Origin of the sequence: Streptomyces sp. NRRL F-5650, from assembly GCF_000721365.1 — a bacterium.
GTDB classification, from domain to species: domain Bacteria; phylum Actinomycetota; class Actinomycetes; order Streptomycetales; family Streptomycetaceae; genus Streptomyces; species Streptomyces ardesiacus.
In genome coordinates, this window is sequence record NZ_JOGV01000011.1 from 1 (window position 1) to 57,671 (window position 57,671).

The window sequence follows — 57,671 nt, forward strand, 5'->3', positions numbered from 1 at the left end:
CGAGCAGGGGCAGCGGTTCGGAGGAGGTGACCAGGTCGCGCAGGGGGTGACGGGCCAGGACCGCGTCGACCTGCGGCGTCAGCGCCGCCGCCAGCCGGGACGCGGCCGGCCTGCTCTCGTCCCGCAGCGCGTCGGCGGCGGCCAGCAGCTCACGCCGGTCCGCGCTCCCGGGCACACCGGCGGCGGCCCGCTCGTGCAGCCGGGCGCCCTCCTCCAGCACCAGGTCCGTGTCGATCCCGGCCGGGATCTTGATCCGGGCCGCGTGCCGCCAGGTGGTGACCGGATCGCTCCACGCCTCCACGGCGTACGACCACAGTCCCGTCGCGTCCGCGGTGACGGTCGCGCCCCAGCGGTCGGTGCCGGGGGCCAGTTCCCGCATCGGCGTCCAGGGGCCCGGGCGGCCCCGCGGGTCTCTCAGGACGACGTTGGCGGCCACCGCCTCGTGCCCCTCGCGGAACACGGTCGCGGAGACCTCGAACGACTCGCCGGTGACGGCCTTGGCGGGCCTTCGCCCGTGCTGGACGACCGGACGGACGTCCAGCACGGGGATGCGTCCGACGACGGTGGCCTCCTGCGCGGCGGGTGCCGGGGGGACAGCGGCAGCCGGGGATGCGGGGGATGCTGACGAGTGGTGCGTGGCGGGCATGACCGCTCCTGTCCGCGTCAACTGGGTGGGCGGATGACTTCTGGGGAGGTGGGTCCTGCGAGGTGTGTGCGGGGCGTACCGCAGGAGCCTTCCCACACTCTTCCGGTGGGCAATCCGGCGCTTTGTTAACTACTGGCGCGTATGTCGACAACGCGACACGCACGGCGATCTGACCGTCGCTTTCCCGGATGCCGCTCCCGCAATCAGCGTTCGTCGCGACATGTGCAGCTTTCCTCGCCGGCCGAAGCGCCACAAGACGGCCGACGGGGAAAGATCCGGCCATATCGACACGCCGTGCGCGTCGGTTCCCGCCCGGCGGATCAGGGCGAAGGCCCCAACGAGGGACACATCGCGCGGTAACGTCGTGAGGGTGAAGGCGATCCGTCGACTGACCGTCCGTCCCGTACTCCCCGACCCCCTCCGGCCGCTCAGTGATCTGGCCCGCAATCTGCGCTGGTCCTGGCACCCGGAGACCCGCGACCTCTTCCAGTCCGTCGACCCCGAGTGCTGGACCGCGTCCGGCCGCGACCCGGTACGGCTGCTCGGCACCGTCCGCCCCGCGCGCCTCGCGGAGCTGGCCGAGGACCGGCGCTTCCTGCGCCGGCTGACCGCGGTGGCCGACGACCTCGACCACTACATGACCGGCGACCGCTGGTACCAGGCCCAGCCCGGCCGACTCCCGGCCGCCGTCGCCTACTTCTCGCCCGAGTTCGGCATCACCGCCGCGCTGCCCCAGTACTCCGGCGGCCTCGGCATCCTGGCCGGCGACCACCTCAAGGCCGCCAGCGACCTGGGCGTGCCGCTCGTCGGCGTGGGCCTGCTCTACCGCCACGGGTACTTCCGCCAGTCCCTGTCCCGGGACGGCTGGCAGCAGGAGCACTACCCCGTCCTCGACCCCCACGAGCTGCCGCTGGCCCCCCTGAAGGAGGCCGACGGCACCCCCGCCCACGTCGCCCTGGCGCTGCCCGGCGGCCGGGAGCTGCGGGCCCGCGTCTGGCTGGCCCAGGTCGGCCGGGTGCCCCTGCTGCTGCTCGACTCCGACGTCGAGGAGAACGACCCCGGCGAACGCGGCGTCACCGACCGGCTCTACGGCGGCGGCAGCGAGCACCGGCTCCTCCAGGAGATGCTGCTCGGCATAGGAGGTGTCCGGGCGGTGCGCACGTACTGCCGGCTCACCGGCCACGCCGCGCCGGAGGTGTTCCACACCAACGAGGGCCACGCCGGCTTCCTCGGCCTGGAACGCATCGCCGAACTGTGCGACGACGGGCTGGAGTTCGGCGCGGCGCTGGAGGCGGTGCGGGCGGGCACCGTCTTCACCACCCACACCCCCGTCCCGGCCGGCATCGACCGCTTCGACCGCGAGCTGGTCGCCCGCCACTTCGGCCCCGACGCCGAACTCCCGCGCATCGACGTCGAACGCGTCCTCAGGCTCGGCATGGAGACCTACCCCGGCGGCGAACCGAACCTCTTCAACATGGCCGTGATGGGCCTCCGGCTCGCCCAGCGCGCCAACGGGGTCTCCCTGCTGCACGGCGGGGTCAGCCGGGGGATGTTCGCCGGACTGTGGCCCGGCTTCGACGCCGACGAGGTGCCCATCACCTCCGTCACCAACGGCGTGCACGCCCCGACCTGGGTGGCACCCGAGGTGTTCCGGCTCGGTGCCCGGCAGATCGGCGTGCAGCGGGCCGAGGACGCGCTGGCGGTCGGCGGCTCGGACCGCTGGGACTCGGTCGCCGACATCCCCGACCAGGACATCTGGGAGCTGCGCCGCACCCTGCGCGCCCAGCTCGTCGACGAGGTGCGCGAGCGGCTGCGCGCCTCCTGGCGGCAGCGCGGCGCCGGGGCGGCCGAACTGGGCTGGATCGACGACGTCCTGGACCCCGACGTGCTCACCATCGGCTTCGCGCGGCGCGTCCCGTCGTACAAGCGGCTCACGCTGATGCTGCGCGACCGGGAGCGGCTGACGGAGCTGCTGCTGCACCCCGAGCGGCCCGTCCAGATCGTCGTCGCGGGCAAGGCGCACCCGGCGGACGACGGCGGCAAGCGGCTGGTGCAGGAGCTGGTGCGGTTCGCGGACGACCCGCGGGTGCGGCACCGCATCGTGTTCCTGCCGGACTACGGCATGGCGATGGCCCAGAAGCTCTACCCGGGCTGCGACATCTGGCTGAACAACCCGCTGCGGCCCCTGGAGGCGTGCGGCACCTCCGGCATGAAGGCGGCGCTCAACGGCTGCCTCAACCTGTCGGTGCTCGACGGCTGGTGGGACGAGTGGTACCAGCCGGACTTCGGCTGGGCGATCCCCACCGCCGACGGCATCGGCACCGACCCGGACCGGCGCGACGCCATGGAGGCCAACGCCCTCTACGACCTGCTGGAGCAGCGGATCACCCCGCGCTTCTACGAGCGGGGCGCGAGCGGGCTGCCCGACCGGTGGCTGGAGATGGTCCGCAGGACCCTGAGCCTGCTCGGCCCGAAGGTGCTGGCCGGCCGGATGGTCCGCGAGTACGTCGAACGGCTCTACACGCCCGCCGCCGAGGCGCACCGCGCGATGGACCGGGACTCCGCGCGGGGGCTGGCCGAGTGGAAGGCGCGGGTGCGGGCGGCCTGGCCCGGCGTCAGCGTCGACCACGTGGAGACGTCCGCGGCCACCGCCAGTGCCGAACTGGGCACCACGCTCGTCCTGCGGGTGCGGGTCGGGCTCGGTGACCTCGCGCCGGAGGACGTGGAGGTGCAGGCGGTCTCCGGACGCGTCGACTCCGAGGACCGGATCACCGACGCGGCGAAGGTGCCGCTGAAACCGGTGGGCGGCCCCGACCTGGAGGGCCGCTGGGCCTACGAGGGCCCGCTCGCCCTGGACCGCACCGGACCCTTCGGCTACACGGTCCGCGTCCTGCCCGCGCACCGGCTGCTCGCGTCCGGCGTGGAGACGGGCCTGGTCGCGGTGCCCTCGGGCGACCTGGTGGAGGCGGCGGGGCCGCTGATGCGGTGAGCGGGCGGTGGCGGCGGGGCGGGCCCGGGCCCCGGCTCAGTCCTCCTCGCCGCCGCTCAGCCGCCTGAGGACGGTGCCGCAACGGCGCGCGTAGGCGTGCTGGAAGGCGCGGGCGGCCGGGCCGCCGGCCTTGGCGTACCACTTGGCCGGGCGGCTGAAGGCGTGCACGGTCAGCCAGACCGTGCCGTCGCCCGTGCGGTCCACCACGAAGGCCTCCTCGCCGGACTCGGGGTGGCCGGGCAGCGTGCCGTAGGCCCAGCCGGCCCGGCGCGGCTCCTCCAGGGTCCACACCACCCGGCAGGGCGCCTTGATCATTCCGGCGAGGGTGACGGTGACGTCGACGCCGGGGGCGGCGCGCTCGGCGCTCGCCTCGATGCCGACGCCCATCTCCCGGTGCATCTCCCAGGTGAGCACGGCCTCGGCCGCCCGCCGGAAGACCGGCTCGCCCTCCCCCAGGCGGGTGCGTACGTGCATGGGGCGGAAGCCGGGCGGGCAGTGGTCCTGCTCGCGGGTGGCGCCGACGTCGTCGTACGTGAAGGACATGGGCACCAAGGGTAGGGCGGCACCCGGGAACCGCTGGTCCCGGGTGCCGCCGGCCGCGTCGGGCGGGTCGGTCAGCTCACGTTGATCGCGGTCCAGGCCGCGGCCACCGTCTTGTACTCGGTGCTGGAGGACCCGTAGAGGTCGGAGGCCGCGTTCAGGGTCGCCGTGCGGGCGGCCTTGTAGTTGGTCGTCGACGTCATGTACGTGGTCAGCGCCTTGTACCAGATCTGCAGGGCCTTGGCGCGGCCGATGCCGGTGACGGTGGAGCCGTCGGAGGTCGGGGAGTTGTAGCTCACCCCGTCGACCGTCCGTGCCCCGCTGCCCTCGGCCAGCAGGAAGAAGAAGTGGTTGGCCGGACCGGAGGAGTAGTGCACGTCGACGCCGCCGAGGCCGGAGGACCAGTAGTCCTTGGACGCGCCGTCCTTGCTGGGCTTGTCCATGTAGCGCAGCGGGGTGCCGTCACCGTTGATGTCGATCTTCTCGCCGATGAGGTAGTCGCCCTTGTCGGCGGAGCTGTTCGCGAAGTACTCCACGCCGGTGCCGAAGATGTCCGACGTCGCCTCGTTGAGGCCGCCGGACTCGCCGCTGTAGTTGAGGCCCGCGGTGTTGGAGGTGACGCCGTGGCTCATCTCGTGCCCGGCCACGTCCAGCGAGGTCAGCGGGTTGGTGTTGCCCGAGCCGTCGCCGTAGGTCATGCAGAAGCAACTGTCCTGCCAGAAGGCGTTGACGTAGTTGCTGCCGTAGTGGACGCGGGAGTAGGCGGCCTTGCCGTCGTTCTTGATGCCGTTGCGGCCGAAGGTCTGCTTGTAGAAGTCCCAGGTGACCTGGGCCCCGTAGGCGGCGTCGACGGCGGCGGTCTGGTCCTGGGGGTCGCTGGAGGCGGCGCCGGTGCCCCAGACGTCGTCGGCGTCGGTGAACAGCGTGCCGGTGCCGGAGGTCTTGCGGGCCAGGTTGTACGTCTTGTGGCCGCCGCGCCCGGTGTCGTAGAGCTGGTACGAGGAGCCGGACTTGGTGGTGCCGAGGGTGACCGTGCCCGAGTACAGGCTCTTGCCGGAACCGGTCTCGACGCCCTGGTACTCGTACAGCTTGGCGCCGGTGGCGGCGTCGGTGACGACGTGCAGTTCGTTGGGGGTGCCGTCGTCCTGGAGGCCGCCGACCACGGTCTCGTAGGCGAGGACGGGCTTGCCCTGGGCGGCCCAGATCACCTTGCGGGGCGCGGAGTCGGCCGCGGTCTGCGACGAACCGGCGTCCTCGGCGGCGGACAGCGCCTGCTGCTCGGCCCTGGCCGCCCCGACCTTCGGCGTCACCGTGGCCACCTTGATGGCGGCCCCGGTCGCCCTGGTGACGCCTCTGGCGGCGCCGGACTCCGACCGGTGCACGACGAGGTCGCCGCCGAGGACGGGCAGGCCGTCGTAGGTGCGCTCGTAGCGGGTGTGCACGGTGCCGTCGCGGTCCTTGACCACGTCCTTGACGACGAGCTTCTCCTTGGCACCGAGGCCCAGCTCCCGGGCGGCGTCGGCCGCGCCGGCCTGCTGTTCCTGTATGAGCGCGGTGCGGGCGGTGTCCGACAGCAGGACCGGGGCGGCCGGCAGCGCGGACGGGGCGGTGGAGTCCGCGGCGGCGCTGCCCGCGGTGAGGCCGGTGGTGAGCATCGCCCCGGCGGCGACCGCGGTGGCGAGGGCCAGGGTGGTGCGCTTGTGGCGCGCGAAGAGGGAAGACACACAAGCTCCTTCGGTGGGGGATCCGGTCGGCGTGGGGTGTCCGGCCGGTTGCTGCGAAGTTGTGCGGCGGGTGACGGAAGACTGACACCGAAGGCGCGTACATGTCAGGAGGGCGTGATGATGTTGGCCGAAAACCGATGCCGGGACCCGGGTGGCGGACCTGTGAAGGCCGCGTGACCTCGGTAAAGCGGCAACAAGGCGGGCGTAAGTGCTGGGCAAAAAACGGGGGATGACGCGGGCCCGGAGGACATGGGGAGGGCGCCGCCCCGGAGGAGTCGAACCTCCGGAGCGGCGCCCTGGTCGGTGTGACGCACCCGGGGCCGGAGGGCCTACGGGAAGGTCAGCCGCCAGGCGTCGATGTAACCGGTGTCCGACGGGCCCTGGTCCTGGACGCGCAGCTTCCAGGTGCCGTTGGCCGTCTCGGAGGAGGCGTTGACCGTGTAGGTCTCGTGCACGTCCGCCGCCGGGTCGTAGCCGCTGTTCTTCAGGCGGTACGCCGTGCCGTCGGGAGCCACCAGGTCGATCTGCAGGTCACCGCGCCAGGTGTGCACGATGTCCACGCCCACCTGGAGGTTGCTCGGCGCGTTGCCGGTGCGCCCCGAGACCGTGACGGACGAGGTGACCGCCGACCCGTAGTCGGGGATGGTCACGTTCGCGGTGTTCTCGAACGTGGTGCCGCCGCCGGGCTCGCCGCCGCCGGGCCGCGCGCCGACGTTGATGCCCGCCCACGCGTTCGCCACCGCGGTGTACTCGGCGCTGTCGGTGCCGTACAGCTCACCGGCCGCCGCGAGGGTGCCGGTGCGGGCGCCCGCGTAGTTGGTGGTCGAGGTGAACTTGGTGGTCAGCGCGCGGAACCAGATCTTCTCCGCCTTGGCGCGGCCGATGCCGGTCACCGGGAGGCCGTCCGAGGTGGGCGAGTCGTAGGTGACACCGTTGATGGTCTTGGTGCCGCTGCCCTCGCTGAGCAGGTAGAAGAAGTGGTTGGCCGGGCCGGACGAGTAGTGGACGTCCACCCCGCCGATCCCCGAGTACCAGTAGTCCTTGGACGCGCCGTCCTTGCTCGGCTTGTCCATGTAGCGCAGCGGCGTGCCGTCGCCGTTGATGTCGATCTCCTCGCCGATGAGGTAGTCACCGACGTCGGAGGAGTTGTTGGCGTAGAACTCGACCGCGGTCGCGAAGATGTCGGACGTGGCCTCGTTCAGACCGCCGGACTCGCCCGAGTAGTTGAGCCCCGCGGTGACGGAGGTGACGCCGTGGCTCATCTCGTGCGCCGCCACGTCGATGGAGGTCAGCGGGTTGGCGTTGCCGGAGCCGTCGCCGTAGGTCATGCAGAAGCAACTGTCCTGCCAGAAGGCGTTGACGTAGTTGTTGCCGTAGTGGACCCGGCTGTACGCGCCCACGCCGTCGCCGCGGATGCCGGAGCGGCCGTGCACGTTCTTGTAGTAGTCCCACGTCAGCGCGGCGCCGTAGTGGGCGTCGGCGGCGGCGGTCTCCGCGTTGGACGCGCTGCCGTTGCCCCACACGTCGTCGGGGCCCGTGAAGAGCGTCCCCGTGCCCGAGGTGCCGCGGTTCAGGTTGTACGTCTTGTGGTTGCCGCGTGCCGTGTCGGTCAGCGTGTACGAGGACCCCGACTGCGCGGTGCCCAGCGTGACGGTGCCGCTGTAGAGGGTGTTGCCGGTGCCGTTCTCGACGGCCTGGTACTCGTACAGCTTGGCGCCGGTGGCGGCGTCGGTGACGACGTGCAGCTCGTTCGGGGTGCCGTCCTCCTGGAGGCCGCCCACGACCGTCTCGTACGCCAGGACCGGTGTGCCGTTCGCGGCCCAGATCACCTTGCGCGGGGCGCGGTCGGCGTCCGGCTGCTCGGCGCCGGCGGCCTTCGCGGCCGACACCGCCTGCGACTCGGCCTTCGCGGCGGAGATCTTCGGCGTGACCGTCGCGGGCTTGATCGCCTTCGCGGTGGCCTTCACGACCTGCTCCGTCTTCCCCGCCTCACTGGCCACCACGAGGTCGCCGCCGAGGACGGGCAGGCCGTCGTAGGTGCGCTCGTAGCGGGTGTGCAGGGTGCCGTCGCGGTCCTTGGCCACGTCCCGGACGACCAGCTTCTCCTTGGAGCCCAGGCCCAGGTCGTCGGCGGTCTTCGCCTTGGCGGCGTCGGCGTCGCGGATCAGCTCGGCGCGCTGGGACGGGCTGAGCTTGACCAGCTCGTTGCCCTTCGCGGGCGACGGGTCGGGGGCGGCGGTGGCGGTGCCGGACTGGACCGCCGTGGCGATCAGCGCCGCGACACCGGCCAGCGCGACGGCCGCGGCACGCCGGTGCGTGGTGCGGCGGGAGGTGTGGGAGGTGGTGTGGGAGGTGCGTCTGTGGGGAGTACTGCTGCTCAACACTGACTCCTTCTGCGTGGCCGCGGGTCGCGCGGCCAGGGAGACCGGCCGGCGGGTGGCCGACCGGGCGGAACTGTGCGGTGCGCAGAGAACGTGTGCCAGAAGCCGGCCGCCGCACGGCGCTCGTGGGGAAGCTGTGGGGGCGCTGTGAAGGGGCCGACGGAAGACTGGCAGGAGAACGCGCCGCTTGTCAGGAGCGCGTCATCAAGTTGGCTGGAAATGGTTCGTTGACCGGGCGTTCACGTTCGATAAACGGAATCGTCGCCTTTCGGGGCCGGTTACTGTCCCGCCGGTCAGTAACCGGCGGACGGCTCCCCGTGCCAGGAACCCCACAGGGCCGCGTACGCCCCGCCCGCCGCCACCAGTTCGTCGTGCGTGCCCAGCTCGGTCAGCAGCCCGTCCTCCATCACCGCCACCCGGTCGGCGTCGTGCGCGGTGTGCAGGCGGTGCGCGATGGCGATGACCGTACGGCCCTTCAGTACGGCGGCCAGCGCCTGCTCGGTGTGCCGGGCCGTCGTCGGGTCCAGCAGGGCGGTGGCCTCGTCCAGGATCAGGGTGTGCGGGTCGGCCAGCACCACCCGGGCCAGCGCGAGCTGCTGGGCCTGCGAACCGTCCGTGGAGTGCGCGTCCGCTCCCGCCCCCAGCTCGGCACCGAGGCCGCCGGGCAGCTCCCGCACCCACTCCTCGGCGCCGACCGCGGCGAGCGCGGCCCACAACTCCTCGTCCGTGGCGGCCGGTTCGGCGATGAGGAGATTGTCGCGGACCGTGCCCAGGAACACGTGGTGCTCCTGGGTGACCAGCACCACCTGGCGGCGCAGCCGCTCCGGGCCCAGGGCGGTCACGGGCACCCCGCCCACCGTCACCGAACCCCCCGTCGGGGCGTCGACCCCGGCCAGCAGCCGGCTCAGCGTGGTCTTGCCGGCTCCCGAGGGACCGACCACCGCCAGCCGCTCGCCCGGCCGCACGGTCAGGTCCACCCCGCGCAGCACCTCGCCGCCCCGCTCGTAGGCGTACCGCGCGCCGGAGACGTCGATACGGTCGTCCGCCGGGACGGCCGACCCGTCCGCCGACGCCCGCGGCGCCCCCGCCAGCCCCTCCACCCGGGCGAACGAGGCGGAACCGGCCTGCAGTTGCTCGATCCGCATCAGCACCTCGTCCAGCGGTCCGGCCAACTGCTGGAGGTACACCGCGCAGGACACCACCGCGCCGAGGCCCAGCGACCCGTGCGCGTGCAGGGCCCCGCCGAGCAGCAGCACGCCCGCCACCGGAAGGACGTAGGAGACGTCCACCGCCGGGAAGAACACGCACCGCAGGAACAGCGTGCGGAACCGGGCGCGCCGCGAGACCTCCAGCGCCTCGCGGTTCGCCGCCACGCGCCGTCCGGCCAGCCCGAACGCCTCGACCGTGCGCGCCCCCGACACCGTGGCCGCCAGGCTCTCCGCGACGTCCGAGTTGGCCGCGCCCTCGGCGAGATAGGCGGTCCGCGCCCGGCGCAGGTACCAGCGCAGCGCGAGCCAGGCCGGCGTCAGCCCCAGCACCCCGACCAGGCCCAGCAACGGGTCCAGCACGAACACCGCGGCGGTGAGGAACAGCGCCTGCACCGTGCTGATCAGCAACTCGGGACCGGCGTCGCGCAGCGTCGTGCCGACGGCGGTCACGTCGGCGGTGCCGCGGGTCGTCAGGTCCCCGGTGCCCGCCCGCTCCACCACCGACGCGGGCAGCGCCAGTGCCCGGTCCACGTACCGCTCGCGCACCCGGGCGAGCGTCCGTTCCCCGAACCGGTGCCCCACGTACCGCGCCCAGCGGGCCAGCAGCAACTGCGTGCCCGAGCACACCAGGATGGCGAGGGCCAACCGGTCCACCGCGCCGGTCCCGCCGCCGTCGCGCACCTCGTCGACGATCCGGCCCAGCAGATACGGCCCCGCGAGACCGGCCAGCGCGGCCAGGGCGTTGAGCCCCAGCACGACGGCGAAGGACCGGCGGTCGGCGCGCACCAGGGCGGCCGCGGCACGGCGGACTTCGGTGCGTTCGGCGACGGGGAGCTGGGTCATCGGGCGGGCTCCCCTTCCGCGGGGCGTTCGGAGTGCTCGGGGTGCTCGGGGTGTTCTGCGCGTTCGGGGTGCTCGGTGGGTTCGTCGGGCCGGGCGCGTTCGGCGTCCCCGTCGTCCCGTGCGACCAGGGCGCGGTACCCCGGTTCGGTCTCCAGGAGTTCGCGGTGGGTGCCGGTGGCGGCGACCTTGCCGTCCACCAGGTGGTGCACGACGTCCGCGCGGTCGAGGAGGAGCGGTGAGGTGGCGGCCAGTACGGTGGTGCGGCCCTCGCGGGCCTCCTTGAGGCGGTCGGCCACGGTGGCCTCCGTGTGGGCGTCCAGGGCGGAGGTGGGCTCGGCGGCGAGGAGGACTTCGGGGTCGGCGAGGAGGGCACGGGCCAGGCGGATGCGCTGGCGTTGTCCTCCGGACAGGTCCCGGGCCTGGGAGGCGATGCGGGTCCCGAGGCCGTCGGGGAGGGCGCGGACGACGTCCTCGGCGGCGGCCGCGTGGATGGCCGCGGCGAGTCGCGCGTCCTCGTCCGCCACGGGCGGTCGCGTCGCGTCCGCGGGCTCGTCCGGGCTTGTCGCGCCCGGGCCGCGGAGCCGCACGTCGGCACGGCCCGCGCCCCGTGCGCCGGTGTCCGCGGCGCCCATCACTTCGCCCAGGGTGCCTGCGAAGAGGTCCGCCTCCGGGGCGGCGACCAGGACGCGGGCGCGGACCTGAGCCAGCGGGATCTCCGTCAGCGGGATGTCTCCCCAGGTCGCGTCGGACGGCGTGTAGCGGCCCAGGCGGTCCAGGACCTCGGTGGCGTCGGACGGGCGGGAGGCGGCCAGGGCGGTCAGGCGGCCGGGAAGTACCCGGACCCCCGAGGCGGGGTCGTACAGCACCGCGGGTTCCGCGGGGGCCTCCCGGGTGCCCTCGTCCGGTTCCGGCTCCAGGCTCAGGAAGGCGACGACCCGGCGGGCGGCCACCACACCGCGGCTGAGCTGGTGGCCCATCTCGATGAGGAACGCCACCGGCCAGCCCAGCTCGACGACATAGCCGTACACCGAGACCAGCTCGCCCACGCTGATGTGCCCCCGCACGGCCAGCCGGGCGCCCAGCCAGGTCACCAGGGCCAGGAACAGCATCGGCAGCCCCACCCCGAGGGCCTGGATCCAGCTCGATACCGCGCCGACCCGGTACCCCTGCTCGCGCAGCCTGCCCGAGTCCCGGCGGAAGGCGTCGGCGACCAGGCCCTTGCCGCCCAGCCCGTTCAGCACCCGCAGCCCGCCCGCCAGGTCGCCGATCCGGGCGGTCAGGACGGACTGCCGCTCCCGGTACTCGGTCTCCCTGCCCTGCAGCCGGCCCATCAGCGGGCCGAGGGCCACCGCGAGCAGCGGCACCCCGAGCAGCACCACCAGGGCGAGCCGGGCCGACACCGACAGCATCAGTGCGCCGACCACCGCGTAGGCGGCGACCGCCCCGACGCCCGGTCCCACGGCCGTCAGGGAGGCGCTGATGGTCTGCACGTCGCCCACCCCGACGGTGACGACCTCGCCGGTCCCCACCCGGGCGCGCAGCGCCGCGCCGAGCCGGGTCGCGTGGCCGACGACCGCCTTGACGGTGCGGAAGTTGGCGTCCATCCGCACCTTCGTCATCGTGCGGTGCCGCAGCACGCCCAGCCAGGCGTTGACCGCGCCGACGGCGACCATGGCGCCCGTCCAGCCGGCCAGCGCGCCGAGGTCGCCGGGCTCCAGACCGTGGTCGACGGCCCGGGCCATCAGGTACGGCGTCGCCGCCAGCAGCACCATCCAGACGCTGGCGAGCACCGCCCCCGCCAGACACCGCGGCCACTGCCGCCTCACCAGCCACGCAAGGTACCGCCAGCCGCCCCGGCGGTCCGGCGTCCCCGGGTCCTCGTACGCGTCGATCCTCACGCCAGGCTGTCCCGCCACGCCCGGTGCAGGTCGGCGAAGCGGCCCGTACCGGCGATCAGTTCGGCCGGGGTGCCGTCCTCGACGATGCGGCCGTGCTCCATCACCAGCACCCGGTCGGCGATCTCCACGGTGGACAGCCGGTGCGCGATCACCACCGCCGTACGGCCCTTCAGCACCGTCGCCATCGCCCGCTGCACCGCCCGCTCCCCGGGGATGTCCAGCGAGCTGGTCGCCTCGTCCAGGATCAGCACCGCCGGGTCCGCGAGCAGTGCCCGCGCGAACGCCACGAGCTGCCGCTGGCCCGCGGAGATCCGGCCGCCCCGCTTGCGCACGTCGGTGTCGTAGCCGTCGGGCAGCGCGGCGATGAAGTCGTGGGCGCCGATCGCCTTCGCGGCCCGCTCGATCTCCTCCCGCGTCGCCTCCGGACGGCCGATGGCGATGTTGTCGGCGACCGTGCCGGAGAACAGGAACGCCTCCTGCGTCACCATCACCACCCCGCGCCGCAGTTCCGGCACGGCCAGGTCGCGCAGGTCGATGCCGTCCAGCAGAACCCGCCCGGCGGAGGGGTCGTAGAACCGGGCCAGCAGCTTGGCCAGCGTCGACTTGCCCGCGCCGGTCGAGCCCACGACGGCGACCGTCTGCCCCGCCGGGAGCGTCAGCCCGAAGCGGGGCAGCACCTCGCCGCCGGTGCGGTAGCCGAAGCTCACCGAGTCGAAGACGACCTCGCGGCCGGGGTGCTCCGACTTCGGCGCCGGCAGCTCCCTGGGCGCGGCGGGCTCGGGCACCGACGGCGTCTGGGCCAGCAGCCCGGCGATCTTCTCCAGCGAGGCCGCCGCCGACTGGTAGGAGTTCAGGAACATGCCGAGCCGGTCGATCGGGTCGTACAGGCGGCGCAGGTACAGCACCGCCGCCGCCAGCACACCGAGCGCCAGGGTGCCGTCCGCGACCCGGTAGGCCCCCCACAGCACGATCCCCGCGACGGCGGTGTTGGCGACCAGCCGCGACCCGACGACGTAACGCGCCATCTCCAGCAGCGCGTCGCCGTTGGTCCGCTCGTGGTGCCCGTTCAGGGCGGCGAATTCGGCGTCGTTGGCGTCCTCCCGACGGAAGGCGCGCACCGGCCGGATGCCGTTCATCGTCTCCACGAACTTCACGATCACCGCCGCGATCGCCGTGGACCGCTGCCGGTACACCCGCCCCGCGCGCCGCTGGTAGAGCCGCACCAGCCCGTACAGCGGCACGAAGGACGCCACCGCGACGGCGCCGAGGCCGAGGTCCAGCCAGAGCAGCAGCGCGGCGATGTAGACGAAGGACAGGACGACCGTCACCAGCTCCTGCAGGCCCTCGTCGAGCAGCTCGCGCAGGGACTCCACGTCCGTGGTGGAACGGGAGATGAGGCGGCCGGAGGTGTAGCGCTCGTGGAAGTCGACGCTCAGCGCCTGCGCGTGCCGGAAGATCCGCCCGCGCAGGTCGAGCAGCGCGTCCTGGTTGACCCGGGCCGCGGCGGCGATGAAGGCGTACTGCAGCCCGCCCGCGGCCAGCGAGCACAGCAGGTAGCCGGCGCCCACCGCGAGCAGCGGACCGCGGTCGTCGTCCCGCAGGGCGGGTACGGCGTGGTCGATGGCGTACGCCACCAGCAGCGGGCCCGCCTGCACCGCCGCCTGCTGGAGCAGCAGGAGGAGGACGGTGAGGACGACGCGGGCCCTCATCGGCGCCAGCAGGGAGCGCAGCAGGGCGCCGGTCGCACCCGGCGGGCTGGGCAGGACGTCCTGGTCGAACGACTGGTCGTCGGCGGCGGTTCCGGTCCCTGCCGGGTCCCCCGAACCGGCGTCCTCCGGTCGGTCCCGGTCCGGCTCCGTGGCCGTGGGCGCGGTCATCGGCCGTCCCCTTCATGGAAGCCCTCGAAGGAATCGGCGTGCCCGTCGAGCCCGGACATCAGGTGGGCGTACTCGGGGCTGGTGCGCAGCAGTTCGTGATGGGTGCCCACGGCGGCGATGCGGCCCTCGGAGAGCAGGGCGACGCGGTCGGCGAGCAGGACGGTGGAGGGGCGGTGGGCCACGATCAGCGCGGTGGTGTCCGCGAGGACGTCGCGCAGGGCGGCCTCCACGGCGGCCTCCGTGTGCACGTCCAGCGCGGACAGCGGGTCGTCCAGGACCAGGAACCTCGGCCTGCCGACCACCGCCCGCGCGAGCGCGAGGCGCTGACGCTGGCCGCCGGACAGGCTCAGGCCCTGCTCGCCGACCTGGGTGCCGGTGCCCTCGGGGAGCGCGTGCGCGAAGTCGGCCTGCGCGACGGCGAGTGCGCGGTCCAGTTCCTCGTCGCCGGCGTCCGGGGCGGCGCCCATCAGCACGTTCTCGCCGACGGTGGCCGAGAAGAGGGTGGGCTCCTCGAAGGCCACGGCGACCATCGCGCGCAGCTCCTCGCGGGGCAGGGCGGTGATGTCCACGCCGTCCAGCGTGATCCGGCCCCCGGTCACCTCGTGCAGGCGGGGGACGAGCGCGGTCAGCGTCGTCTTGCCGCTGCCCGTGGCACCGACGAGGGCCATGGACTCGCCGGGGCGGATGTGCAGGTCGACGTCGGTCAGGAGGGGCGGGGAGCCGGGGGCGGCGTCGGGGTAACGGAACAGGACGTGCTCGAACCGGAGACCGCCGGCCCCCGCCGCCGCGGGCAGTCGTGCCTCCCCGAGTGCCTGAACGGCCCGGGAGGCGCCCCGCGACGCCGGGCCGCGCTCCCCGGCCTCCGGCACCGGCGCAGGGGCGCCAACACCCCCCGCAGACTCGACTTCCGCGTCCATCACCTCGAAGTACCGGTCCGTGGCCGTCGCCGCCTCCTGGCTCATCGCCAGCAGGAAGCCGATGGACTCCACCGGCCACCGCAGCGCCAGCGCCGTGGACAGGAACGCCACCAGCGTCCCGGCCGACAGCGCCCCGTCGGCCACCTGCACCGCTCCGACCACCAGCGCCGCCCCGATCGCCACCTCCGGCAGGGTCACGATGACCGCCCAGATGGCCGCCAGCAGCCGCGCCTTGCGCAGCTCGGTGCCCCGCAGGGTGTGCGACAGCTCGCGGAAGGCGCGGGCCTGGCTGCGGTGACGGCCGAAGCCCTTGATGATCCGGATGCCGAGGACGCTCTCCTCGACCACGGTCGTCAGGTCCCCGACCTGGTCCTGCGCGCGCCGCGCCACCGCGGAGTACTTCTTCTCGAAGATCCCGCAGGTGATCATCACCGGGACGGCGGGTCCGAGGACGACCAGCCCCAGCGTCCAGTCCTGGACCAGCATGATGCCCACGCCGATCAGGATCGTGACGCCGTTGACCAGCAGGAACGTCAGGGGGAAGGCGAGGAACATGCGGAGCAGCATCAGGTCGGTCGTCCCGCGCGACAGCAACTGCCCCGAGGCCCAGCGGTCGTGGAAGGCCACCGGCAGCCGCTGCAGGTGCCGGTACAGGTCCGCGCGCATGCCCGCCTCGACGCCCGCCAGCGGCCGGGCCACCAGCCACCGTCGCAGCCCGAACAGCAGCGCCTCCGCCACGCCGAGGAGCAGCAGGTACAGCGCCCCGAGCCACACGCCCGCCGGGTCGCCGTCGGCGACCGGTCCGTCCACCATCCACTTCAGGACGAGCGGGATCACCAGCCCGACGCAGGAGGCCAGGATCGCGACGCCCGCGGCCGTGCCCAACCGGGCCCGTACCGGGCGCACATAGGGCCACAGCCGCAGCAGGGCACGTACGGTGGAACGCTTCTCGTCGGCGTCCGGGGCGGGGGCGGGTGTCGTGGGCATCAGCAGCGAGCCTACGGTTCGCCACTGACACTGCCCACCGGGTTTTCGCGCCCCCGGGGTCGTACGGAAGCCCCGCCGGGGTCGTGGGGGAGCCCGGCCGGGGTCGTACGGCGCATCAACCGATCGGCTGATGCGCCTTCGAGCGCGTCGGCCGATGTGCCGGAACCCCGGCGGCCGGGACGCTGGTGCCATGCCCGTCATCGAAGTCACCGATCTGCGCAAGTCCTACGGCGGCCGGCCCGTCGTCGACGGTGTGTCCTTCGCCGTCGAGGAGGGCGAGATCTTCGGCGTCCTCGGCCCCAACGGAGCCGGCAAGACCACCACCGTCGAGTGCGTCGAGGGGCTGCGCGTCCCCGACGCCGGCCGGGTCCGGGTCACCGGGCTCGACCCCGTCGCCGACCACCGGCGGGTCGCCGAGGTCCTGGGCGCCCAGCTCCAGCAGAGCGAACTCCAGCCCAAGCTCACCGTCCGCGAGGCCCTGGAGCTGTACGCCGCCTTCTACCCGAAGCCCGCCGACTGGCGGCCGCTCGCCGAGCGGCTCGACCTCGCCCCGATGCTGAACACCCGCTTCGGCAGGCTCTCCGGCGGCCAGAAGCAGCGCCTGTTCATCGCGCTGGCGCTGGTCGGCGACCCCCGCGTCGTCGTCCTGGACGAGCTGACCACCGGCCTCGACCCGCGCGCCCGCCGGGAGACCTGGCAGCTCATCGAGGACATCCGCGCGGGCGGCGTCACCGTCCTGCTGGTCACCCACTTCATGGAGGAGGCCCAGCGGCTGTGCGACCGGATCGCGGTGATCGACCGGGGCCGCGTCGCCGCCCTGGACACCCCGGCCGGACTGATCCGGCGTTCGGCGGGCGCCACCGTCATCAGCTTCACCCCCTCCGAGCCGCTGCGGGAGGCGGACCTGCGGGCGCTGCCCGGACTCGCCTCCGCCGAGTCCAAGGACGGCCGCGTCACCCTGTCCGGCACCGACGAGACGGTCAACGCCGTCATCACCCTGCTCGCCCGCACCCGCGTCACCGCCCACCAGCTCCGGGTCACCGACACCACCCTGGACGACGCCTTCCTGGACCTCACGGAGGCCACCGCATGACCACCGACGTCTTCGACACCGCCGTACTGCGGACCGAGGTGCGGCTGTTCCGCCGCGAACCCGGCGCCCTCTTCTGGATCCTGGCGTTCCCGACCCTGCTCCTGGTGATCCTCGGCTCCATCCCGTCCTTCCGCGAGGCGGACGCCTCCTTCGGCGGGCTGCGCCCGGTCGACGCGTACGTGCCGGTGGCCGTGCTCCTGGGCCTGACCGTGGGCGGCCTCCAGGGCATGCCCCAGGTCCTCACCGGCTACCGGGAGCGCGGCATCCTGCGCCGGATGTCCGCCACGCCGGTGCGTCCGGCGGCGCTGCTGTCCGCGCAGATGGTGGTGTGCGGCGGGGCCGCACTGGTCTCGGCGCTGCTCGCGCTCGCCGTCGGCCGCCTCGCCTTCGACGTGGCGCTTCCCGGACAGCCCGCCGGTTACCTCCTCGCGCTGCTGCTGGCCGTGCTCGCCGCGCTCTCCCTGGGGGCCGTGCTCTCCGCCCTGTCCCGCACCACGAAGATCGCCGGTGCGATCGGCTCGGCCGCGCTGTTCCCGGCGATGTTCTGCGCGGGCGTGTGGCTGCCGGTGCAGGCCATGCCGGACCTGCTGGCCCGGATCGTGGGCTGGACCCCGTTCGGCGCCGCCGCGCAGGCCCTCAACGAGGCCGCCGCCGGTGACTGGCCGGGCTGGTCCCGCCTCGCGGTGCTGGTGGCCTGGACGGTACTGCTCACGGGGGCGGCCTCGCGCTGGTTCCGCTGGGAGTGACGGTGGGGAGAGACGGCGCCGTGCCCGACAATGACGCCATGGAAGCCGGGGACACGACGAGGGAGACGACGGCGGTCGACGAGCGCTGGGCGGCGTTCCACCGCTGGGGTCCCTACGCCCTGCTGGCCGTCGGGACCCTGGTCGCCTGGTCGGCCGCCGACGCGATCGGCATGACCGGCGGCGAACGCCGGGCGAGCGGCGTCCTGATCGGCGCGGCCGTCGTGCTCCAGCTCTGGTGGAACCGGGCGGCGCGCACCCGACCCGAACCGACCCCGGCCGGCACCTGCTACTACGCCGTCCGCTGGGCCATCGGGTTCGCCCTGACCTGGCTGAACCCGCTCTTCGCCTTCTACGCGGTCATCGGCTACTTCGGCGCCCAGCACCTGCTGCCGCGCCGGCTGTGCCGGGCCGGACTGTTCGCCACCGCTGTCACCCTCGCCGGTTCCCAGTCCGGCGGGCTGCCCCCCGACGGGGTCATGGGCTGGGTGCTCTTCGGCGCGATCCTCACGGTCAACACCATGCTGGTGGCCCTCTTCGCCCACTTCGCCACGCTGGAGGAGGCCCGCAGCCGGGCCCGCGTGGAGACCATCACCGAACTGGAGCGCACCAACACCGCCCTGCAGCAGGCCCTCGACGAGAACGCCGCGCTGCACGCCCAGCTCCTCGTCCAGGCCCGGGAGGCCGGGGTCGCCGACGAACGCCGGCGGCTGGCCGCCGAGATCCACGACACCCTCGCCCAGGGTCTGACCGGCATCATCGCCCAGCTCCAGGTCGTCGCGGCCACCCCGGACCAGGAGCTGGGCCGCGCGCACCTGGACCGGGCCCTCGCCCTGGCCCGGCACAGCCTCGGCGAGGCCCGCCGCTCCGTGCACAACCTCTCCCCGGCCGCGCTGGCCGACGACGGGCTGCCCGACGCGCTGAAGAAGACGGTCACGGAGTGGAGCGAACGCACCGGCGTCCGGGCCGCGTTCACCGTCACCGGCACCGCCGAGCACCTGCACGACGAGGTCGCCGCCACCCTCCTGCGCATCGCCCAGGAGGCCCTGTCCAACACGGCCCGGCACGCCGCCGCCGGCCGGGCCGGAGTCACCCTCTCCTACATGGGCGACGAGGTCACCCTCGACATCCGCGACGACGGCCGGGGCTTCGACCCCCTGGCGGCCCGGGCCCACACCCCCGCCGGCGGCTTCGGCCTGGACGGCATGCGGGCCCGCGCCGAGCGCATCGCCGGTTCCCTCACCGTGGAGGCGGAACCGGGACACGGCACGGCCGTCTCCGCCCGCGTACCGTTGGTGCGCCATGACCGATGACACCACGCCCACCGACGCCCCGGCCGACGGAGCCCCCGGCCCCGACGCAGTGATCTCCCTCCTCGTCGTCGACGACCACCCCGTGGTCCGCGACGGACTGCGCGGCATGTTCGAGTCCGCGCCCGGCTTCCGGGTCCTCGGGGAGGCGGCCGGCGGCGCCGAGGCGCTGGAGCGGGCCGCCGCGCTCGACCCCGACGTGATCCTCATGGACCTGCGGATGCCGGGCGGTTCGGGCGTCGACGCCATCCGCGAGCTGACCCGGCGCGGCGCCCGCGCGCGGGTGCTCGTGCTCACCACGTACGACACCGACTCCGACACCCTGCCCGCGATCGAGGCCGGCGCCACCGGTTACCTGCTCAAGGACGCGCCCCGCGACGACCTGTTCACCGCGGTCCGGGCGGCGGCCGAGGGACGCACCGTCCTGTCCCCGGCCGTCGCCTCCCGGCTGGTCTCCGCCGTCCGCGCCCCCAGGACGCCGGGCGGCGAGCCCCTCTCCGCCCGCGAACGCGAGGTGCTCGCGCTGGTGGCGCGGGGCACCTCCAACAAGGAGATCGCCCGCGAGCTGTTCATCAGCGAGGCGACCGTCAAGACCCACCTCACCCACCTGTACGCCAAGCTCGGCGTGAAGGACCGCGCGGCGGCCGTCGCGACGGCCTACGACCGGGGCATCCTGGGCTGACGCCCCGGCCCCCGGCTCAGGCCGCCGGATAGGGCAGCAGTTCGCGGTCGGTGCGCTCCCAGGCCGCCTTCAGCTCGGCCAGCAGCTCCGGCCGGTCGGCCGCCAGGTCCGCCTGCTCGCGGGCGTCGGCGGCGAGGTCGTACAGGTGGTCGCGGCCCTGCGCGTCCCGGTAGTACTTCCAGTCCCCGCGCCGCAGCGCGCGGTTGCCCCGCACCCGCCAGAACAGGTCGCGTTCGGGCAGGTCCCGGCCGTGCAGCAGGTAGCCGGCGAGGCTGTGCCCGTCGAGGGGGTAGGCCGGGTCGGGGCGCGCGCCGCCCAGCTCCAGCAGGGTCGCCGTCCAGTCCGGGGAGTAGACCGGCTCGTGGCTGACCTGCCGTCCGTCGACCCGGGCCGGCCAGCGCAGCACGGTCGGCACCCGGATGCCGCCCTCCAGCAGCTCCGACTTGCCGCCGCTGAGCGGCCACTGGTACGAGAAGCGCTCACCGCCGTTGTCGCTGGCGAAGACGACGACGGTGTTCTCCTCCTGACCGGACCGGCGCAGCGCGGCGAGGACCCTGCCGACCGAGGCGTCCAGGTTCTCCACCATCTCCCGGTACTTCTCCACCGAGCCGCCGTCGTTGTGCAGCAGGGCGCCCAGCACGTTCCCGGACCGCACCTCGTCGGCGATCGCGGCGCCGGTCTCCGCGTCGTCCTCGGTCAGCCAGGGCCAGTGCGGGGTGGTGAAGTTGAGGTTCAGCAGCCAGGGCCGGCCGTGGTCGCGGCCGACGTACTCGACGGCCCGCTCGGTGAGGACGGTGGTGTAGTAGCGCAGGTCCTTGTAGGTGGCGTCGCCCTCGTACAGGTCGTACTCGCCGAGCTGGCCCAGCTTGGAGAAGTACTCCAGGGCGCCGCCGAAGTTGCCGAAGAACTCGTCCCAGCCGGACTTGGTCGGGCTGTAGTCGGGGAGCCAGCCGCAGTGCCACTTGCCGATCAGCGCCGTGGCGTAGCCGGCCCGCTTCAGCAGGGACGCGAGGGTCGGGTGGTGGGGGTCCAGACCCTGGGCGCGGTTGCCGATCGGCTCCGCCAGCCCGCCCTTCGTACGGCCCGGGTAGCGCCCGGTGTAGAGGCTGAACCGGGTGGGGGAGCAGGTCGCCGACCCGGAGTACGCCTGGGTGAACCGCACCCCCTGCGCGGCGAGCCGGTCCAGGTGCGGGGTCCTGATGTGCGGGGCGCCGTACGAGGACAGGTCGGCCCAGCCGAGGTCGTCGCCGAGGATGAACAGGAAGTTGGGGCGCTTGCCGGGCCGGGACCCGGTGCGCGCCGCGAAGGGACGCTCGGCGGATGCGGATGCGGATGCGGATGCGGATGCGGAGGCGGGGGCTGCGGCGGGCGTGGCGGCCTCGGCGGCGGACGTACCGGCGACGGCGCTCACCGCACCGCCGCCCACCAGGCCGCCGAAGAGGCGGCGGGATATCTCGGGCATGCGTGATCCCCTGGAGGACGAGGGCGGAAGTGCGCGCCCGAAGGGGCGCCGGCCAGGGACGTTTCCAGGCACGCCGAGGCACGGTCAAGAAGATCGCCGACGAGTTCACGGAGCCGAAACGCTGCCTTGAGAAACCGCCCGGAACGGCCTCAGCCGAGCGCCCGCAGCAACAGCACCGTCCGCGCCGGGACCGTGATCCCGGCCCCCGCCGGACACACCGTGCCGGGCGCCCCGCCCTGCTCCTCCCGGCCGGTGTCGACGACCACCTCGTACCGCCGCGCCCACGGCGGACCCGGCAGGACGAAGCGGGCCGCCTCCCCGCCCGCGTGCAGCACCGCCAGGAAACTGTCGTCGGTGACCGGGTCGCCCCGCTCGTCGCGGCCCGGGATGTCCCGCCCGGACAGGAACATGCCGAGGGTGGCCGAGGGGGCGTACCAGTCCCGCTCCGTCATCTCGGCGCCCTCCGCGGTGAACCAGGCCAGGTCGCGCAGGCCGTCCGCGGAGTGCGCGCGGCCCGAGAAGAAGGCCCGGCGGCGCAGCACCGGGTGCCGGCGGCGCAGCGCGACCAGCCGCGAGGCCAGCTCGAACAGCGGCCGCCACTCCGGGTCGTCGAGCAGGCTCCAGTCCACCCAATTCGTCTCGTTGTCCTGGCAGTACGCGTTGTTGCTGCCGCGCTGCGTGCGGCCCATCTCGTCGCCCGCGACCAGCATCGGCACCCCCGTCGACAGCAGCAGCGTGGTCAGCAGGTTGCGGAGCTGGCGCCGCCGCAGCGCACGCACCCGCGCGTCGTCCGTCTCGCCCTCCGCCCCGCAGTTCCAGGACCGGTTGTCGTCCGTGCCGTCCCGGTTGCCCTCGCCGTTGGCCTCGTTGTGCTTGCGCTCGTACGACACCAGGTCGCGCAGCGTGAAACCGTCGTGCGCGGTGACGAAGTTGACCGACGCGTACGGCCGCCGACCGCCCCACGCGTACAGGTCGCTGGAGCCCGACAGGCGGTAGCCCATCTCCCGCACGTCCGGCAGCGCGCACCGCCAGAAGTCCCGCACCGTGTCGCGGTAGCGGTCGTTCCACTCCGTCCACAGCGGCGGGAAGGCGCCCACCCGGTAGCCGCCCGAACCCACGTCCCACGGCTCGGCGATCAGCTTCACCCTCCGCAGCACCGGGTCCTGCGCGATCACCGCGAGGAACGGGGAGAGCATGTCGACGTCGTGCGCCGAGCGGGCCAGCGCCGCCGCCAGGTCGAACCGGAAGCCGTCCACGCCCATCTCGGTGACCCAGTACCGCAGCGAGTCGGTGATCAGGCGCAGCACGTGCGGCTGGACGACGTGCAGGGTGTTGCCGCAGCCGGTGTAGTCCGCGTACCGGCGGGCGTCGGGCTGGAGCCGGTAGTAGCCGCGGTTGTCGATGCCCTTCAGGGAGAGCGTCGGGCCCAGCTCGCCCGCCTCCGCCGTGTGGTTGTAGACCACGTCGAGGATCACCTCGATGCCGGCCGCGTGCAGCGCGCGCACCATCCGCTTGAACTCGCCGACCTGCTGCCCCGTGGTGCCGGAGGCCGCGTAGGCGGCGTGCGGGGCGAAGTAGCCGACCGAGTTGTAGCCCCAGTAGTTCCTCAGGCCGCGCTCCAGCAGATGGCTCTCGTGCGCGAACTGGTGCACCGGCAGCAGCTCCACCGCCGTCACGCCCAGCCGGGTCAGGTGCGCGACCGCCGCCGGGTGCGCCAGGCCCGCGTACGTGCCGCGCAGCTCGGGCGGGACGTCCGGGTGGAGCATGGTGAAGCCGCGCACGTGCAGCTCGTAGACGACCGAGTCCGCCCACGGCGTCTTGGGCCGGCGGTCGTCCGACCAGTCGTCGTCGTCATGGACCACCACCCCCTTGGGGACGTACGGCGCCGAGTCCCGGTCGTCGCGCACGGTGTCCGCCACGTGCTGCTCCGGCCAGTCGCGGACGTGCCCGTACACCTCGGGCGGCAGGACGAAGTCGCCGTCCACCGCACGGGCGTACGGGTCGAGCAGCAGCTTCGCCGGGTTCCAGCGGGCGCCGGTCCACGGGTCCCAGCGGCCGTGCACCCGGTAGCCGTACCGCCGGCCGGGCAGGACGCCCGGCACGAAGCCGTGCCATATCCCGTGCGTCAGCTCGGTCAGCCGCACCCGCCGCTCCCCGGCGCCGGGGCCCGGTCCGTCGAACAGGCACAGCTCCACCGCCTCCGCCCCGCCCGCCCACAGCGCGAAGTTGGTCCCCGCCACCCCGTCCGGGCCGGTCCGGAACCGGGCGCCCAGTGGCACCGGCGTGCCCGGCCGGGCCGCCGCGGCGGGCGGCGGGGCGGCCCGCCGCCCGCCGTTCACCACGACGGACGGACGCCCGTCCGCGCCGGCCCGCTCTCCGGCCACCGCCTCCTGCTCGGCTGCGCTGGACACCTGTCGGCCTCCCACGGCTCGTGGAACGACGTCCGGCAGGAGGGCGTACGGCGTCCCGGCCGCTGCTCCCCGTCGCGTCGTCCTCCCCACAGTTCTGCCCACCGGGTGGCTCGCACTCACGTTTCCCCGGGGCCGGCCGGTCGTTACGGGTGGGTGTGAGGCACGTACACGGGCGCGCACGGCGCGCGGGCGCCGCTCTGGCCGCCCTACTGACATGGGCAGGACTGCTGGCCGGGGCCGCCGGATGCACCTCGGGCAGCGGCGGCGTCGGGTCCGGCATCGGCTCGGGCATCGGCGAGATGTTCGGCAAACCACCCGCCGCCGGGGACGTCATCCGCGTCACCCCGGACGACGGGAGCAGAGCCGTCCCGCCGGAGAAGAAGCTGTCGGTGCGGGTGCCCGACGGACACCTGGAGTCGGTGAAGGTGGTCAGGTCCCAGGACGCGCAGGAGACCCCGGTGCCCGGCCGGATCTCCGGGGACGGCCTGAGCTGGCGGCCCGACGAGGACCGGCTCGCGCTCGCCGCCAAGTACACCGTCGACGCCGTCGCCGTGGACGGCGGCGGACACCGCTCGGCCCGCCACACCACCTTCACCACCAAGGTCCCCGAGGAGCGCTTCATCGCCTACGTCGCCCCCGAGAACCGCTCGGTCGTCGGCACCGGGATGATCGTCTCGCTGGAGTTCAACCGCGAGATCACCCACCGCGCCGCCGTCGAACGCGCCGTCACCGTGACCGCGGAACCCGCCGTCGAGATCCGCCCCCACTGGTTCGGCAAGGACCGCCTCGACTTCCGCCCCGAGGAGTACTGGAAACCCGGCACCGAGGTCACCGTCGACCTGAGGCTGCGGGACGTCGAGGGGGCGAAGGGGGTCTACGGACTCCAGCACAAGAAGGTCGTCTTCACCGTCGGCCGCAGCCAGGTCTCCCGCGTCGACGCCCTCGAACGGACCATGGAGGTGCGCCGGGACGGCACCCTGCTGGCCACCGTGCCGATCACCGCGGGGGCGCCGACGACGCCCACCTACAACGGCCGGATGGTGATCACCGAGATGCTCGAGGTCACCCGCATGAACAGCCGCACGGTCGGCTTCGGCGGCGAGTACGACATCCCCGACGTCCCGCACGCCATCCGCCTGACCAGCTCGGGCACCTTCCTGCACGGCAACTACTGGGCGCCCGCCGACACCTTCGGCCGGGCCAACGTCAGCCACGGCTGCGTCGGTCTGCGCGACGACAAGGGCGGCGGGCCGGACACCCCGGCGGGCTGGTTCTTCGACCGCAGCCTCGTCGGCGACGTCGTCGAGGTCGTCCACAGCAAGGACAAGACCGTCGCCCCCGACAACGGGCTCGGCGGCTGGAACATGAAGTGGAAGCGGTGGAAGGCGGGCAGCGCGGTGAAGTGACCCCGCCACCCCCTCTCGGCCCGCACCGCCAACTCGGTACGGAACGGTGACAATTCCCGTGCTCCGCAACCCTTTGGCCTGCGGTTACGATGCGCCAGTGCGCGCGCGGGCGCACTGGGGCGCGGGCCCGACCAGGCCCGGCGAGGGGAGAACAGGTGAACGTGCGTCCGATAGCGGGGGCGGTACTCGGGCTGCTGATGCTGACCGTCACCGCGTGCGGCGGAGGCGGCTCGGGGGCCGGGGACGGCAAGGGGGAGAAGGCCAAGGACTCGACCGCGGCGCAGAGCGAGCAGTCCGAGGCCGTCGTCACCATCGCCCCGAAGAACGGGGCCGAGGCGGTCGACACCAGCGGCACCCTCAAGGTCGGCGCCGCCCGGGGCAAGCTCACCGAGGTCGTCGTCAAGGACGCCAAGGGCGCCGAGGTCGACGGCGAGATATCCGGGGACGGCGCCACCTGGACGCCGTCCACCCACCTGGCCGCCTCCACCACGTACACCGTGCACGCGGTCGCCAAGGACTCCGAGGGCCGCACGGCCGCCGAGGACTCCCGCTTCACCACCCTGACGCCGAAGAACACCTTCACCGGCACCTTCACCCCGGAGGACGGCTCGAAGGTCGGCGTCGGCATGCCGTTCTCGATCCGCTTCACCCGGGGCATCACCAACCCCGAGGACGTCGAGAAGGCCGTCACGATCAAGACCGAACCGGCCGTCGAGGTCGAGGGCCACTGGTTCGGCAACGACCGCCTCGACTTCCGCCCCGAGAAGTACTGGAAGGCCGGCACCAAGGTCACCGTCGACCTCAACCTCGACGGCGTCGAGGGCCGGGACGGCGTCTACGGCAAGCAGGCCAAGACCGTCTCCTTCACCGTGGGCCGCAGCCAGGTCTCCGTCGTGGACGCCAAGAAGCTCACGATGAAGGTCGTACGCGACGGCAGGACCGTCAAGACCATCCCCGTCACCACCGGCGCCCCCGGCTACGAGACCTGGAACGGCCAGATGGTCATCACCGAGCGGCTCCCGGTGACCCGCATGAACGGCGAGACCGTCGGCTACGGCGGCGAGTACGACATCAAGGACGTCCCGCACGCCATGCGCCTGTCCACCTCCGGCACCTTCATCCACGGCAACTACTGGGGCGGCGACGCCTTCGGCAACCGCAACTCCAGCCACGGCTGCATCGGCCTGCGCGACGTGCGCGGCGGCTGGGACAAGGGAGCGCCGGCCCGCTGGTTCTTCGAGAACTCCCTCATCGGCGACGTGGTCGTGGTCAAGAACTCCAACGACGCCACCATCGCCCCGGACAACGGCCTCAACGGCTGGAACATGTCCTGGGAGAAGTGGAAGGCGTAACGGGTCCGGCGGTGGAACCGCGCCCCCGAAGGGGCGCGGGGCCCTAGCGGTCTGCGGCTCCGCCGCGCGGGCGCGGGCACCCACCACGAGCCGTGAGCCGGCACGCACCCGAAGCCCCACCGCACGTGAACGCCCGCTAACCTGCGGAGCATGACCGTACACCTCGAAGTCGCGGACGGCGTCGGCACGCTGCGCCTGGACCGCCCGCCCATGAACGCGCTGGACGTCGCCACCCAGGACCGGCTGAAGGAGCTGGCCGAGGAGGTCACCCGGCGCGAGGACGTCCGCGCCGTCGTGCTCCACGGCGGCGAGAAGGTGTTCGCCGCGGGCGCGGACATCAAGGAGATGCGGGAGATGGACCACGCGGCGATGATCGCGCGGTCCCGCGCCCTCCAGGACTCCTTCACCGCGGTGGCCCGCATCCCCAAGCCGGTGGTCGCGGCCGTCACCGGCTACGCGCTGGGCGGCGGCTGCGAACTCGCCCTCTGCGCCGACTTCCGCATCGCCGGGGAGAACGCCAGGCTGGGCCAGCCCGAGATCCTCCTCGGGCTGATCCCGGGCGCGGGCGGGACCCAGCGGCTGTCCCGGCTGATCGGCCCCTCCCGGGCCAAGGACCTGATCTTCACCGGCCGCCAGGTCAAGGCCGACGAGGCGCTGGCGCTCGGCCTGGTGGACCGGGTGGTCCCGGCCGCCGAGGTCTACGAGCAGGCGCACGCCTGGGCCGCACGGCTCGCCAAGGGGCCCGCCATCGCCCTGCGCGCCGCGAAGGAGGCGATCGACACGGGTCTGGAGACGGACATCGAGACCGGACTCGCCGTCGAGCGGAACTGGTTCGCGGGCCTGTTCGCCACCGAGGACCGCGAGCGCGGGATGCGCAGCTTCGTGGAAGAGGGCCCCGGCAAGGCGAAGTTCCTCTGAAACCGCCCCGCAGGAAGTACAAGTTTCACCCGAAGTCCCTTTGTACTCCTTGCAATTGACACGATGTCTCATCCGGGTCCCTCGTTGGGGCGGTTTGTGGCAGCCTTGACGCACCCATAAGCGCGCCTTGTCGAGGGAGTCCGTCGCTTGTCTCCGGCCGAGCCGTTACCGCAGGTCATCGCGCCCTTTTCCGGTCCCGAACCGCCCGCGGCACCTGCGGGACGGCCGTCGTTCCGCCCGCTCCCCGCCGGGGGCCGTTCCCCGGGAACGGCCCCCAGGCCCCCGGAAGGCGGCCATGATGGGGGCATGGCGGGGCTGGAGGGTACGGGACAGCCGCGGGGAGCCGGACGTGCGACCGCGGCGCGCTGGTCGCCGGCGGTCGAGGACGAGCGCGGGATCCAGGCGCTGGAACTGTGCGGCGACCCCACGGAGCGCGAGGTCCGGCTGCCCTCCCGCCCCGAGTCCGCCGCCACCGCCCGCCGGCTGGCCCAGGTCGTCTGCCTGCGCCAGTGGAAGGTCGGCCCCAAGGTCACCGAGGACGCCGTCCTGCTCGTCTCCGAGCTCGTCGGCAACGCCGTACGCCACACCGGCGCCCGCGTCTTCGGCCTGCGCATGCGCCGCCGCCCCGGCTGGATCCGGGTCGAGGTCCGTGACCCCTCCCGGGGGCTGCCCTGTCTGATGCCGGTGCAGGAGACGGACGTCAGCGGGCGCGGCCTCTTCCTCGTCGACAAGCTCTCCGACCGCTGGGGCGTCGATCTGCTGCCGCGCGGCAAGACCACCTGGTTCGAGATGCGCGTCATGGATCGGTGAGAGCCCATCTGCCGCTGGAATCAACCCCGTTCGCCTGACACGCCACCTACGGGTGAGAATCCCGGGCGCGCGGCCGGGCGGCCGGGATCGTATCCGCATGATCACCACTCGTCTGCGCCGCCGGACCGCCGCCGCCGTCCTGTCGCTCTCCGCCGTCCTCGCCACCTCCGCCGCCACCGTCCCCGGCGCCGCCCCCGCGGCGGCCCCGGCCAAGGCAGCCCCGTCCTGCCCCCAGTTCGACGACAAGACCAAGGCCGCCGCCGACCGCGGCGTCGACATCGACCGCATCACCCCCGAGCCGGTCTGGCGCACCACCTGCGGCACCCTCTACCGCAGCGACAGCCGCGGCCCCCAGGTCGTCTTCGAAGAGGGCTTCCACGCCAAGGACGTCCAGAACGGCCAGTACGACGTCGAGAAGTACGTCCTGGTCAACCAGCCCTCGCCGTACGTCTCGACGACCTACGACCACGACCTCTACAAGACCTGGTACAAGTCCGGCTACAACTACTACATCGACGCCCCCGGCGGCATCGACGTCAACAAGACCATCGGCGACACCCACAAGTGGGCCGACCAGGTCGAGGTCGCCTTCCCCGGCGGCATCCAGCGCAAGTACATCATCGGCGTCTGCCCGGTCGACCGGCAGACCAAGACCGAGATCATGAGCGAGTGCGAGAGCAACCCGCACTACCAGCCCTGGCACTGACCCCGGCCGCTCCGGCTCACGGGTGCTGGAACAGCGCCTCCGAGCCCACCGGCCGGTAACCCGCCGCCTGGAACGCCCGCAGACTGCGGGCGTTCCCCGCCGAGACCTGCGCCCAGACCGCCTCGCCCGCGGCCCACTGCCGCGCCGCCGTCACCAGCCGCCGCCCCAGCCCCCGGTGCCGGGCGCCGTCCGCCACCTCCACGGCGACCTCCAGCCGCCCGCCGACCCCGCGGCCCAGCACCAGCAGCCCGCCGTCCGCCGCCCACACCCGCACCCCGTCGCGTCGCCGCCGGGCCGCGACCACCCGCGGATGCCCGGGATCGGCCGGCTCCGTCAGCGCGAGATCCGGACGCCCCGGAAGCGGGGCACCGGTCAGCAGCACGTCGACCGTGTCCGTCGTACGCCCGGTGCGGTCCGCGAAGGCCGTCAGGAACCGGGGGTTCATGGCCGCGGCGAGCGGATCGCAGTCCAGCGCGGCCAGCGTCCCGCGCACCCACCCCTCGTCCTCGTCGGTGAAGACCACCGCGTGCGCCGTGAACGCGATCACCCCCGCGTCCCGGCCCGCGTGCTGCGGCACGACGCTCGTCCCGCCGTCCGCCGGCGGGAACTCCCCCCGACCCGCCGCGTCCAGAATGTCCCGCAGGCTCTCCGCCACACCGCGCTCCTCGCGTCTCCAGCCACTGGAAGGCACGGCACAGACTCCCAGACACGACCGGGGGCGAACGGGCCAGGAGCCCTCTCGCGCCCACGAGGCGGAGTTCGGGTGGGTGGTCGCCGCTCCGGGCGCGCGGGCGGGCGGATAATCTGACCTGCGTCAGAAGGACCCATGCACGACACGAGGGGCGGACCGGTGGCGGACATCGAGGAAGCACGCAAGCAGTTCGATCGGATCGACACGGACGGCGACGGTCTCATCACCGCGGCCGAGTTCAAGACCGCGCTCGCCCAGGGCGGCGACTGGAACGTCACCGAGTCGGTGGCCGAGGCGGTCATCGCCGGCCGCGACCTCGACGGCGACAAGAAGCTGTCCTTCGACGAGTTCTGGGCCCACCTGAGCAAGTAGCCGCACCACGACGAGCGGGGCGCCCACCGGTCACCCGGACGGGCGCCCCGCCCGGAATAGCACACCCCGGCCGGAGGTTGGTGCGGGTCACGGGCGCGGGCCACGGGGCTCCGCGCGACACGACCTCCGGAAGGCCAGGCGAGTCGCATCATGAAGATCGGCATCATCGGCGCGGGCAACATCGGCGGCAACCTCACCCGGCGGCTCACCGCCCTCGGACACGACGTCTCCGTCGCCAACTCGCGCGGACCGCACACGCTCACCGCGCTGGCCGAGGAGACCGGCGCCACCCCCGTACCGGTGGAGGAGGCGGCGCGCGGCGCCGAGATCGTGGTCGTCACGATCCCGCTGAAGCGCATCCCCGACCTGCCGTCCGGCGTCCTGGACGGGGCGGCCGAGGGCGTCGCGGTCATCGACACCGGCAACTACTACCCGCAGCAGCGCGACGGCAGGATCGCGGGCATCGAGGACGAGGGCCTCACCGAGAGCCGCTGGACCGAGGGGCACCTCGGCCACCCGGTGGTCAAGGCGTTCAACGGCACCTACGCCCAGGACATCCTCGACCGGCACCGCCCGGCCGGCGCACCCGACCGCATGGCGCTCCCGGTGGCCGGCGACGACGAGGCGGCCAAGGCCAAGGTGCGAGCCCTGATCGACGAGCTGGGCTTCGACACCGTCGACGCCGGCGGTATCGACGACTCCTGGCGCCAGCAGCCCGACACCCCGGTCTACGGCCTGCGCGAGGGCGTCGACGGCGTCACCAAGGCACTGGCGGAGGCGTCCCCGGAGCGGCCCGCGGGGTTCCGGGGCTGACCCGGCGCTCAGGCGCGGTGGGCCCACTCCTTGAGCGCGGCCTTGCTCGCGAAGTCCGCCACGTTGGTGTCGACCGGTTCGTCGGTGTACTGGTGGAAGCGCCACTTGGCCTTGATCCTGGGTTTGCCGGCGGACACGTAGTCGGCGATCCACAGGCCGTCACCGGCGTACGAGGTGGTGTCGACGTTCAACCAGAAGTGCCGGTTGCAGTAGAGGACGACGCGGTTGTCCGGCCGGAGCGCCTTCAGCTTCTTGATGAAGCTGTCCTTCTCCGCGTTGCTCGGGTGCGTGCCCTCGCCGTTGGTCTCCCAGTCGACGGCGAGGATGTCGCCCTTGCGGTCCGGGGCCTTGGAGACGAAGTACTCGGCCTGGGCGGTGAGGTTGCCCGGCCACAGGAAGTGGTAGAAGCCGACGACGAGTCCGGCGTCACGGGCCCGTTTCGTCTGGGCCGCGAGCTTGGGGTTGACGTACGAACGGCCCTCCGTGGCCTTCACGAAGACGAAGGAGAGTCCGTCGGTGTCGTAGCCGGAGGACTGGTAGGCGCTGACGTCGATGCCACGCAGCATGGGGCCTCCCTGAGGAGCTGTGGGGGGAGTGGTCGGGTCCCGTTCGTGCCGGTCGGACCTGCTCGTACCGGTCTTTCCCCTTTTCCTTCCCCGTGACGGAGCCGGAGATTCCCCCGGCGCCCTCCGTCCTCGCCGATAGCATTGCGGGGACGAGGAGTTGGGGGAGGGAGACCGGCGTGGAGCCGTTGCTGGGCATGGTGGTTTCGGCGGTCGGCACGGTCGCCTCCGGCGCGCTGTCCGGAGCGGGCGGCGAGCTGGGCCGGCGCAGCTCCGAGCAGCTTTTCGACCTGCTGAGGCGCAGCCCCCGCGGAGGCGGCGCGGACGGGGACGGCCCGGGCGGGGAGGGTCCGGACGATCCGGGCGGGCCCACCCTGCCCGTCACCGAGTCCCAGAGGTCGGCGGCCGTGTTACGGCTGATGGAACTCGTCCACAGTTCCCCGCAGGCCGCCCGCGACGTGTCGGAGTGGGTCCGCGAGGCCGCCTGGCTGGCTCCGCGCTCCGTGCCCGCGGTGGCGCACGGTGCCTCCAGGCCGCGGATGCTGCCGCCCGCCACCGCGGTGTTCACCGACCGCGAGGACGTACTCGCCTGGCTCACGGGCCTGCTCGACGAGGACGCGGGGCAGCGGCAGGGCGGCCGGCCGCGGGGCGCGCCCGTGCTCGCCGTGCTGACCGGCCCCGGGGGCATCGGCAAGACGGCCGCCGCGGTGCACTGCGCCCTGGAACTGGAGGACCGGTTCCCCGACGGCGTCCTCTTCGCCGACCTGAACGGCGCGTCGGCCGGCACCGCGCTGCCGCCCTCCGACGTGCTCGCCCGGTTCCTGGAGCGGCTCGGGGTGCCGCCCGCCTCGGTGCCCGGCGACGAGGCGCGGCAGCGGGACCTGTACCTCGACTGCACGGCCGGCCGCCGCATGATCGTCGTACTGGACAACGCGCACGACGACGCCCAGGTGCTCCCGCTGCTGCCGGCCTCCCCGGAGTGCCTGGTCCTGGTGACCGGCCGGCGCCGGCCCGCCCGGCTCGTGGCGCAGTACGGGGCCCGGCCGTTCGCGGTCGGGCCGCTGTCCAGCGAGGACTCGGTGCGCCTGCTCCGACGGGTGGTCGGGGACGGCCGTCCCGCCGCGCCCGAGCAGGCCGTGCGGGCCGTCGCGGACGGCACCGGCGGCAATCCGCTGGCGCTGTGCACCACGGGCGCGGGCCTCGCCGTGCGCGAACACCTCAGTTGGCAGCGGGTCGCACGCCGGCTGTCCGACCGGATCCACGGCCACGACCGGGAAGGCGACGCCATGCGGGACGCGCACCCCGACGACCCCGGAACCCCGGCCGACCCGGTCCGGGCCGCCCAGGACGTCGCGTACGGCGAACTCACCCCCGCCTGTGCCGCCCTCTACCGCGCGATCGCGGTCGCCGCCTGGCCCACCGTGACCGTCGCCTGCGCCGCCTGGGCCGCCGACGTCGAGGATCACGAGGCCCGTGCGCTCCTGGAGGAGCTGGCCCGGTCGAACCTGCTGGAGGAGGTCGGGGAGGAGCGGTACCGCTTCCACGACCTGACCCGTGCCCACGCCCGGGAGCTGGCGCTGGCCGAGGACGGCCACGCCCGGGTCTCCGCCGCCGTCCGCCGGGTGGCCGTGGGGCAGTTGAGGTTCGCGGCCGCCGCCGACTTCCGGGTCATGCCGCAGCGGTGGCGGCTCGGCCCCGCGTACCGGGGCCTCGTCCTCCCGGCGGACCGGGACCCCGACGACGGCAGGCGCGCGCTGGCGGAGCTGCGGCGGGAACGGGAGAACCTCGCGGCCGTCATCAGGGCCGCCGCGCACCACGGCTTCGACGACCTCGTGTGGCAGTTGTGCGAGGCGATGTGGACCCTGCACCTGCGCCTGGGCTTCCACGCCCAGTGGACCGACACCCACGTGCTCGGTGTCGAGGCGGCCGGCCGCAGCGCCGCGGAGTTCGGCGACCGGCGTGCCGTGGGCCGGATGTGGACCCAGCTCGCCTTCGGCCACATGGGGGCGGGGCGCGCGGCCGACGCCGAGGCGGCTCTGGGGCGGGCCGTGGCGGCGGAGCGGGACTGCGGCCACCACCGGGGGGAGGCGAGTGCCGTGGAGGCGCGGGGGCTGCTCCGGCTGCGGCAGTGGGAGTTCACGGAGGCCGAGCGCTGTTTCGGGGAGGCCCGGGAGATCCTGGACCGCATCGGCCCGGACGACGACGGCTGGCGGGACGTCCCCCGGGCCACCGCCCTGCTCACGCACCACATCGGCCGCGCCCTGGCCAAGCAGCGGCGCGTCACCGAGGCCGCGGCCGCCCTGCACGACGCGCTCGCGCGGTTCCGGCGCCTGGACGGCGGCGGCGACCGCTACAACGAGGGCCGGGTGTACATGAGCCTCGGCGACCTGCACCTGGACGCGGGGGAAGCGGACCGGGCGCGGGTGTGTCTGGACGAGGCGGTCAAGGTCATGACCGAGGCCGGCGCGGGCCTCCAGCTCGCCGACGCCCTCGTCGCGCGGGCCCGCTGCCACCGCGCCGCCGGACGCGCCGCGCAGGAGGCGGAGGACCTGAGCGGTGCCGCGGAGTGCCTCGCGGCGGCGCCGGAGGGCCATGACGGCGTGGCCCTCGCCCGGGTACGCGCCCGCCTGGCCGAGATCGAGGTGTGACGCCCCCCGGGCGGGCCCTGCGTGGCGCCGTCGGGGGAGGGGCGCCGGTCAGGACGTTCGCCGGGGCCGAGGGCCGGGTGCCGCTCCGGACGTTCGCCCGGTGCCGGGTGGCCCTCCGGACGCTCGTCGGCGGCCCGTTCACGGCAGTGGGGCGCGGAGCGGCTCGACCGTGACCCGGTGCACGGTGGTCCCGGTGCGCACGCGCAGGACGGGTCCGGCGTCGGCCGCTGACCTGCCGCTCGCCGTCCAGGCGTGCAGCGCACAGGCGTAGGCGGCCGGGTCGCACAGGTCCGGCCGCCCGTCCGGGTCCGGTGCCGCCGTCAGGCGCAGCGGCCCGCCGTCCCGGGTGCGTACGACGCAGCGGTCCGGGCCGTCGATGTAGGCGACCAGCCCGCAGTAGGGATGGCTCGCCAGTGCCTCCGCCGCCCAGGCCGCGGGCGGGCCGAGCCGTGGGTCGTCCGCGGCGGCCCGCCGTACGACGACGTCGGCGACGCGCAGCCGGCCGGGTTCCCGGGTCTCCTCGTCGACCATCGTGTGCGCGGACTCGGCGGCCGCGTCCGGTCCCTCGGCCGGATCCGGTTCGTCGCCGCCGACGGCGTACCGCACGAGATCGACCTCGGGAGGGTCCGTGCCGATCCACCGGACCAGGACCCGGACCGGCGCGGTGACCCGTGCGGGCCGGAACGGCGGCAGTTCCAGGGGTTCGAGCAGCGCGGTGTGCGTCCGGGGTTCGGGGAGGTCCATCAGGCCGTAGAACAGGCGGCGCAGGAGCACCGCGGACCGCCCGGGTGCGGAACTGGTCTGCTCCGCCAGTGCCTTGTACCGGCCCGGGTCGTGTTCCTCGACGGCACGGTCGATCTGCGCCCGCAGGCTGCCGTGCCGCAGGAGGCGGGGGGCCGTGCGGCCGAGGGCCGCCACGGGGGAGTCCGGGTCGAGGTCCTGCTCGGGGAAGGCGCCGAGCAGGACCGGGACGCCCAGGGCCGCGGCGTAGAAGGTGACGCTGGAGTGGTCCCCCACGACGCAGTCTGCCGCGATCAGCGCCTGGCGCCACCCTTCGAGGGGCGGTACGGCGTCGAGGCCGGACCGGCGGGCGTTCTCCAGCCAGGCCCGGACCTGTCCGGGGCCGTGGCCGTACCAGATGTTGGGGTGCAGGACGGCGGTCGTGCGGTACTCGTCGGCGGGCAGTTCCGCCGCGAGCCGGGACAGCAGCCAGGGCAGCAGGTCGTCACGGTCGTCGTCGACGTCCGCGCCGAAGAGGGAGCGCGGTGCCCAGGTCGAGGCGACCACGACCAGTCGGCGGCCGGGTCCGGCGCCCAGGGCGCGGCGGTACCGGTCGCGTTGGGGGAGCGCGGCGAGCATGCGGTCGTAGCACGGGTCCCCGGCGAGCACCGCGGTGGGCGCGGCCTCGGGGCAGGCGGCGCGGAGCCGCTCCGCCTGCTCGGGGTGCGAGAGCACCGTCGCGGTGGCGACGGGCCGCCCGTCCTCGAGAACCCACTCCGGCGACAGCCCGAACACAGGCGACAGGTGTCCGGTGTCCGGTGTCCGGTGTCCGGTGTCCGGTGTCCGGTGTCCGGTGTAGCCAGCCTCTTATTGTATCCAACACCGTGGGAAAGTACGGCCAACTTCCCTTGCAGAGCTGCCAGTTCGCCCCCGTAGCTGGCCGACACCGCGAGGTCGAACGCCGTGTCCTTGGCCTGCTCCCACGGCAGGACCGGCAGGCCCGCCCGGGACAGCAGTTCGGGCACTCCGGAGAGGAAGGGCGAGGAGCCCGTGCAGGTGGCGAACATCTGTACACGGAGGTCGCCGTCGAACAGCGGCAGTACGTCGAGGAGCCGAGTCGCGGACGTCACGTTGTGGACGACGAACAGCACGCGCCGGCAGCCCGCCCGGGTGACCCAGCGCCCCGCGTCCGCCCCGGCCGGCACCCGCAGCCGTATCGCGTCCGTCCCGTCCGTCATCGCCGGTCGGCCCCCCTGAATCGGTCGCGTCCGCCGTAGCCCTGGCCGCTCCGATGCTATCCGGCGAAGGGCCGCCCGCGAGGGCCCTGTTGACGCGCGTAGCGCCGTGCCCCACGCTGGGCTCCGATTCACGGACCATTCGACGCTCGGGAGGCCGGGATGTTCAGACGCGTGTCACGCTTGCTTCTCTCACTTGTCATGATCGTGACAGGAGCGGTCGTCGGGGTGGGAGCCACCGCCGGCGCCGCACAGGCCGACTCCTGCTACACCTGGAACCGCACCCTCTCCCAGGGTTCCTCCGGCAGCGACGTGACGCAGCTCCAGATCCGCGTCGCGGGCTGGGTCACCTCCGGCGAGCGGCTCTCCTACGACGGCCAGTACGGCGCCCGCACCGCCGCCGCCGTCAAGAAGTTCCAGGCCGCCTACGGGCTGTCCGCGGACGGCGTCGCGGGCCCGGCGACCTTCAGCAAGATCTACGCGCTCCAGGACGCGGACTGCACACCCGTCCACTTCACCTACGCGGAGTTGAACAAGTGCAACTCCGACTGGTCCGGCGGCGCGGTCTCCGCCGCCACCGCCAAGGCGAACGCGCTGAAGACCATGTGGAAGCTGGAGGCGATGCGGCACGCCCTCGGCGACGTGCCGATCACCGTCTCCAGCGGCTTCCGCTCCCGCGCCTGCAACAACGCCGTCGGCGGCTCGGCCACCAGCCGCCACCTCTACGGCGACGCCGCCGACCTCACCGGCTCGCCCAGCTTCTGCCGACTCGCCCAGCAGGCCAGGACCCACGGCTTCTCGGAGATCCTCGGCCCGGGCTACCCCGGCCACAACGACCACACCCACGTGGCCTTCGACCCGTCGCCGTACTGGTCGGCGCCCAACTGCGGCATCTGAGGCCGCCGGAGCGGACCACGGGGGCGCTGCGGCTCCCGGACGGCTCAGGGCGCGGGCGACGACGCGGCCGGGGCCGTCCGGGGGTCCTCGCCGGCGGGCGCGGGCTCCCGCTCGTCCAGGGAGACGTCCTTGGTCTCCTTGGAGAGCAGGAGGGCGGCCAGCGTCAGCACGGCCATGGCGGAGAGGTACACGCCGACCAGCCACGGCGAGCCGTCACCGGCCTCCCACAGCGCCACCGCGATGAACGGGGCGACGGCGGCGCCGAGGATCGAGCTGACGTTGTAGGAGATGCCGGACCCGGTGTAGCGCACGCTGGTCGGGAACAGCTCCGGCAGCAGCGCGCCCATCGGGCCGAAGGTCATGCCCATCAGCGTGAAGCCCAGCACCAGCCACAGCACCACGCCGAGGGTGCCCATGCCGATCAGCGGCACCCAGACCAGACCGAAGACCACGATGGCGGCGGTGATCCAGACCAGGGTGGTGCGGCGGCCGTACCGGTCGGCCAGCGGGCCGGAGACCAGGGTGAACACGGCGAAGAACAGCACGCCGAAGATCATCATCAGTACGAACGTCGTGTAGCCGTACCCCAGTCCCGGCACGTCGGCGTCCTTCGCGGCGCGCCCGTAGCTCAGCGAGAACGTGGTCATGAGGTAGAAGAGCACGTACGTCGCCAGCATGATGAACGTGCCGAGGACCAGTTGCCTCCAGTGGCCCTGGACCACGGTGGCCAGCGGCAGCTTGCGCACCTTCCCGGCCTCGCGGGTCCGGGTGAACACCGTCGACTCCACGAGCCGCGAGCGCACCCACAGGCCGATCGCGACCATCACGGCGGAGAACAGGAACGGGATGCGCCACCCCCAGCTCGCGAAGGCCGCGGACGGCTGCGTGGGGTCGGCGCCGCTCTCGGAGGGCAGCAGCGCCCCGATGACCAGGAACAGTCCGTTGCCGATGATGAAGCCGAGCGGAGCGCCGAGTTGGGGGAAGGTCCCCCACAGGGCCCGCTTGCCGCGCGGCGCGTTCTCGGTCGCGACCAGCGCGGCTCCGCTCCACTCGCCGCCGAGCGCGAAGCCCTGCGCGAGCCGCATCAGCACGAGCAGCGCGGTGGCGACCCAGCCGGCCTGCGCGTAGGTGGGCAGCACGCCGATGAGGAAGGTGGCGATGCCCATGGTGAGCAGCGAGACGACCAGCGTCTTCTTGCGGCCGAGCCGGTCACCGAGGTGACCGAAGAAGACGGCGCCGACCGGCCGGGCGACCATCGCGGCGCCGAAGACCGCGAACGACGACAGCAGCGCCGTGGTGGGGTCGCTGCTCGGGAAGAAGAGCTTCGGGAAGACGAGGACGGCGGCGGTCGCGTAGATGTAGAAGTCGTAGAACTCGATCGTCGTCCCCATGAGGCTGGCGACGAGGACCCGCGACCGGGGGTTGACGGGCGTCTGCGGTGCCGGGGATGAAGCTGGTGCGGGCATGGCTGGATCTTTCACGTGCGAAACATGTGCCCCGCAACGATCTCAGCCGTCTTGTTTTTCGGAAAGCGGGTGTCACGATGTGAGACACCCGCCTCCCGCCCGCGTGGCGCGCGCTCAGCACTCGATGATGTTGACCGCCAGCCCGCCCCGGGCCGTCTCCTTGTACTTGACGGACATGTCGGCGCCGGTCTCCTTCATGGTCTTGATCACCTTGTCCAGGGAGACCTTGTGGGAGCCGTCGCCGCGCATCGCCATGCGGGCCGCGGTGACCGCCTTGACCGCGGCCATGCCGTTGCGCTCGATGCACGGGATCTGGACGAGGCCGCCGACCGGGTCGCAGGTGAGGCCGAGGTTGTGCTCCATGCCGATCTCGGCCGCGTTCTCCACCTGCTCCGGGGAGCCGCCGAGCACCTCGGCGAGGGCGCCGGCCGCCATCGAGCAGGCGGAGCCGACCTCGCCCTGGCAGCCGACCTCGGCGCCGGAGATGGAGGCGTTCTCCTTGAAGAGCATGCCGATCGCGCCGGCCGCGAGGAGGAAGCGGACCACGCCGTCCTCGTCGGCGCCGGGGACGAAGTTCACGTAGTAGTGCAGGACCGCGGGGATGATGCCGGCCGCGCCGTTGGTGGGGGCGGTGACGACCCGGCCGCCGGCCGCGTTCTCCTCGTTCACGGCCATCGCGTAGAGGGTGATCCACTCCATGGCCAGGGCCTGCGGGTCGCCCTCGGAGCGCAGCTTGCGCGCGGTGTTCGCGGCGCGGCGGCGGACCTTCAGGCCGCCCGGCAGGATGCCCTCGCGGGTCATGCCGCGCTCCACGCACGCCCGCATCACCCGCCAGATCTCCAGCAGGCCCTCGCGGATCTCGTCCTCGTCGCGCCAGGCGCGCTCGTTCTCCAGCATCAGGGCGGAGATGGACAGGCCCGTCTCGCGGGCCAGGCGCAGCAGCTCGTCGCCGGTGCGGAAGGGGTACTTCAGGACGGTGTCGTCGAGGACTATGCGGTCGGCGCCCACCGCGTCCTCGTCGACGACGAAGCCGCCGCCGACCGAGTAGTAGGTCTTGGTCAGCACCTCGGCGCCCCCGGCGTCGTACGCCCACAGCGTCATGCCGTTGGCGTGGTAGGGGAGGGCCTTGCGGCGGTGCAGGACCATGTCGTCGTCGTACGAGAAGGCGATCTCGTGCTCGCCGAGGAGGCGGATGCGGCCCGAGGACCGGATCGTCTCGACGCGGGTGTCGGCCGTCTCGACGTCGACCGTGCGCGGGGAGTCGCCCTCCAGGCCGAGCAGCACCGCCTTGGGGGTGCCGTGGCCGTGGCCGGTGGCGCCGAGCGAGCCGTACAGCTCGGCGCGGACGGAGGCGACGGAGTCCAGCAGCTCCTCGTTGCGCAGGCGGCGGGCGAACATGCGGGCCGCGCGCATCGGGCCGACCGTGTGCGAGCTCGACGGGCCGATGCCGATCGAGAACAGGTCGAAGACCGAGATGGCCACGGGGACTCCTCAGAACGGGGGTGGTGCGGAGGGGGTGCCGAGGGGTGGGGCGCCCGGCCGCTTGTGGCGGATGCGGCGCCCCACCCCTCGGGTGCGGTGTCTACTTGTTCAGACCCGGGTACAGCGGGTGCTTGTCGGCCAGGGCCTTCACCCTGGCCTTGAGGGCCTCGGCGTCGTAGGACGGCTTCAGCGCCTCGGCGATCACGTCCGCGACCTCGGCGAAGTCCTCGGCCGTGAAGCCGCGGGTCGCCAGGGCCGGCGTACCGATGCGCAGACCGGAGGTCACCATCGGCGGACGCGGGTCGTTCGGTACGGCGTTGCGGTTGACCGTGATGCCGACCTCGTGGAGGCGGTCCTCGGCCTGCTGCCCGTCCAGCTCGGAGTCGCGCAGGTCCACCAGGACCAGGTGGACGTCCGTGCCGCCGGTCAGGACGGAGACGCCCGCCGCCTTGGCGTCGTCCCGCACGAGGCGCTCGGCCAGGATGCGGGCACCCTCCAGCGTACGAGACTGGCGCTCCTTGAAGTCCTCGCTCGCGGCGACCTTGAAGGCGACGGCCTTGGCGGCCACCACGTGCTCCAGCGGACCACCCTGCTGACCGGGGAAGACGGCGGAGTTGATCTTCTTGGCCAGCTCGGCCGTGGAGAGGATCACACCGCCGCGCGGGCCGCCCAGGGTCTTGTGGGTGGTGGTGGTGACGACCTGGGCGTGCGGCACCGGGTTGGGGTGCAGGCCGGCCGCGACCAGGCCGGCGAAGTGCGCCATGTCGACCATCAGGTACGCGCCGACCTCGTCCGCGACCTTGCGGAACGCGGCGAAGTCGAGCTGACGCGGGTAGGCCGACCAGCCGGCCACGATCAGCTTCGGCTTGCTCTCCTTGGCGAGGCGCTCCACCTCGGCCATGTCCACCTGGCCGTCGTCGCCCACGTGGTAGGGGACGACGTTGTAGAGCTTGCCGGAGAAGTTGATCTTCATGCCGTGGGTCAGGTGCCCGCCGTGGGCGAGGTTCAGACCCATGATCGTGTCGCCGGGCTTGAGCAGCGCGAACATCGCGGCCGCGTTGGCCTGGGCGCCCGAGTGCGGCTGGACGTTGGCGTGCTCGGCGCCGAAGAGCGCCTTGACCCGGTCGACGGCGATCTGCTCGACCACGTCGACGTGCTCGCAGCCGCCGTAGTATCGGCGGCCGGGGTAGCCCTCGGCGTACTTGTTGGTCAGGACCGAGCCCTGGGCCTCCATGACCGCGACGGGTGCGAAGTTCTCCGAGGCGATCATCTCGAGGGTGGACTGCTGGCGGTCCAGCTCGGCGTCGACGGCGGCGGCGACGTCCGGGTCCAGTTCGTGCAGGGGCGTGTTCAGAAGCGACATGCGGGCGGGACTCCTCAGCCGGCGGTGAAGGCGGTGTACTCGTCGGCGGAGAGCAGGTCGGCCGGCTCGTCCGTGACCTTCACCTTGAACAGCCAGCCGCCCTCGAAGGGGGCGCTGTTCACCAGCGACGGGTCGTTGACGACGTCCTCGTTGACCTCGGCGACCTCGCCGGAGACGGGGGAGTACAGGTCGGAGACGGACTTGGTCGACTCCAGTTCGCCGCAGGTCTCGCCCGCGGTCACCGAGTCGCCGACGCCGGGAAGCTGCACGAAGACGACGTCACCGAGCGCGTTGGCCGCGTGCTCCGTGATGCCGACCGTCGAGGCGCCGTTCACGGCGTCCGACAGCCACTCGTGCTCCTTGCTGTAGCGAAGCTGCTGGGGGTTGCTCATGGCCTGAATTCTCCTGTACGCGAGGAAGTGTCTGGGGAAGGGGGTGGAAAGGGTGAGGGGGAGCCGCCGGCGGTGCGGGGTGCGGTGCCGCCCCGGTCCCGCCCACGGGTCTACTTCCGGCGCTTGTAGAACGGCAGCGCCACGACCTCGTACGGCTCGTGGCTGCCCCGGATGTCCACGCCGACGCCCTCCGTGCCAGGGGCCGCGTGCGCGGGGTCGACGTACGCCATGGCGATGGGCCTGCCCAGCGTCGGGGACGGGGCGCCGGAGGTGACCTCGCCGATCACCTCGCCGCCCGCGACCACCCGGTACCCGGCGCGCGGGACGCGGCGGCCCTCGGCGACCAGGCCCACCAGGACGCGGGGCGGGTTCTGCTCCGCCCGGGAGGCGGCCTCGGTCAGCGCGGCGCGCCCGACGAAGTCGCCCTCCTTCTCGAACTTCACGACCCGGCCGAGCCCGGCGTCGAAGGGCGTCAGCGCGGTCGACAGCTCGTTGCCGTACAGCGGCATGCCCGCCTCCAGGCGGAGCGTGTCCCGGCAGGACAGGCCGCACGGGACGAGACCGACGCCCTCGCCCGCCCGGATCAGCGCCTCCCACAGATCCACGGCGTGCTCCGGCTCCACGAACAGCTCGAAGCCGTCCTCGCCGGTGTAGCCGGTGCGGGCGATCAGCGCCGGGACGCCCGCGACCGTGCCGGGCAGGCCGGCGTAGTACTTCAGGCCGTCCAGGTCGGCGTCGGTGAGCGAGGCGAGGACGCCCGGGGACTCGGGGCCCTGCACCGCCAGCAGCGCGTAGGCGTCGCGGTCGTCGCGCACCTCGGCGTCGAAGCCGGCCGCCCGCTCGGTCAGCGCGTCCAGCACGACCTGGGCGTTGGAGGCGTTGGCGACCACCATGTACGCGGTGTGGTCGAGCCGGTAGACGATCAGGTCGTCCAGGATGCCGCCGTCCTCGCGGCAGATCATGGTGTAGCGGGCCCGGCCCGGCTTCACGGTGCCGATGTTGCCGACCAGCGCGAAGTCCAGCAGTTCTGCCGCCTGCGGCCCGGTGACGGTGATCTCACCCATGTGCGAGAGGTCGAAGAGACCGGCGCGGGTGCGCACCGCGAGGTGCTCCTCGCGCTCGGAGCCGTAGCGCAGGGGCATGTCCCAGCCCGCGAAGTCGGTCATCGTCGCGCCCAGCGCGCGATGCGTGGCGTCGAGCGCGGTACGGCGCGGTTCGGTACTGCTCATCGGTCGGTCGTCTCCCAGGACAGGACGTGGCGAGGTCGGTCCTCCCCATCTGTCATCGGAACCTGAGAGGTTCGCCACGGCCACCGGAGTACGGCGATCAGGGCTTGCACCTTGGGTGGGACCGCCGTCGGGCGGTCCGCTTTTCAGATGTGCCTCGCCCGCGCGGTAACGGTGCCTGAGAGATTCAAGGGAGGGACTTGCTCCTTCGGCGCCCCGGCGCGGCCGGGGACTCTCCCGCGCGGATTCAAACGGCCGGTATGCAGTTGGCGCGGCCATCATTGCACGGCCCGGCGATCCGTGGGCAGAGCTGTTCTTGTAACCGGCTTGTGGCAGTAAGCGAACGAAAACGCGAGACCGGCGCATTACCTTCTCTTTACACTCGGCGGGGAGGGACTCGTGAACCGCCCCAGGGGAGGACGATCACGGTGAACAGGACCACGGCGTACGCCACGACCTCGGGACTCGCGCTGCCCAAGCAGCCCGTCGCCCCGGCCCCCGAGGCATGCGCCCCACTGACCGCACCCGTCGTCCGCGACCTGAGGGACCGCGACGGCCGCAGCCCGCACGCCCTGCTCTTCGGACCCCGGGACCTGGTGGTGATCACCGGCCTGCCCGGCAGCGGCAAGTCCACGCTGATGCGGCGCACCGTGCGCGGCCTGCGCATCGACTCCCAGGACACCCGCGACCGCTGGGACGGCCGCGTGCCGCGCCTGCTCCCGTACGGGCTCTACCGCCCCCTCGTCCGCCTCGCCCACTACACCGGACTGCGCCGCGCGCTGCGCTCCGGCGAGGGCGTGGTCGTGCACGACTGCGGCACCCAGGCATGGGTCCGGGGCTGGCTCGCCCGCGAGGCCCGCCGCCGGGGCGCCGCCCTGCACCTGCTGCTCCTCGACGTCCCCGCCGACGAGGCCCTGGCCGGCCAGCGCGAGCGCGGCCGGGGCGTGTCGCGGTACGCGTTCCTGCGGCACCGCGCGGCCAACTCCCGTCTGCTGCGGGCGGTGACGGCGGGCGTCCTGCCCGCGGGCTGCGCCTCGGCGGTGGTCCTCGACCGGGCGGCGGCCGGCACCCTGCGCCGGATCGCCTTCACGGGCTGAGGCAGGGCGGGACGGCGGGGCCGAACGGGTTAGCCTTTCAGCCACGATTCAGCCACGAACAGCGGTACCAGGCAGGCGGTAGGCAGGCAGATGGACTTCCCGGCACAGGCGCACCCCCACCCGCACGGCGGATGGCCCGGCAACGAGCTGGAGGAGGTGCTGTCCGCCTCCCTCGGCGTCCCGGCGGCCGGCGGCCGGATCGTGGAGGTCCTGGGCCGCAGCTTCCTGTGGATACCCCTGCCCAACGGGGGCGGCCCGCGCAGCGGCCCCCTCGACCTGCCCACGCTGGAGATCGACGGCCAGGCCTACGTACCGGTGTTCAGCTCCGAGGAGCAGCTCCGCCAGGTGGCCGGGGCGCAGATGGCGTACACCGTCGCCCCCGCCGTGGAGTTCGCCCGCGGCCTGCCCCCGCAGGTGGGCGTCATCGTCAACCCGGAGGGCGTGGTGGGCATCCCGCTGCCGCCGCCCGCCGTGGCCGAGCTGTGCCGGGCCGGGCGCACCCCGCTGGACGGGCCCGCCTCCGGCGGCCGGGTCCGCCTCTTCGAGCCCGACTGGCAGGACGACCCGGTGGACTTCCTGGCCGCCGCCTCCGCCGAGTTCGCCGCCACCGGCGTCGTGCGCACCGCGCGCCGCTGCCTGGCCGCCGTCGAGACCGCCGATCCGGTCCTGTACGTCGGCGTCGAACTCGCCCACTGGGAGGGCGACGCCCGAACCCTCCCCCTGGACGCCCTGGGCCGAGCCCTCACCAAGTCCCCCCTGAGGTACCAGGTCAACCTGGTCCTCCTGGAAGCGGCCCAGGACCCGGTCTGCGACTGGATGCGGGAAAGGGTCCGCCCCTTCTACAACGGTGACTTGTGAACACCGGGCGGGAAGACGCGCCCAGGGGCGCGGGGCTGTGACATGTGCGGCCCCGCCGCGTGGGCGCGACCAACCAGGACGAAGCCCGCACCCGCCGGACGGCAAGGAGCCCCTGGCTCATGGGCCCTCGCACCCTGCGGAGCCTTAAGCTGGTTCCGACACCGGGGGAACTTCTCGAAGGGGCGATACGCGTGAGCGCCAGCGGCACCACGACCGGACAGGTCGAGCACATGCTGCGCCAGGTGACGCCCGGGCGCTACGACGCCTACGAGGCCCTGTTGCGCGCCCTCGCCACCCCCACCTCCGGCCAGGTCTGGATGCTGCTGTGGCACGGCCAGGCCGGCTCCGCGGACGCCCAGTACGGGAACATGGAGGTCGAGGGGTACGGCTACGCGCCCTGCGTGACCTCCGCCCAGGAACTGTCCGCCAGTGGCTGGAACCGGTCGTACGAGGTGGTCGACGGCCTGGAGGTCGCCCGCGCCCTCTACCCGGACCACTACGGCCTGTGGCTCAACCCGCACGCTCCCGGCGGCGGGGTCGGCATCCCCTGGCTCGACCTGCGCCGCATCGCCTCCGGCCTGGACCGCCAGCCCGCGGGCCCGTTGCGCCTGTCCGAACCGGCCATCGAGATCCCCCAGTTCTACGCCCTGCTCGCCCAGAACGCCCACCGCACCCCGGCGGTCCGCGCCCTGCGCCGCGCCTGGGTGCAGCCGACGCTCGGGGCGCCGTATCTCGCCATCGGCCTCGACGTGTACGACACCTCCCCGCCGGCCGTCGACGCGGTGCGCGCGATGATGCAGCAGTCCGTCGGCGCGGTGCCGGACGGGCTGCCGGTGTCGACGGTGGCGATGACCGACACCCACGACCCGGTCGCCCTGTGGCTGCGCGCCAACGCCCGCCCGTTCTACGACCGCGAGGCCCACGCGGCCGCCCCCGCCCAGGCGCCCGCGGGCGGGTACGGCTACCCTCCGGCCGGCGGCCGTTACTGACGGCGGGGGCGTCGGCGGCCGGGGCACGGAACCGGGCGTCCAAGGTCATCTTCGCGCGTAGATGACGACGCTAAGCGCCGCCGTGTCCCCGATGTCCCAACTCGCCCGCGTCCGGCCCCCGTTACCCACTGTCCGGATAACGGAACACCTCAAACAGCATCACGGTTGCGCATCCATTCACCGTCAGCTCTGGCTACGGATCGCCCAGGCGTTGAAGACTCCCGCAACAAGGGGTGGAGTCTCGCCTCTTTGTACGACGGACTGATCACGCCGCTACAGCGGCAAGTGCGGGCCGGCTACCGCCGGTTGAGAGGGGTCCCTGCCAGATGACGGCACCATTGCACGAGCCGACCGCGGAAGCGGCCCCGAGTGCGGCAGAGGAAGCGGCGGTCGCCGGCGCCGAGGCCAAGTCGGTACAAGGCCGCTCCCTGGGCCGGATCGCCTGGGAGCGCCTGAAGAAGGACCGGCTGGCCCTCGCGGGCGGCTGCGTGGTGCTGGTCCTCATCCTGGTCGCCGTCTTCGCGCCCCTGATCACCTCGCTGTACGGGCAGGAGCCCAACGCCTACAACGAGGACATGATCGACCCGCTGTTCGGCACCCCCACGGGCTCGCTGGGCGGCGTCAGCGGCGACCACTGGCTCGGCGTGGAGCCGGTCAACGGCCGCGACATCTTCGCCCGCATCGTCCACGGCGCCCGGATCTCGCTGCTCGTCGGCTTCCTGTCCGCGCTCGTCGCCGTGGTCATCGGCACCGTCCTGGGTGTCCTCGCCGGCTTCTTCGGCGGCTGGGTCGACTCCCTCATCAGCCGGATCATGGACGGCCTGCTGGCCTTCCCGCAGCTCCTGTTCATCATCGCCCTGGTCTCGGTGATGCCGGACTCCATGCTGGGGCTGAGCGGCACCGGCGTGCGCCTGCTCATGATGATCGTGGTCATCGGCTTCTTCGGCTGGCCCTACATCGGCCGCGTGGTCCGCGGCCAGACCCTCTCGATGCGTGAACGGGAGTACGTCGAGGCGGCCCGGTCGCTGGGGGCCGGACGGTTCTACATCCTGTTCAAGGAACTGCTGCCCAACCTGGTGGCGCCGATCATCGTCTACACCACGATGATGATCCCCACCAACATCCTCACCGAGGCGGCGCTCAGCTTCCTCGGCGTGGGCGTCAAGCCGCCCACGTCGTCCTGGGGGCAGATGCTCTCGAGCGCGATCGACTACTACAAGTCGGACCCCATGTACATGGTGGTCCCCGGTGTGGCGATCTTCATCACCGTTCTTGCCTTCAACCTCTTCGGTGACGGCGTGCGCGACGCGTTGGACCCGAAGGGCTCCCGCTGACCCTGCCGTACCGCAAAGCGACCCGTGGCACCTGCACGGGGTCTCTCATCTAATCCGGAGGATCCGAGATCGTGACTACCCAACGCACCTCAGGGCGGCGCAAGCAGGCTTTGGCCGCTGCCGCAGTGGTCGCCGCGCTGCTGACCACGGCGGCGTGCGGCGGAGGCGGCGACGACGAAGGCGGCAGCGGTTCGAAGAACGGCGCGGCCGGCTTCAACGCGGCCAACAACAAGGTCGCCCAGGCCTCCGAGGCCAAGAAGGGCGGCACGCTGAAGTTCGCCAGCAGCCAGGACGCCGACTCGTGGGACACCACGCGTGGCTACTACGGCTTCATGTGGGACTTCTCCCGCTACTACAGCCGCCAGCTCGTCACGAACAAGACGGAGCCGGGCAAGACCGGCGCCGAGGTCACCCCCGACCTCGCCACCGACGTCGCCAAGGTCTCGGCCGACGGCAAGACCTACACGTACACCCTGCGTGACGGCATCACCTGGGAGGACGGCAAGCCGATCACCTCCAAGGACGTCAAGTACGGCATCGAGCGCGTCTGGGCGCAGGACGTGCTCTCCGGCGGTCCGACGTACCTCAAGGAGGTGCTGGACCCCAAGGACGAGTACCAGGGCCCGTACAAGGACAAGTCCAAGGACAAGCTGGGTCTGAAGGCGATCGAGACGCCGGACGACAAGACGATCGTCTTCCACCTGCCCGCGGCCAACTCCGACTTCGAGGAGATGCTCGCGCTGACCTCGGCGTCCCCGGTCCGCCAGGACAAGGACACCAAGTCCAAGTACGGCCTGCGCCCGTTCTCCTCGGGCCCCTACAAGTTCGAGTCCTACAACCCGGGCAAGGACCTGACCCTGGTCCGCAACACCGAGTGGAAGCAGAGCTCGGACCCGGTGCGCAAGGCGTACCCGGACAAGATCACGGTCAAGTTCTTCACCAACGCCAACGACCTGGACGCCCGCCTGATCGCCGGCGACTACGACATCGACCTGGCCCAGACCGGTCTGTCGCCCCAGGGCCGCACCACGGCGCTGAAGGAGCACAAGGAGAACCTGGACAACCCGGTCTCGGGTTACATCCGGTACGCCACGTTCCCGCAGAACGTGAAGCCGTTCGACAACATCCACTGCCGCAAGGCCGTGCTCTACGGGGCCGACCACGTCTCCCTGCAGACCGCGCGCGGCGGCCCGGTCGCCGGCGGCGACATCGGCACCAACATGCTGCCGCCCGCCGTCCCGGGTTCCGAGGGCCAGAAGTACGACCCGTACGAGATGGCCGGCGCCAACAAGAACGGCAACGTCGAGAAGGCCAAGGAAGAGCTGAAGGCCTGCGGCAAGCCGAACGGCTTCAAGACCACCATCGCGGTCCGCAACAACAAGCCGGTCGAGGTCGCCACCGCCGAGTCCCTCCAGGCCTCGCTGAAGAAGGTCGGCATCAACGTCGAGATCGACCAGTACGACGGCTCGCAGTACGCCAGCGTCATCGGCAGCCCCTCGAACGTGCAGAAGAAGGGCTACGGCATCATCATCATGGGCTGGGGCCCGGACTTCCCGTCCGTGCAGGGCTACGGTCTGCCGCTGTGGCACAGCGACTACATCCTCGACAGCGCGAACAACAACTTCGCGATGATCGACGACCCGAAGATCGACGGCCTCTTCGCCGACTACCTGACGCAGAAGGACGCCGCGGGCAAGGAGAAGACCGCCCGGGAGATCAACCACAAGGTGATGGAGGGCGCGTACTACCTGCCCTTCGTCTTCGAGAAGTTCATCAACTGGCGCTCCAGCAACATCGCGAACGTGTACACCACCGACGCCTACAGCGGTATGTACGACTTCGTGAACATCGGTCTGAAGAACCCCAAGAAGTAACCGGTACACCCGCCGTACGGCACGAAAGGCAGGTGAAGGCCGGCGCGGCGTGACCGCGGGCCGCCGGACAATCTCCGGCGGCCCGCGGGGCGCAGCGGGCCGCAACCCGTGCTCGCTTACCTCATCAGGCGGCTGTTCGCCGCCGCAGTGATGCTCGTGGTCATCATCCTGGTGGTCTTCGGCATCTTCTTCCTCGTCCCCAAGTGGGCCGGGGTCGACATCGCCCTGAACTTCGTCGGCAAGCAGGCGGACCCCGCCGCGGTCGAGGGAGTGCGCGAGAAGCTGGGTCTGGGCGACCCGGTCCTCGTGCAGGCCTGGGAGTTCTTCAAGGGCATCTTCGCGGGTCGCACCTACGCGGCCGGCGGCGACGTGACCCACTGCGCCGCGCCCTGCTTCGGTTACTCCTTCAAGACCGAGCAGTCGGTCTGGCCGGTCCTGACCGAGCGTTTCCCGGTGACCCTGGCCCTCGCGCTCGGCGCCGCCGTGCTGTGGCTGCTCTTCGGTGTGGCCGCCGGTGTGCTCTCCGCCCTCAAGCGCGGCTCGCTGTGGGACCGCGGTGCCATGGTCGTCGCCCTGGCGGGTGTCTCCCTGCCGATCTACTTCACCGGTCTGCTGAGCCTGGCGATCTTCTCCTACGGCCTCGGCTGGATCAACGGTGAGTTCGTACCGCTCGAAGAGAGCTTCACCGGGTGGTTCGGCGGCATGATCCTGCCGTGGATCACCCTGGCCTTCCTGTACGCCGCGATGTACGCCCGGATCACCCGCGCCACCATGCTGGAGATCCTCGGCGAGGACTACATCCGCACCGCGCGGGCCAAGGGCCTCAAGGAACAGGTCGTCATCAGCAAGCACGCGATGCGGTCCACCCTGACCCCCCTGCTCACCATGCTCGGCATGGACCTCGGCGCCCTGATGGGCGGCGCGATCCTGACCGAGACGACGTTCAGCCTCCCCGGCCTGGGCCAGAAGGTCCTGGACGCCATCAAGAACCACGACCTGCCCTTTATCCTGGGCGTCGTACTGATCACTTCTCTCGCGGTGCTGATCGCCAACCTCGTGGTGGACATCCTGTACGCCGTGATCGACCCCCGAGTGAGGCTCGCATGACCGAACTGAGCAAGAGCGGGGCCGCGGTGGGCGAGCCCGCCGCCGCCTCGCCCGCGCCGACCGCCTTCCTGGAAGTGCGCGACCTCAAGGTCCACTTCCCGACCGACGACGGCCTGGTCAAGTCCGTCGACGGGCTCTCCTTCCAGCTCGAGAAGGGCAAGACCCTCGGCATCGTGGGCGAGTCCGGCTCCGGCAAGTCGGTGACCTCGCTCGGCATCATGGGCCTGCACACCGCCGGCCAGTACGGCAAGCGCAAGGCGCAGATATCCGGCGAGATCTGGCTGGACGGCACCGAGCTGCTGTCCGCCGACCCCGACTACGTGCGCAAGCTGCGCGGCCGCGAGATGGCGATGATCTTCCAGGATCCGCTGTCCGCGCTGCACCCGTACTACACGATCGGCCAGCAGATCGTGGAGGCCTACCGCATCCACCACAAGGTGGACAAGAAGACCGCCAAGCGCCGTGCCGTGGAGATGCTCGACCGCGTCGGCATCCCGCAGCCCGACAAGCGCGTCGACAGCTACCCGCACGAGTTCTCCGGCGGCATGCGCCAGCGCGCGATGATCGCGATGTCGCTGGTCAACAACCCCGAGCTGCTCATCGCGGACGAGCCGACCACCGCCCTGGACGTCACCGTCCAGGCGCAGATCCTCGACCTCATCCGGGACCTGCAGAAGGAGTTCGGCTCCGCGGTCATCGTCATCACCCACGACCTGGGCGTCGTCGCCGAGCTGGCCGACGACCTCCTGGTGATGTACGGCGGCCGGTGCGTCGAGCGCGGTCCGGCGGAGAAGGTGTTCTACGAGCCCCGGCACCCCTACACCTGGGGTCTGCTCGGCTCGATGCCGCGGCTCGACCGCGACCAGCAGGAACGCCTCATCCCGGTCAAGGGCTCGCCGCCCTCCCTCATCAACCTGCCGTCCGGCTGCGCCTTCAACCCGCGCTGCCCGTACGCCGACGTGCCCAAGGACGACGTCACCCGCACGGTCCGCCCCGAGCTGACCGAGGTCGGCAGCAAGCACTGGGCCGCCTGCCACATGTCGCAGGAGCAGCGGGAGCGTATCTGGACCGAAGAGATTGCGCCGAAGCTGTGAGCGACCAGGCAGAGGACAAAGCGGTGACCATTCCCGCACAGACCAGCGGTGCCACCCTGACCAAGGACGCCGCCCCCGGCGAGACCCTGCTCAAGGTGACCGGGCTGCAGAAGCACTTCCCGATCAAGAAGGGCCTGCTGCAGCGCCAGGTCGGCGCGGTGCGCGCCGTCGACGGCATCGACTTCGAGGTCAGGGCCGGCGAGACGCTGGGCGTCGTGGGCGAGTCCGGCTGCGGCAAGTCGACCATGGGCCGGCTGATCACCCGGCTCCTGGAACCGACCGCGGGCAAGGTCGAGTTCCAGGGCAAGGACATCACCCACCTCGGGGTCGGCGGCATGCGTCCGCTGCGCCGCGACGTGCAGATGATCTTCCAGGACCCGTACTCCTCGCTGAACCCGCGCCACACCATCGGCACGATCGTCAGCGCCCCCTTCAAGCTCCAGGGCGTCCAGCCCGAGGGCGGGGTCAAGCAGGAGGTCCAGCGGCTGCTGTCGGTGGTCGGCCTCAACCCCGAGCACTACAACCGCTACCCGCACGAGTTCTCCGGCGGCCAGCGCCAGCGCATCGGCATCGCCCGCGCGCTCGCGCTCAACCCGAAGCTGGTCGTCGCCGACGAGCCGGTCTCCGCGCTGGACGTGTCGATCCAGGCCCAGGTCGTCAACCTGCTCGACGACCTCCAGCAGGAGCTGGGCCTGACGTACGTGATCATCGCGCACGACCTGTCCGTCGTCCGGCACGTCTCGGACCGGATCGCGGTGATGTACCTCGGCAAGATCATGGAGCTGGCCGACCGCGACCTGCTCTACAAGTCGCCGATGCACCCGTACACCAAGGCGCTGATGTCGGCCGTCCCGATCCCGGACCCGGCCCGCAAGTCGGCCAAGAGCGAGCGCATCCTGCTCAAGGGCGACGTGCCCTCGCCGATCGCCCCGCCGAGCGGCTGCCGCTTCCACACCCGGTGCTGGAAGGCGACGCAGATCTGCACCACCACCGAGCCGCCGCTCAAGGAGCTGCGGCCGGGCCAGCAGGTGGCCTGCCACCACCCGGAGAACTTCGAGGACCAGGCCCCGCAGGACGTCGTCCTGCTCTCCGCGGCGAAGGAGGCGGCGGAGCTGGTGTCGGAGGAGGCCCTGGCGGAGTCGGCCGCGACCTCGGCCGCGGTCGCCGCGGAGGTCGGGGCGAACGCCAGCGATTCCGCCGAATCCGCCGAGTCCGCCGCATCCGCGAAGGACCCGGCGCCCGACGGCGACGAGCCTGCGGCCGAGGGGACCGACGGCACCGACGAGAGTGGTGACGACACCGGCGAGAGCGCCGGGGCCGCGGACGGGAGCACCGACGAGAAGCCTCCCGCCAAGGAGAAGTGACCGCACTCACCCACCCTGCCACTGGGCCCCCGCCTTCGTTTGTAAGGCGGGGGCTCACTGGCAGGTAAGAATGGGAGGGTGTACGAGCAACTCTTCAGCCCCACCGTCCAGCACACGCTCGACCTGGTCGGTATCTTCGTCTTCGCCATCTCGGGCGCGCTGCTGGCCGTACGCAAGAACTTCGACGTCTTCGGCATCGCCGTCCTCGCCGAGGTCACCGCGCTGGGCGGCGGGCTCTTCCGGGACCTGGTGATCGGCGCGGTGCCGCCCGCCGCCTTCACCGACCTCGGGTACTTCCTCACCCCGCTGCTCGCGACGCTGCTGGTCTTCTTCCTCCACCCCCACGTGGAGCGCCTCCAGACCGGCGTGAACATCTTCGACGCGGCGGGCCTCGGCCTGTTCTGCGTCGCCGGCACCACCAAGGCGTACGACTACGGTCTCGGCCTGACCGCCTCGGCCTGCCTTGGCCTGGCCACCGCCGTCGGCGGCGGCGTCCTGCGCGACGTGCTGGCCAACGAGGTGCCCTCACTCCTGCGCTGGGACCGCGACCTGTACGCCGTCCCCGCGATCGTCGGCTCCGCCATGGTCGCCCTGTGCATCCGCTACGAGGCCCTCACCCCGCTCACCAGCGCGCTCGCGGTCGTCACGGCCTTCGTCCTGCGCCTGCTCGCCCTGCGCTACCACTGGCGGGCGCCGCGCGCCTGGAACCGCCGGTCGACGGTGGTGGAGGGGGAGTGAGCCCCGGCCCCGGTCAGGGGTGCGGCATGTCCCTGACGAAGACGAGGCCGTCGATCGTGTCCAGGTGGCCCGGGTCGAGCGGGGCGTAGCCGAACCAGGGGGAGACGCGGGGCGCGGGCCGCGGATCGCCGAGGGCGGCGGCCAGCAGCGCGGGGTCGACGACGCAGGGGTCGTCCGGCAGGTCGTACAGCAGCCCCTCGGCGGTGCCGGGCGGCGGGGTGTCCACCCCCTGGTGCCGGATCGTGCCGAGTGCCGTCGCCACGAAGGCGTACGCGCCGCCGAGCCGCGCGCTCACGAGCGCGCCGGCGCTCCACCACTCCAGCCGTCCCTGCCACATCCGCATCGAGCTCTTCGCCCGCTGGAGGTGGGCGTTGTGGGCGTGGACGAGGACCGGTCCCCGCTCCGCGAGCGCGAGGAGGTTGGCGGCCATCATCCGGTCCCGCAGGCCCAGCATCCGGCTCATGCGGGCGGGCGAGGGCTCAGCCATCCAGTAGTGGTAGGCCAGCAGGCCGGTGGCGGTGCGTCCGTACAGGCGGGCCCGGTCCCAGTCGTCCCGTGAGGCGGACGCGAGCAGGTGCGGCGTCTGCTCCTCCAGGAGTGACACCAGGTCGGCGGCGAGCGTCCGCAGCTCCCCGGCCCCGGCCGACCGCCCCACGGACCGGGACGGGTCCGTCATCGCCCCGGGCTCGGTCCACCGGTCGTCGGCGCCGAGCAGACGGTCCAGCTCCGCCGCGGTGCAGGGAAGCAGGGCGGGGTCCACCCGTGCCGCCAGGTACCCGTGCAGCGCGGTGAGTGCCCGCCGGGGACTCGCGGCCCCGGTGATCTCCAGGGGGCCGTCGAAACCGGCGAAGCGGATCCGCTCGTGCGGGGGCCGGTCCTCGTTGTACGCGCGCATCCGGCGCACCAGTTCCCGGTTGGGGGCGCTCGGGCCCCAGGGGTGGCTGAACCCGTGCTCCACCGCCTCGTCGAGGGTGCCGGTGCCCCGCGTGACGTAGTCCTCCACCGCCAGCCCCTTCAGGCAGTCGCTCTCGATCGCGATCGTGCGGTAGCCGTACTCCTCGACGAGCTGCCGGAAGACGTCGTTGCGCACGTCGAGGAGGGCGTCCTCGCCGTGGGTGGGCTCGCCCAGGGCGAGGAGCCGGGGCCGGTCCGGCAGCAGCCGCATCACCGCGGCGGCGTCCAGCGGGTGGGCGATGTCCTGGATGCGTTCAGCCATGGCTTCAACGCTATCGTTGAACCCTCGGTTGAAACTTCGCTGCAAGGGCATGGGATTCATGGCCGTAAAGCCTCAAAGCGAGAGAAGGCTCCGGCCGGTCGACCTGGCGCGGGCGCACGGTCTGTCGGCGCAGGCCGTCAGGAACTACGAGGCGGCCGGCATCCTCCCGCCCGCCGAGCGGACGGCCAGTGGCTACCGCGTCTACACCGCGCTGCACGCCCTGGCCCTGGACGCCTTCCTGGCCCTGGCGGCGGCCCACGGGCACGGGACGGCGGCCGCGGTGCTGCGCGGTGTGAACGAGGGAGCCGTGGACGAGGCGCTCCGGCTCGTCGACGAGAGCCACGCGCAGTTGCTCGACGACCGGCGGACGCTGGACGCGGTGGAGGGCGCGCTGCGGGAGCTGGTGCCCGGGGACAGGGGGGAGGTGCCGGGGCCGGCAGGCGGGTTCATCGGAGCACTCGCCCGGGAACTGGGCGTCCGTCCCGCGACCCTGCGCAAGTGGGAGCGCGCGGGCCTGGTTCGCCCCCGGCGCGACCCCGCGACCGGGTACCGCCGCTACGGCGAGGCCGACGCCCGGGACGCCCGCCTCGCGCACCAGCTCAGGCGGGGCGGCTACTCGCTGGAGCGGATCGCGTCCGTCCTCGCCCGGGTGCGGTCGGCCGGGGGAGTGGAGCCGCTGGAGGCCGCCCTCGGCGAGTGGCGCGAGAGGGTGGCCGCCCGGGGCCGGGCGATGGTGGCCGGGGCGGCGGAACTGGAGGCCTATCTGCGCGCACGGGAACGGAAAGAGAAAGCTACCGCTTAGTAGTTTGCTGTTGTACCGTGCTGCCATGCCAGAAGCAGCCTCCGCAGCGGCCACACGGGCCACCATCGGTGACAGTGAGTTCGACCGGGACACCGCCGTCCGCCGACGCGCGCCGGGTGTCTACGACATCGACCTGTCGGCCGGCTGGACGATCATCAACGCCGTCAACGGCGGTTACCTGCTGGCCGTCCTGGGCCGGGCCCTCGGTGACGCGCTCCCGCACCCCGACCCCTTCACCGTCTCGGCGCACTACCTCACCGCCTCCCGGCCGGGTCCTGCCCTCGTGCGCACCGAGACCGTCCGCGCCGGGCGCACCCTCTCCACCGGCCAGGCCTCCCTCTTCCAGTTCGACGACGAGGGCAACGAGGTGGAGCGCATCCGCGTGCTCGCCTCCTACGGCGACCTCGACGCGCTGCCGGACGACGTCCGGACCTCGGCCGCGCCGCCCGCCATCCCGCCGGTGGACCAGTGCTTCGGCCCGGAGGACGGCCCCGCCCCGGTCGAGGGCAGCTCGGCCATCGCCGACCGGCTGATGCTCAAGCTCGACCCGGCCACCCTGGGCTGGGCGCTCGGGCAGCCCTCGGGCCGGGGCGAGATGCGGGCCTGGTTCGGCCTCGCCGACGGCCGTGACGCCGACCCGCTCTCGCTGCTCCTCGCGGTGGACGCACTGCCGCCCACCGCCTTCGAGCTGGGCCTTACGGGCTGGGTGCCGACGGTCGAGCTGACCGTGCACGTGCGGTGCCGTCCGGCGCCGGGCCCGCTGCGGATCTCCGTGACCACCCGCAACCTCGCCGGCGGCTTCCTGGAGGAGGACGCCGAGGTCTGGGACAGCGCCGACCGCCTGGTCGCCCAGTCCCGCCAACTGGCCCGGGTACGGCTCGGCTGACCCGGGCCGGCTCAGTCCAGCCAGTGCGCGCGGCCGACGCCGATCAGCCGCAGTTGCCGCCGGGCCGTCTCGACGGCCCGGCGGCGCTCCTCTTCCGGGGCGTCCAGCGTCTCCAGGAAGAGCGACGCCGTGATCAGCATCTGGTCGACGTACAGGCCGGCCAGCATGCGCAGATCGGCCTCGCTCCAGCCCGCCGCCGACGCGTCCTTCGCCAGCTCGGCCTTCACCTCCTCGGCGAACCGCGCCAGTTGCTCCCGTATGGCCAGGCGCACCGGCTGCACGCCGCCGTGCCGCTCCCGTGCGATGAACCGGACGTGCGCGGGGTGCGCGGCCACGTGTCCGGCGATCAACTCCACCGCGCGGCTGATGCGTTCCTCGTCGTCCTCGGCCGGTGACAGGGTCGTCCGGATCATCGGGTGCAGGCTGCCCAGCGCCTCCTCGACCAGCGCCACGCCGAGATCGGCCGTGGAGCGGAAGTGCCGGTAGAAGGCGGTCGGGGCGACACCCACGGCGCGCGTGACCTCACGCAGTCCCAGGCTGCTCAGGCTCTGCTCCTCCAGCAGGCCGAGCGCCGCGTCCAGGAGCGCCTGCCGGGTCTTCCGCTTCTGCGCCTGCCGAACGCCCGAGGTGTGACTCATGCCATGCAGTTAACAACTGTTCTCCGGAATTGGAAAGCCGTACGGCGCGCTAGACTTGCAAGTCAGTGAACAACTGTAACCACAACCGTTCACCGAAGTGCCCACCAAGATCGGCACCAAGATTGGGGGATCCGCTCATGCTGTTTCTCGTCGTCGCACTTCTGCTCCTCGGTGTGGTCCTCGGCGCCGTCGCCCACGCGCCGCTCACCTTCTCCGTCGCGGCCGGCCTGGTCATCGCCGTCTGGCTCGGGATCTTCGCCGTCCGCGAACGGCACGGCCGCCGGCGGAGCGGCACCTCCGCCCACTGACGCACGTCCACCGACGCAACGGCAGGGAGAACGCCATGCAGCTCACCGCACCGGCCCACCGCACCGCCGACACCGACCGCGGCACCCGCACCGGCCGCCGTACCGGCATCCACGACACCGACGGCATGGCCGTCGCCTCCTTCGTCCTCGGCCTGCTCGGCCTGCTCGTCCTCAACGTCTTCCTGGGCCCGGTCGCCATCGCCCTCGCGGGCATCGCCCTGTGGCGCGGCACCGCACGCCGCGGCCGGGCCCTCCTCGGCCTCGGCCTGGGCGTCGCCGACCTGCTGGTCCTGGTGGCGTTCATGTCCGCGGACAGCACCCTGTCCTGGAGCCTGTGACCGAAAGGCGCCGACGGGGCCAACCGCGGTCCGGGGCCCGGCGGAGCCGCCCGTAGAATCGGCCGCACCATGGCTTACCTCGACCACGCCGCGACGACCCCGATGCTTCCCGAGGCAGTCGAGGCACTCGCCGCGCACCTGAGCGTCACCGGCAACGCCTCCTCCCTCCACGCGTCCGGCCGCCGGGCGCGGCGCACCGTCGAGGAGGCCCGCGAGTCCCTCGCCGAGGCGCTCGGCGCCCGGCCCAGCGAAGTGGT

47 protein-coding genes, 1 pseudogene and 1 riboswitch (1 of these 49 running past the window's edge) are annotated in these 57,671 nt (G+C 72.7%); of the genes and pseudogenes, 28 read left to right on the top strand and 20 right to left on the bottom strand.

Annotated elements, in window-relative coordinates; all coding sequences use genetic code 11:
• Nucleotides 1–646 (bottom strand): maltotransferase domain-containing protein (locus IG88_RS0112750; RefSeq protein WP_158853911.1); only part of this gene is annotated, 646 nt, incomplete at its 3' end.
• A gap of 370 nt (nucleotides 647–1,016) precedes the next feature.
• On the opposite strand from IG88_RS0112750, the gene IG88_RS0112755 reads away from it, so the two are divergent.
• Nucleotides 1,017–3,635, top strand: coding sequence for a glycosyltransferase family 1 protein (locus tag IG88_RS0112755; protein WP_031039156.1), 2,619 nt, complete (start codon nucleotides 1,017–1,019; stop codon nucleotides 3,633–3,635).
• Nucleotides 3,636–3,671: 36 nt separating this feature from the next.
• On the opposite strand, the gene IG88_RS0112760 is transcribed toward IG88_RS0112755, so the two are convergent.
• From IG88_RS0112760 to IG88_RS0112790, 7 genes are all read right to left on the bottom strand, one after another.
• The gene (locus tag IG88_RS0112760; protein WP_031039159.1) at nucleotides 3,672–4,178 is read right to left on the bottom strand and encodes a DUF1990 family protein; all 507 of its coding nucleotides are present in this window, start codon (nucleotides 4,176–4,178) and stop codon (nucleotides 3,672–3,674) included.
• 71 nt (nucleotides 4,179–4,249) lie between these two features.
• Nucleotides 4,250–5,899, bottom strand: coding sequence for a M4 family metallopeptidase (locus tag IG88_RS0112765; protein WP_031039160.1), 1,650 nt, complete (start codon nucleotides 5,897–5,899; stop codon nucleotides 4,250–4,252).
• Between the two features lie 329 nt (nucleotides 5,900–6,228).
• Entirely contained in the window at nucleotides 6,229–8,280 is a 2,052-nt protein-coding gene (locus IG88_RS0112770; protein ID WP_031039162.1) for a M4 family metallopeptidase, read from the bottom strand.
• A 293-nt stretch (nucleotides 8,281–8,573) separates the two neighbouring features.
• On the bottom strand, nucleotides 8,574–10,331 hold the full coding sequence (locus IG88_RS0112775; protein WP_031039164.1) for an ABC transporter ATP-binding protein: 1,758 nt from the start codon (nucleotides 10,329–10,331) through the stop codon (nucleotides 8,574–8,576).
• The gene (locus tag IG88_RS0112780) at nucleotides 10,328–12,229 is read right to left on the bottom strand and encodes an ABC transporter transmembrane domain-containing protein (RefSeq protein WP_078861483.1); all 1,902 of its coding nucleotides are present in this window, start codon (nucleotides 12,227–12,229) and stop codon (nucleotides 10,328–10,330) included. The genes IG88_RS0112775 and IG88_RS0112780 overlap by 4 nt, the downstream gene beginning before the upstream one ends.
• Nucleotides 12,226–14,106, bottom strand: a complete 1,881-nt coding sequence (locus IG88_RS0112785; protein ID WP_031039169.1) for an ABC transporter ATP-binding protein — start codon at nucleotides 14,104–14,106, stop codon at nucleotides 12,226–12,228. The genes IG88_RS0112780 and IG88_RS0112785 overlap by 4 nt, the downstream gene beginning before the upstream one ends.
• Nucleotides 14,103–16,010 (bottom strand): ABC transporter ATP-binding protein, encoded by a 1,908-nt coding sequence (locus IG88_RS0112790; protein ID WP_031039170.1) that lies wholly within the window; start codon nucleotides 16,008–16,010, stop codon nucleotides 14,103–14,105. The genes IG88_RS0112785 and IG88_RS0112790 overlap by 4 nt, the downstream gene beginning before the upstream one ends.
• A gap of 190 nt (nucleotides 16,011–16,200) precedes the next feature.
• Here IG88_RS0112790 and IG88_RS0112795 point away from each other — a divergent pair, with 190 nt between their 5' ends.
• From IG88_RS0112795 to IG88_RS0112810, 4 genes are read left to right on the top strand one after another with little or no spacing between them, the layout of a single operon-like run.
• Nucleotides 16,201–17,103 (top strand): ABC transporter ATP-binding protein, encoded by a 903-nt coding sequence (locus IG88_RS0112795; RefSeq protein WP_031039172.1) that lies wholly within the window; start codon nucleotides 16,201–16,203, stop codon nucleotides 17,101–17,103.
• Nucleotides 17,100–17,849, top strand: a complete 750-nt coding sequence (locus IG88_RS0112800; protein WP_031039173.1) for an ABC transporter permease — start codon at nucleotides 17,100–17,102, stop codon at nucleotides 17,847–17,849. Before IG88_RS0112795 ends, IG88_RS0112800 begins: the two co-directional genes overlap by 4 nt.
• A gap of 38 nt (nucleotides 17,850–17,887) precedes the next feature.
• Entirely contained in the window at nucleotides 17,888–19,159 is a 1,272-nt protein-coding gene (locus IG88_RS0112805; protein WP_031039175.1) for a sensor histidine kinase, read from the top strand.
• Nucleotides 19,149–19,838 (top strand): response regulator, encoded by a 690-nt coding sequence (locus IG88_RS0112810; protein WP_031039178.1) that lies wholly within the window; start codon nucleotides 19,149–19,151, stop codon nucleotides 19,836–19,838. The genes IG88_RS0112805 and IG88_RS0112810 overlap by 11 nt, the downstream gene beginning before the upstream one ends.
• Nucleotides 19,839–19,854: 16 nt before the next feature.
• Here IG88_RS0112810 and IG88_RS0112815 read toward each other — a convergent pair whose 3' ends face one another.
• Both IG88_RS0112815 and glgX read right to left on the bottom strand, forming a co-directional pair.
• Nucleotides 19,855–21,300 (bottom strand): sulfatase, encoded by a 1,446-nt coding sequence (locus tag IG88_RS0112815; protein ID WP_031039181.1) that lies wholly within the window; start codon nucleotides 21,298–21,300, stop codon nucleotides 19,855–19,857.
• A gap of 149 nt (nucleotides 21,301–21,449) precedes the next feature.
• Complete coding sequence (gene glgX, locus IG88_RS0112820; RefSeq protein WP_031039185.1) at nucleotides 21,450–23,711, bottom strand: glycogen debranching protein GlgX; 2,262 nt, start codon at nucleotides 23,709–23,711, stop codon at nucleotides 21,450–21,452.
• A 155-nt stretch (nucleotides 23,712–23,866) separates the two neighbouring features.
• Between glgX and IG88_RS0112825 the strand changes: the two genes are divergently transcribed.
• The 5 genes from IG88_RS0112825 to IG88_RS0112845 all read left to right on the top strand — a co-directional run bounded on the left by IG88_RS0112825 (nucleotide 23,867) and on the right by IG88_RS0112845 (nucleotide 28,903).
• A complete protein-coding gene (locus tag IG88_RS0112825) occupies nucleotides 23,867–25,117 on the top strand; it encodes a L,D-transpeptidase (protein WP_031039188.1) in 1,251 nt (416 codons plus the stop codon).
• A gap of 155 nt (nucleotides 25,118–25,272) precedes the next feature.
• Nucleotides 25,273–26,469, top strand: a complete 1,197-nt coding sequence (locus IG88_RS0112830; protein ID WP_031039189.1) for a L,D-transpeptidase family protein — start codon at nucleotides 25,273–25,275, stop codon at nucleotides 26,467–26,469.
• 150 nt (nucleotides 26,470–26,619) lie between these two features.
• Complete coding sequence (locus IG88_RS0112835; protein ID WP_031039192.1) at nucleotides 26,620–27,387, top strand: enoyl-CoA hydratase/isomerase family protein; 768 nt, start codon at nucleotides 26,620–26,622, stop codon at nucleotides 27,385–27,387.
• A gap of 306 nt (nucleotides 27,388–27,693) precedes the next feature.
• The gene (locus tag IG88_RS0112840; protein ID WP_031039195.1) at nucleotides 27,694–28,197 is read left to right on the top strand and encodes an ATP-binding protein; all 504 of its coding nucleotides are present in this window, start codon (nucleotides 27,694–27,696) and stop codon (nucleotides 28,195–28,197) included.
• Between the two features lie 97 nt (nucleotides 28,198–28,294).
• Nucleotides 28,295–28,903, top strand: a complete 609-nt coding sequence (locus IG88_RS0112845; RefSeq protein WP_031039198.1) for an ADP-ribosyltransferase — start codon at nucleotides 28,295–28,297, stop codon at nucleotides 28,901–28,903.
• A 16-nt stretch (nucleotides 28,904–28,919) separates the two neighbouring features.
• On the opposite strand, the gene IG88_RS0112850 is transcribed toward IG88_RS0112845, so the two are convergent.
• Nucleotides 28,920–29,558 carry a GNAT family N-acetyltransferase gene (locus IG88_RS0112850; RefSeq protein ID WP_031039201.1) on the bottom strand — a complete coding sequence of 213 codons (639 nt, stop codon included), beginning with the start codon at nucleotides 29,556–29,558 and terminating at the stop codon, nucleotides 28,920–28,922.
• Nucleotides 29,559–29,753: 195 nt separating this feature from the next.
• Between IG88_RS0112850 and IG88_RS0112855 the strand changes: the two genes are divergently transcribed.
• Together IG88_RS0112855 and IG88_RS0112860 are read left to right on the top strand one after the other, a co-directional pair.
• On the top strand, nucleotides 29,754–29,966 hold the full coding sequence (locus tag IG88_RS0112855) for an EF-hand domain-containing protein (RefSeq protein WP_031039203.1): 213 nt from the start codon (nucleotides 29,754–29,756) through the stop codon (nucleotides 29,964–29,966).
• A 135-nt stretch (nucleotides 29,967–30,101) separates the two neighbouring features.
• Nucleotides 30,102–30,779 (top strand): annotated as a pseudogene (locus IG88_RS0112860) (NADPH-dependent F420 reductase); the annotation flags it as partial.
• 8 nt (nucleotides 30,780–30,787) lie between these two features.
• Here IG88_RS0112860 and IG88_RS0112865 read toward each other — a convergent pair.
• Nucleotides 30,788–31,345: a glycoside hydrolase family 25 protein gene (locus tag IG88_RS0112865; RefSeq protein WP_031039208.1), complete on the bottom strand. Its 558-nt coding sequence runs from the start codon at nucleotides 31,343–31,345 to the stop codon at nucleotides 30,788–30,790.
• A gap of 176 nt (nucleotides 31,346–31,521) precedes the next feature.
• Between IG88_RS0112865 and IG88_RS0112870 the strand changes: the two genes are divergently transcribed.
• Nucleotides 31,522–33,990, top strand: a complete 2,469-nt coding sequence (locus tag IG88_RS0112870) for a tetratricopeptide repeat protein (protein ID WP_234332138.1) — start codon at nucleotides 31,522–31,524, stop codon at nucleotides 33,988–33,990.
• Between the two features lie 138 nt (nucleotides 33,991–34,128).
• Here IG88_RS0112870 and IG88_RS0112875 read toward each other — a convergent pair whose 3' ends face one another.
• Nucleotides 34,129–35,505, bottom strand: coding sequence for a hypothetical protein (locus tag IG88_RS0112875; RefSeq protein ID WP_037835844.1), 1,377 nt, complete (start codon nucleotides 35,503–35,505; stop codon nucleotides 34,129–34,131).
• A gap of 602 nt (nucleotides 35,506–36,107) precedes the next feature.
• Here IG88_RS0112875 and IG88_RS0112880 point away from each other — a divergent pair.
• On the top strand, nucleotides 36,108–36,842 hold the full coding sequence (locus tag IG88_RS0112880; RefSeq protein ID WP_031039215.1) for a D-Ala-D-Ala carboxypeptidase family metallohydrolase: 735 nt from the start codon (nucleotides 36,108–36,110) through the stop codon (nucleotides 36,840–36,842).
• Between the two features lie 44 nt (nucleotides 36,843–36,886).
• Here IG88_RS0112880 and IG88_RS0112885 read toward each other — a convergent pair whose 3' ends face one another.
• The 5 genes from IG88_RS0112885 to gcvT all read right to left on the bottom strand — a co-directional run bounded on the left by IG88_RS0112885 (nucleotide 36,887) and on the right by gcvT (nucleotide 42,774).
• Nucleotides 36,887–38,308: an MFS transporter gene (locus IG88_RS0112885; protein ID WP_031039218.1), complete on the bottom strand. Its 1,422-nt coding sequence runs from the start codon at nucleotides 38,306–38,308 to the stop codon at nucleotides 36,887–36,889.
• A gap of 114 nt (nucleotides 38,309–38,422) precedes the next feature.
• On the bottom strand, nucleotides 38,423–39,790 hold the full coding sequence (locus IG88_RS0112890; protein WP_031039221.1) for an L-serine ammonia-lyase: 1,368 nt from the start codon (nucleotides 39,788–39,790) through the stop codon (nucleotides 38,423–38,425).
• Between the two features lie 100 nt (nucleotides 39,791–39,890).
• Complete coding sequence (glyA, locus tag IG88_RS0112895; protein ID WP_031039224.1) at nucleotides 39,891–41,153, bottom strand: serine hydroxymethyltransferase; 1,263 nt, start codon at nucleotides 41,151–41,153, stop codon at nucleotides 39,891–39,893.
• Between the two features lie 14 nt (nucleotides 41,154–41,167).
• A complete protein-coding gene (gene gcvH, locus IG88_RS0112900; protein ID WP_031039227.1) occupies nucleotides 41,168–41,545 on the bottom strand; it encodes a glycine cleavage system protein GcvH in 378 nt (125 codons plus the stop codon).
• A gap of 110 nt (nucleotides 41,546–41,655) precedes the next feature.
• Complete coding sequence (gene gcvT / locus IG88_RS0112905; RefSeq protein ID WP_031039230.1) at nucleotides 41,656–42,774, bottom strand: glycine cleavage system aminomethyltransferase GcvT; 1,119 nt, start codon at nucleotides 42,772–42,774, stop codon at nucleotides 41,656–41,658.
• Nucleotides 42,775–42,927: 153 nt separating this feature from the next.
• A riboswitch (glycine riboswitch) is annotated at nucleotides 42,928–43,021 on the bottom strand.
• 178 nt (nucleotides 43,022–43,199) lie between these two features.
• On the opposite strand from gcvT, the gene IG88_RS0112910 reads away from it, so the two are divergent.
• The 9 genes from IG88_RS0112910 to IG88_RS0112950 all read left to right on the top strand — a co-directional run bounded on the left by IG88_RS0112910 (nucleotide 43,200) and on the right by IG88_RS0112950 (nucleotide 53,226).
• Complete coding sequence (locus IG88_RS0112910; RefSeq protein ID WP_031039232.1) at nucleotides 43,200–43,868, top strand: AAA family ATPase; 669 nt, start codon at nucleotides 43,200–43,202, stop codon at nucleotides 43,866–43,868.
• 90 nt (nucleotides 43,869–43,958) lie between these two features.
• On the top strand, nucleotides 43,959–44,726 hold the full coding sequence (locus IG88_RS0112915; protein ID WP_031039235.1) for an enhanced serine sensitivity protein SseB: 768 nt from the start codon (nucleotides 43,959–43,961) through the stop codon (nucleotides 44,724–44,726).
• A gap of 191 nt (nucleotides 44,727–44,917) precedes the next feature.
• A complete protein-coding gene (locus IG88_RS0112920; protein ID WP_031039237.1) occupies nucleotides 44,918–45,715 on the top strand; it encodes an enhanced serine sensitivity protein SseB C-terminal domain-containing protein in 798 nt (265 codons plus the stop codon).
• 326 nt (nucleotides 45,716–46,041) lie between these two features.
• Nucleotides 46,042–47,049 (top strand): ABC transporter permease, encoded by a 1,008-nt coding sequence (locus IG88_RS0112925; RefSeq protein WP_031039240.1) that lies wholly within the window; start codon nucleotides 46,042–46,044, stop codon nucleotides 47,047–47,049.
• Nucleotides 47,050–47,120: 71 nt separating this feature from the next.
• A complete protein-coding gene (locus tag IG88_RS0112930; RefSeq protein ID WP_031039242.1) occupies nucleotides 47,121–48,923 on the top strand; it encodes an ABC transporter substrate-binding protein in 1,803 nt (600 codons plus the stop codon).
• 108 nt (nucleotides 48,924–49,031) lie between these two features.
• The gene (locus tag IG88_RS0112935; protein WP_031039246.1) at nucleotides 49,032–50,030 is read left to right on the top strand and encodes an ABC transporter permease; all 999 of its coding nucleotides are present in this window, start codon (nucleotides 49,032–49,034) and stop codon (nucleotides 50,028–50,030) included.
• Nucleotides 50,027–51,124, top strand: a complete 1,098-nt coding sequence (locus IG88_RS0112940; protein WP_031039249.1) for an ABC transporter ATP-binding protein — start codon at nucleotides 50,027–50,029, stop codon at nucleotides 51,122–51,124. Before IG88_RS0112935 ends, IG88_RS0112940 begins: the two co-directional genes overlap by 4 nt.
• 23 nt (nucleotides 51,125–51,147) lie before the next feature.
• Nucleotides 51,148–52,488 carry an ABC transporter ATP-binding protein gene (locus IG88_RS0112945; protein WP_051851887.1) on the top strand — a complete coding sequence of 447 codons (1,341 nt, stop codon included), beginning with the start codon at nucleotides 51,148–51,150 and terminating at the stop codon, nucleotides 52,486–52,488.
• Between the two features lie 78 nt (nucleotides 52,489–52,566).
• Complete coding sequence (locus tag IG88_RS0112950) at nucleotides 52,567–53,226, top strand: trimeric intracellular cation channel family protein (protein WP_031039254.1); 660 nt, start codon at nucleotides 52,567–52,569, stop codon at nucleotides 53,224–53,226.
• 13 nt (nucleotides 53,227–53,239) lie between these two features.
• Here the strand turns inward: IG88_RS0112950 and IG88_RS0112955 are convergent, their stop codons facing one another.
• Nucleotides 53,240–54,442: an erythromycin esterase family protein gene (locus tag IG88_RS0112955; protein ID WP_031039257.1), complete on the bottom strand. Its 1,203-nt coding sequence runs from the start codon at nucleotides 54,440–54,442 to the stop codon at nucleotides 53,240–53,242.
• A 49-nt stretch (nucleotides 54,443–54,491) separates the two neighbouring features.
• Between IG88_RS0112955 and IG88_RS0112960 the strand changes: the two genes are divergently transcribed.
• Together IG88_RS0112960 and IG88_RS0112965 are read left to right on the top strand one after the other, a co-directional pair.
• Nucleotides 54,492–55,244: a TioE family transcriptional regulator gene (locus IG88_RS0112960; RefSeq protein ID WP_107452144.1), complete on the top strand. Its 753-nt coding sequence runs from the start codon at nucleotides 54,492–54,494 to the stop codon at nucleotides 55,242–55,244.
• Between the two features lie 25 nt (nucleotides 55,245–55,269).
• Entirely contained in the window at nucleotides 55,270–56,130 is an 861-nt protein-coding gene (locus IG88_RS0112965) for a thioesterase family protein (RefSeq protein WP_031039263.1), read from the top strand.
• 11 nt (nucleotides 56,131–56,141) lie between these two features.
• On the opposite strand, the gene IG88_RS0112970 is transcribed toward IG88_RS0112965, so the two are convergent.
• Nucleotides 56,142–56,768: a TetR family transcriptional regulator gene (locus tag IG88_RS0112970; RefSeq protein ID WP_031039266.1), complete on the bottom strand. Its 627-nt coding sequence runs from the start codon at nucleotides 56,766–56,768 to the stop codon at nucleotides 56,142–56,144.
• Between the two features lie 137 nt (nucleotides 56,769–56,905).
• Between IG88_RS0112970 and IG88_RS42540 the strand changes: the two genes are divergently transcribed.
• From IG88_RS42540 to IG88_RS0112985, 3 genes are all read left to right on the top strand, one after another.
• Nucleotides 56,906–57,076: a hypothetical protein gene (locus tag IG88_RS42540; protein ID WP_031039269.1), complete on the top strand. Its 171-nt coding sequence runs from the start codon at nucleotides 56,906–56,908 to the stop codon at nucleotides 57,074–57,076.
• Between the two features lie 35 nt (nucleotides 57,077–57,111).
• The gene (locus IG88_RS0112980; RefSeq protein ID WP_031039272.1) at nucleotides 57,112–57,414 is read left to right on the top strand and encodes a hypothetical protein; all 303 of its coding nucleotides are present in this window, start codon (nucleotides 57,112–57,114) and stop codon (nucleotides 57,412–57,414) included.
• 69 nt (nucleotides 57,415–57,483) lie between these two features.
• Nucleotides 57,484–57,671, top strand: partial view of a cysteine desulfurase family protein gene (locus IG88_RS0112985; RefSeq protein WP_031039274.1) — the 5' end (the start) only. 982 nt of this gene lie beyond the right edge of the window; 188 of the gene's 1,170 nt are visible here — the first part of the coding sequence; it begins with the start codon at nucleotides 57,484–57,486; its stop codon lies off the right edge, out of view.

Bases quoted from the DNA above. Each gene is read 5' to 3' on its own strand.
- glyA (WP_031039224.1), bottom strand. From the start codon at position 41,153: ATGTCGCTTCTGAACACGCCCCTGCACGAACTGGACCCGGACGTCGCC.
- IG88_RS0112775 (WP_031039164.1), bottom strand. From the start codon at position 10,331: ATGACCCAGCTCCCCGTCGCCGAACGCACCGAAGTCCGCCGTGCCGCG.
- IG88_RS0112885 (WP_031039218.1), bottom strand. From the start codon at position 38,308: ATGCCCGCACCAGCTTCATCCCCGGCACCGCAGACGCCCGTCAACCCC.
- IG88_RS0112925 (WP_031039240.1), top strand. From the start codon at position 46,042: ATGACGGCACCATTGCACGAGCCGACCGCGGAAGCGGCCCCGAGTGCG.
- gcvT (WP_031039230.1), bottom strand. From the start codon at position 42,774: ATGAGCAGTACCGAACCGCGCCGTACCGCGCTCGACGCCACGCATCGC.
- IG88_RS0112845 (WP_031039198.1), top strand. From the start codon at position 28,295: ATGATCACCACTCGTCTGCGCCGCCGGACCGCCGCCGCCGTCCTGTCG.
- IG88_RS0112940 (WP_031039249.1), top strand. From the start codon at position 50,027: ATGACCGAACTGAGCAAGAGCGGGGCCGCGGTGGGCGAGCCCGCCGCC.
- IG88_RS0112805 (WP_031039175.1), top strand. From the start codon at position 17,888: ATGGAAGCCGGGGACACGACGAGGGAGACGACGGCGGTCGACGAGCGC.
- IG88_RS0112880 (WP_031039215.1), top strand. From the start codon at position 36,108: ATGTTCAGACGCGTGTCACGCTTGCTTCTCTCACTTGTCATGATCGTG.
- IG88_RS0112960 (WP_107452144.1), top strand. From the start codon at position 54,492: ATGGGATTCATGGCCGTAAAGCCTCAAAGCGAGAGAAGGCTCCGGCCG.
- IG88_RS0112760 (WP_031039159.1), bottom strand. From the start codon at position 4,178: ATGTCCTTCACGTACGACGACGTCGGCGCCACCCGCGAGCAGGACCAC.
- IG88_RS0112980 (WP_031039272.1), top strand. From the start codon at position 57,112: ATGCAGCTCACCGCACCGGCCCACCGCACCGCCGACACCGACCGCGGC.
- IG88_RS0112970 (WP_031039266.1), bottom strand. From the start codon at position 56,768: ATGAGTCACACCTCGGGCGTTCGGCAGGCGCAGAAGCGGAAGACCCGG.
- IG88_RS0112840 (WP_031039195.1), top strand. From the start codon at position 27,694: ATGGCGGGGCTGGAGGGTACGGGACAGCCGCGGGGAGCCGGACGTGCG.
- IG88_RS0112955 (WP_031039257.1), bottom strand. From the start codon at position 54,442: ATGGCTGAACGCATCCAGGACATCGCCCACCCGCTGGACGCCGCCGCG.
- IG88_RS0112835 (WP_031039192.1), top strand. From the start codon at position 26,620: ATGACCGTACACCTCGAAGTCGCGGACGGCGTCGGCACGCTGCGCCTG.
- IG88_RS0112865 (WP_031039208.1), bottom strand. From the start codon at position 31,345: ATGCTGCGTGGCATCGACGTCAGCGCCTACCAGTCCTCCGGCTACGAC.
- IG88_RS0112810 (WP_031039178.1), top strand. From the start codon at position 19,149: ATGACCGATGACACCACGCCCACCGACGCCCCGGCCGACGGAGCCCCC.
- gcvH (WP_031039227.1), bottom strand. From the start codon at position 41,545: ATGAGCAACCCCCAGCAGCTTCGCTACAGCAAGGAGCACGAGTGGCTG.
- IG88_RS42540 (WP_031039269.1), top strand. From the start codon at position 56,906: ATGCTGTTTCTCGTCGTCGCACTTCTGCTCCTCGGTGTGGTCCTCGGC.
- IG88_RS0112915 (WP_031039235.1), top strand. From the start codon at position 43,959: ATGGACTTCCCGGCACAGGCGCACCCCCACCCGCACGGCGGATGGCCC.
- IG88_RS0112785 (WP_031039169.1), bottom strand. From the start codon at position 14,106: ATGACCGCGCCCACGGCCACGGAGCCGGACCGGGACCGACCGGAGGAC.
- IG88_RS0112815 (WP_031039181.1), bottom strand. From the start codon at position 21,300: ATGCCCGAGATATCCCGCCGCCTCTTCGGCGGCCTGGTGGGCGGCGGT.
- IG88_RS0112790 (WP_031039170.1), bottom strand. From the start codon at position 16,010: ATGCCCACGACACCCGCCCCCGCCCCGGACGCCGACGAGAAGCGTTCC.
- IG88_RS0112800 (WP_031039173.1), top strand. From the start codon at position 17,100: ATGACCACCGACGTCTTCGACACCGCCGTACTGCGGACCGAGGTGCGG.
- IG88_RS0112795 (WP_031039172.1), top strand. From the start codon at position 16,201: ATGCCCGTCATCGAAGTCACCGATCTGCGCAAGTCCTACGGCGGCCGG.
- IG88_RS0112965 (WP_031039263.1), top strand. From the start codon at position 55,270: ATGCCAGAAGCAGCCTCCGCAGCGGCCACACGGGCCACCATCGGTGAC.